This is a genomic window from Pseudomonas syringae group sp. J309-1, from assembly GCF_032582135.1.
GTDB lineage: Bacteria > Pseudomonadota > Gammaproteobacteria > Pseudomonadales > Pseudomonadaceae > Aquipseudomonas > Aquipseudomonas quasicaspiana.
The window spans coordinates 1-51,299 of the sequence record NZ_JAWHNU010000051.1 but is presented as its reverse complement, the minus strand read 5'-3'; the positions used below and the strand labels follow the sequence as shown (position 1 = coordinate 51,299).

General features: G+C 57.6%; 45 protein-coding genes and 2 pseudogenes. 18 read left to right on the top strand and 29 right to left on the bottom strand.

Going from position 1 to position 51,299, the window contains the following annotated elements; genetic code table 11:
- Positions 1 to 116 precede the first annotated feature (116 nt).
- From sutA to glnK, 4 genes are all read right to left on the bottom strand, one after another.
- The gene (gene sutA, locus RX972_RS22705; protein WP_027899839.1) at positions 117 to 443 is read right to left on the bottom strand and encodes a transcriptional regulator SutA; all 327 of its coding nucleotides are present in this window, start codon (positions 441 to 443) and stop codon (positions 117 to 119) included.
- 100 nt (positions 444 to 543) lie between these two features.
- Positions 544 to 969 carry a secondary thiamine-phosphate synthase enzyme YjbQ gene (locus RX972_RS22700; RefSeq protein ID WP_316878611.1) on the bottom strand — a complete coding sequence of 142 codons (426 nt, stop codon included), beginning with the start codon at positions 967 to 969 and terminating at the stop codon, positions 544 to 546.
- Between the two features lie 245 nt (positions 970 to 1,214).
- Entirely contained in the window at positions 1,215 to 2,552 is a 1,338-nt protein-coding gene (locus tag RX972_RS22695; protein WP_027899841.1) for an ammonium transporter, read from the bottom strand.
- A gap of 32 nt (positions 2,553 to 2,584) precedes the next feature.
- The gene (glnK, locus tag RX972_RS22690; RefSeq protein WP_002555808.1) at positions 2,585 to 2,923 is read right to left on the bottom strand and encodes a P-II family nitrogen regulator; all 339 of its coding nucleotides are present in this window, start codon (positions 2,921 to 2,923) and stop codon (positions 2,585 to 2,587) included.
- A 418-nt stretch (positions 2,924 to 3,341) separates the two neighbouring features.
- On the opposite strand from glnK, the gene RX972_RS22685 reads away from it, so the two are divergent.
- Complete coding sequence (locus RX972_RS22685; RefSeq protein WP_095093237.1) at positions 3,342 to 3,605, top strand: accessory factor UbiK family protein; 264 nt, start codon at positions 3,342 to 3,344, stop codon at positions 3,603 to 3,605.
- Between the two features lie 487 nt (positions 3,606 to 4,092).
- Here RX972_RS22685 and RX972_RS22680 read toward each other — a convergent pair whose 3' ends face one another.
- Positions 4,093 to 5,142: a PLP-dependent cysteine synthase family protein gene (locus RX972_RS22680; RefSeq protein WP_316878607.1), complete on the bottom strand. Its 1,050-nt coding sequence runs from the start codon at positions 5,140 to 5,142 to the stop codon at positions 4,093 to 4,095.
- Positions 5,143 to 5,277: 135 nt separating this feature from the next.
- Here RX972_RS22680 and RX972_RS22675 point away from each other — a divergent pair, with 135 nt between their 5' ends.
- Positions 5,278 to 5,772 (top strand): Lrp/AsnC family transcriptional regulator, encoded by a 495-nt coding sequence (locus RX972_RS22675; RefSeq protein ID WP_122396652.1) that lies wholly within the window; start codon positions 5,278 to 5,280, stop codon positions 5,770 to 5,772.
- Between the two features lie 7 nt (positions 5,773 to 5,779).
- Here RX972_RS22675 and RX972_RS22670 read toward each other — a convergent pair whose 3' ends face one another.
- From RX972_RS22670 to RX972_RS22655, 4 genes are all read right to left on the bottom strand, one after another.
- Entirely contained in the window at positions 5,780 to 8,200 is a 2,421-nt protein-coding gene (locus RX972_RS22670) for a TonB-dependent siderophore receptor (RefSeq protein WP_316878616.1), read from the bottom strand.
- Between the two features lie 184 nt (positions 8,201 to 8,384).
- Entirely contained in the window at positions 8,385 to 9,383 is a 999-nt protein-coding gene (locus RX972_RS22665) for a FecR family protein (protein ID WP_316878604.1), read from the bottom strand.
- The gene (locus RX972_RS22660; protein WP_095093285.1) at positions 9,380 to 9,880 is read right to left on the bottom strand and encodes a sigma-70 family RNA polymerase sigma factor; all 501 of its coding nucleotides are present in this window, start codon (positions 9,878 to 9,880) and stop codon (positions 9,380 to 9,382) included. The genes RX972_RS22665 and RX972_RS22660 overlap by 4 nt, the downstream gene beginning before the upstream one ends.
- A 106-nt stretch (positions 9,881 to 9,986) precedes the next feature.
- Positions 9,987 to 10,508, bottom strand: coding sequence for a hypothetical protein (locus tag RX972_RS22655; RefSeq protein ID WP_316878601.1), 522 nt, complete (start codon positions 10,506 to 10,508; stop codon positions 9,987 to 9,989).
- Positions 10,509 to 10,825: 317 nt separating this feature from the next.
- Here RX972_RS22655 and RX972_RS22650 point away from each other — a divergent pair, with 317 nt between their 5' ends.
- Positions 10,826 to 12,319 carry a YifB family Mg chelatase-like AAA ATPase gene (locus tag RX972_RS22650; RefSeq protein WP_255886553.1) on the top strand — a complete coding sequence of 498 codons (1,494 nt, stop codon included), beginning with the start codon at positions 10,826 to 10,828 and terminating at the stop codon, positions 12,317 to 12,319.
- A 360-nt stretch (positions 12,320 to 12,679) separates the two neighbouring features.
- On the opposite strand, the gene RX972_RS22645 is transcribed toward RX972_RS22650, so the two are convergent.
- The gene (locus tag RX972_RS22645; RefSeq protein WP_263269513.1) at positions 12,680 to 13,063 is read right to left on the bottom strand and encodes a hypothetical protein; all 384 of its coding nucleotides are present in this window, start codon (positions 13,061 to 13,063) and stop codon (positions 12,680 to 12,682) included.
- 111 nt (positions 13,064 to 13,174) lie between these two features.
- Here RX972_RS22645 and RX972_RS22640 point away from each other — a divergent pair, with 111 nt between their 5' ends.
- The 3 genes from RX972_RS22640 (at position 13,175) to RX972_RS22630 (ending at position 15,299) form a co-directional block, all read left to right on the top strand.
- Positions 13,175 to 13,462: a hypothetical protein gene (locus RX972_RS22640; RefSeq protein WP_316878598.1), complete on the top strand. Its 288-nt coding sequence runs from the start codon at positions 13,175 to 13,177 to the stop codon at positions 13,460 to 13,462.
- A gap of 589 nt (positions 13,463 to 14,051) precedes the next feature.
- Positions 14,052 to 14,567: a phage antirepressor protein gene (locus RX972_RS22635; protein WP_316878597.1), complete on the top strand. Its 516-nt coding sequence runs from the start codon at positions 14,052 to 14,054 to the stop codon at positions 14,565 to 14,567.
- Between the two features lie 87 nt (positions 14,568 to 14,654).
- Entirely contained in the window at positions 14,655 to 15,299 is a 645-nt protein-coding gene (locus RX972_RS22630) for a LysE family translocator (protein ID WP_099270282.1), read from the top strand.
- Between the two features lie 297 nt (positions 15,300 to 15,596).
- Here RX972_RS22630 and RX972_RS29615 read toward each other — a convergent pair whose 3' ends face one another.
- From RX972_RS29615 to RX972_RS22620, 3 genes and pseudogenes are all read right to left on the bottom strand, one after another.
- Positions 15,597 to 16,319, bottom strand: a complete 723-nt coding sequence (locus RX972_RS29615) for a methyl-accepting chemotaxis protein (protein ID WP_406643951.1) — start codon at positions 16,317 to 16,319, stop codon at positions 15,597 to 15,599.
- A gap of 132 nt (positions 16,320 to 16,451) precedes the next feature.
- Positions 16,452 to 17,573 (bottom strand): annotated as a pseudogene (locus RX972_RS29610) (Cache 3/Cache 2 fusion domain-containing protein); the annotation flags it as partial.
- A 195-nt stretch (positions 17,574 to 17,768) separates the two neighbouring features.
- Positions 17,769 to 18,692 carry a LysR substrate-binding domain-containing protein gene (locus tag RX972_RS22620; RefSeq protein ID WP_027899853.1) on the bottom strand — a complete coding sequence of 308 codons (924 nt, stop codon included), beginning with the start codon at positions 18,690 to 18,692 and terminating at the stop codon, positions 17,769 to 17,771.
- Positions 18,693 to 18,849: 157 nt separating this feature from the next.
- Here RX972_RS22620 and RX972_RS22615 point away from each other — a divergent pair, with 157 nt between their 5' ends.
- On the top strand, positions 18,850 to 20,232 hold the full coding sequence (locus tag RX972_RS22615) for a NorM family multidrug efflux MATE transporter (RefSeq protein WP_316878591.1): 1,383 nt from the start codon (positions 18,850 to 18,852) through the stop codon (positions 20,230 to 20,232).
- A gap of 404 nt (positions 20,233 to 20,636) precedes the next feature.
- On the opposite strand, the gene RX972_RS22610 is transcribed toward RX972_RS22615, so the two are convergent.
- Entirely contained in the window at positions 20,637 to 22,307 is a 1,671-nt protein-coding gene (locus tag RX972_RS22610) for a putative bifunctional diguanylate cyclase/phosphodiesterase (RefSeq protein ID WP_099270286.1), read from the bottom strand.
- Positions 22,308 to 22,522: 215 nt separating this feature from the next.
- Here RX972_RS22610 and rep point away from each other — a divergent pair, with 215 nt between their 5' ends.
- Positions 22,523 to 24,532 (top strand): DNA helicase Rep, encoded by a 2,010-nt coding sequence (gene rep / locus RX972_RS22605; RefSeq protein WP_099270287.1) that lies wholly within the window; start codon positions 22,523 to 22,525, stop codon positions 24,530 to 24,532.
- Between the two features lie 44 nt (positions 24,533 to 24,576).
- Positions 24,577 to 25,152, top strand: coding sequence for a xanthine phosphoribosyltransferase (locus tag RX972_RS22600; RefSeq protein WP_122806907.1), 576 nt, complete (start codon positions 24,577 to 24,579; stop codon positions 25,150 to 25,152).
- Between the two features lie 120 nt (positions 25,153 to 25,272).
- Here RX972_RS22600 and radC read toward each other — a convergent pair.
- Positions 25,273 to 25,947, bottom strand: a pseudogene (gene radC, locus RX972_RS22595) (RadC family protein).
- Between the two features lie 132 nt (positions 25,948 to 26,079).
- Between radC and coaBC the strand changes: the two are divergent.
- From coaBC to argB, 4 genes are all read left to right on the top strand, one after another.
- Complete coding sequence (coaBC, locus tag RX972_RS22590; protein ID WP_027899859.1) at positions 26,080 to 27,288, top strand: bifunctional phosphopantothenoylcysteine decarboxylase/phosphopantothenate--cysteine ligase CoaBC; 1,209 nt, start codon at positions 26,080 to 26,082, stop codon at positions 27,286 to 27,288.
- 6 nt (positions 27,289 to 27,294) lie between these two features.
- Complete coding sequence (dut, locus tag RX972_RS22585) at positions 27,295 to 27,750, top strand: dUTP diphosphatase (RefSeq protein ID WP_095093254.1); 456 nt, start codon at positions 27,295 to 27,297, stop codon at positions 27,748 to 27,750.
- A gap of 98 nt (positions 27,751 to 27,848) precedes the next feature.
- On the top strand, positions 27,849 to 30,446 hold the full coding sequence (locus tag RX972_RS22580) for a phosphomannomutase/phosphoglucomutase (RefSeq protein ID WP_410478252.1): 2,598 nt from the start codon (positions 27,849 to 27,851) through the stop codon (positions 30,444 to 30,446).
- A gap of 28 nt (positions 30,447 to 30,474) precedes the next feature.
- Positions 30,475 to 31,380 carry an acetylglutamate kinase gene (argB, locus tag RX972_RS22575; protein WP_027899861.1) on the top strand — a complete coding sequence of 302 codons (906 nt, stop codon included), beginning with the start codon at positions 30,475 to 30,477 and terminating at the stop codon, positions 31,378 to 31,380.
- Positions 31,381 to 31,659: 279 nt separating this feature from the next.
- Here the strand turns inward: argB and RX972_RS22570 are convergent, their stop codons facing one another.
- Together RX972_RS22570 and pyrE are read right to left on the bottom strand one after the other, a co-directional pair.
- Entirely contained in the window at positions 31,660 to 32,262 is a 603-nt protein-coding gene (locus tag RX972_RS22570; protein WP_263269522.1) for a DUF4124 domain-containing protein, read from the bottom strand.
- A gap of 48 nt (positions 32,263 to 32,310) precedes the next feature.
- Complete coding sequence (pyrE, locus tag RX972_RS22565; RefSeq protein WP_099270291.1) at positions 32,311 to 32,952, bottom strand: orotate phosphoribosyltransferase; 642 nt, start codon at positions 32,950 to 32,952, stop codon at positions 32,311 to 32,313.
- A gap of 82 nt (positions 32,953 to 33,034) precedes the next feature.
- Here pyrE and RX972_RS22560 point away from each other — a divergent pair, with 82 nt between their 5' ends.
- The gene (locus RX972_RS22560; protein ID WP_027899864.1) at positions 33,035 to 33,814 is read left to right on the top strand and encodes an exodeoxyribonuclease III; all 780 of its coding nucleotides are present in this window, start codon (positions 33,035 to 33,037) and stop codon (positions 33,812 to 33,814) included.
- Between the two features lie 94 nt (positions 33,815 to 33,908).
- Here RX972_RS22560 and RX972_RS22555 read toward each other — a convergent pair whose 3' ends face one another.
- Positions 33,909 to 35,072: an HPP family protein gene (locus RX972_RS22555; RefSeq protein WP_231665596.1), complete on the bottom strand. Its 1,164-nt coding sequence runs from the start codon at positions 35,070 to 35,072 to the stop codon at positions 33,909 to 33,911.
- 201 nt (positions 35,073 to 35,273) lie between these two features.
- On the opposite strand from RX972_RS22555, the gene RX972_RS22550 reads away from it, so the two are divergent.
- The gene (locus tag RX972_RS22550) at positions 35,274 to 36,125 is read left to right on the top strand and encodes a pyrroline-5-carboxylate reductase family protein (protein WP_231674944.1); all 852 of its coding nucleotides are present in this window, start codon (positions 35,274 to 35,276) and stop codon (positions 36,123 to 36,125) included.
- A gap of 752 nt (positions 36,126 to 36,877) precedes the next feature.
- Complete coding sequence (locus tag RX972_RS22545) at positions 36,878 to 37,267, top strand: SCP2 sterol-binding domain-containing protein (protein WP_122708638.1); 390 nt, start codon at positions 36,878 to 36,880, stop codon at positions 37,265 to 37,267.
- On the opposite strand, the gene RX972_RS22540 is transcribed toward RX972_RS22545, so the two are convergent.
- The 11 genes from RX972_RS22540 to RX972_RS22490 form a co-directional block, all read right to left on the bottom strand.
- Positions 37,264 to 39,225: a DUF4105 domain-containing protein gene (locus RX972_RS22540; RefSeq protein ID WP_231672794.1), complete on the bottom strand. Its 1,962-nt coding sequence runs from the start codon at positions 39,223 to 39,225 to the stop codon at positions 37,264 to 37,266. The genes RX972_RS22545 and RX972_RS22540 overlap by 4 nt on opposite strands.
- On the bottom strand, positions 39,222 to 39,542 hold the full coding sequence (locus RX972_RS22535) for a DUF2388 domain-containing protein (protein WP_099270083.1): 321 nt from the start codon (positions 39,540 to 39,542) through the stop codon (positions 39,222 to 39,224). Before RX972_RS22535 ends, RX972_RS22540 begins: the two co-directional genes overlap by 4 nt.
- 36 nt (positions 39,543 to 39,578) lie before the next feature.
- Positions 39,579 to 39,884: a DUF2388 domain-containing protein gene (locus RX972_RS22530; RefSeq protein ID WP_095093260.1), complete on the bottom strand. Its 306-nt coding sequence runs from the start codon at positions 39,882 to 39,884 to the stop codon at positions 39,579 to 39,581.
- A gap of 104 nt (positions 39,885 to 39,988) precedes the next feature.
- Complete coding sequence (locus tag RX972_RS22525; RefSeq protein ID WP_027899871.1) at positions 39,989 to 40,306, bottom strand: DUF2388 domain-containing protein; 318 nt, start codon at positions 40,304 to 40,306, stop codon at positions 39,989 to 39,991.
- Between the two features lie 132 nt (positions 40,307 to 40,438).
- Complete coding sequence (locus RX972_RS22520; protein WP_316878579.1) at positions 40,439 to 41,632, bottom strand: MFS transporter; 1,194 nt, start codon at positions 41,630 to 41,632, stop codon at positions 40,439 to 40,441.
- Between the two features lie 514 nt (positions 41,633 to 42,146).
- Positions 42,147 to 42,362, bottom strand: coding sequence for a DUF1127 domain-containing protein (locus RX972_RS22515; protein ID WP_027899874.1), 216 nt, complete (start codon positions 42,360 to 42,362; stop codon positions 42,147 to 42,149).
- Between the two features lie 317 nt (positions 42,363 to 42,679).
- A complete protein-coding gene (locus RX972_RS22510; protein ID WP_316878575.1) occupies positions 42,680 to 44,173 on the bottom strand; it encodes an acetyl-CoA hydrolase/transferase family protein in 1,494 nt (497 codons plus the stop codon).
- Between the two features lie 181 nt (positions 44,174 to 44,354).
- Entirely contained in the window at positions 44,355 to 45,800 is a 1,446-nt protein-coding gene (locus tag RX972_RS22505) for an NAD(P)(+) transhydrogenase (Re/Si-specific) subunit beta (RefSeq protein ID WP_122708642.1), read from the bottom strand.
- Positions 45,800 to 46,120: an NAD(P) transhydrogenase subunit alpha gene (locus RX972_RS22500; RefSeq protein WP_027899877.1), complete on the bottom strand. Its 321-nt coding sequence runs from the start codon at positions 46,118 to 46,120 to the stop codon at positions 45,800 to 45,802. The genes RX972_RS22505 and RX972_RS22500 overlap by 1 nt, the downstream gene beginning before the upstream one ends.
- Before the next feature lie 10 nt (positions 46,121 to 46,130).
- Entirely contained in the window at positions 46,131 to 47,252 is a 1,122-nt protein-coding gene (locus tag RX972_RS22495) for a Re/Si-specific NAD(P)(+) transhydrogenase subunit alpha (protein ID WP_316878572.1), read from the bottom strand.
- A 424-nt stretch (positions 47,253 to 47,676) separates the two neighbouring features.
- Positions 47,677 to 48,588, bottom strand: coding sequence for a LysR family transcriptional regulator (locus RX972_RS22490; RefSeq protein WP_027899879.1), 912 nt, complete (start codon positions 48,586 to 48,588; stop codon positions 47,677 to 47,679).
- A 153-nt stretch (positions 48,589 to 48,741) separates the two neighbouring features.
- Here RX972_RS22490 and RX972_RS22485 point away from each other — a divergent pair, with 153 nt between their 5' ends.
- Positions 48,742 to 49,923 carry an acyl-CoA dehydrogenase gene (locus tag RX972_RS22485; protein ID WP_027899880.1) on the top strand — a complete coding sequence of 394 codons (1,182 nt, stop codon included), beginning with the start codon at positions 48,742 to 48,744 and terminating at the stop codon, positions 49,921 to 49,923.
- A gap of 11 nt (positions 49,924 to 49,934) precedes the next feature.
- Entirely contained in the window at positions 49,935 to 51,155 is a 1,221-nt protein-coding gene (locus RX972_RS22480) for a CaiB/BaiF CoA transferase family protein (protein ID WP_231674952.1), read from the top strand.
- Positions 51,156 to 51,299: the final 144 nt, after the last annotated feature.

Here is a 51,299-nt window from a genome sequence, read left to right as displayed (position 1 = left end):
CCGATGCCGGGGGTCTGACATCGGATTCTCTATAAAGCCCGGCTTGGACTCAAATGCTTAAGTGAACAGCATTACGCAGCGACAGCGGGCTTTTTCTTATCCGGCAGCAGACTCCCTTAGATAGGGCGGCTACCGTATTTGTTATCCGGCTTCTTGGGCGGATCGGCGACCACGTTGGCCTCCACTTCCTGCACCTTGCCACCGCGGGCGAGGAACTCTTCCATGGCACGAGCCAGAGCGTCACGCTCTTTGTTCTTGGCTTCGACACTAGGCAGTTCATCAACCGAGACAGCAGCCTTGGCCTTGCCTTTGGTCGGGGTTACCGTAGCTTCCGCACCGTCATCGGCATCAGCGCCATCTTCTTCGGGAGCAGCCGCAAGCTCCTCACCGTCCTCTTCACCTTCCAGATCATCAACCAGATCGTCGTTGTCATCGTCGCTCATGTTCTACCTCATGACTTGCGAAAGCAGATTAGTTATAGCCCAGCTGCGCACGTTTACGAATGCTGCCGGAAGAAATTCAACATCCGCTGCAAAACAGCGGTTATGCCTGTTCACCCTGAAGGGTGGCGAGGACGTTGCGAGCACCGCCAGCATCACGGTGCTCACCCAGATAAACACCTTGCCAGGTGCCTAGCGCCAATCGACCCGCCGAAACCGGCAATACCAACTGGCAGCCTAGCAAACTGGCCTTGAAATGCGCCGGCAGATCGTCAGGGCCTTCGTCCTCATGTTCAAAGCCGTGGGTGCCTTGTGGCACCAGACGGTTGAAAAAGCGCTCGAAGTCACGACGCACAGCCGGGTCGGCGTTCTCGTTGATGGTCAACGAAGCCGAGGTATGCTGCAGCAACAAATGCAGCAACCCGACTTGACACTCTCGCAGCTCCGGCAAGCCTGCGAGAATTTCATCGGTTACCAGATGAAACCCGCGTGGCCTTGCCCGCAGGGTAATTCTGGTCTGTTGCCACATACAGTTCTCCGCATATTCGGCGCGCATTCTAACGCGCTGGCAGAAAAAGCAAAGCGCGCAATAATCCGTGTTTTCTGTAAGCCATCAGCGCTTGTTCGCCAACTTGACCAGTCTCTCCGCAAACTGTCAGGAATGCCCCTTGCAAAGCCATTCATGTACTGGGGTGAGAGGTTTGAACCAGGCAATCTATCGACAAACTCCAGACAAAAAAATGCCCGGTAAACCGGGCATTTTTTTACAGTGGCTTACAAGTTGTAGCCACGCTCGTTGTGTTGCGCAAGGTCGAGGCCGACAGCTTCTTCCTCTTCGGTGACACGCAGACCCATGACAGCGTCCAGCACCTTGAGGATGATGAAGGTCACGATCGCGGTGTAGATGATCGTGAAGCCGACGCCTTTGCACTGAATCCAGACTTGGGCTGCGATGTCAGTCACGGTGCCGAAGCCGCCCAGAGCAGGGGCTGCGAACACGCCAGTCAGGATTGCGCCGATGATGCCGCCGATGCCGTGAACGCCGAAAGCATCCAGGGAGTCGTCGTAGCCCAGCTTGCGCTTGAGGCTGGTGGCGCAGAAGAAGCAGATCACGCCTGCAGCCAGACCGATGATCAGGGCGCCCATTGGGCCAACAGTGCCGGCAGCCGGAGTGATGGCAACCAGGCCAGCAACCACGCCCGAAGCGATACCCAGTGCGCTTGGCTTACCGTGGGTCAGCCACTCGGCGAACATCCAGCCCAGAGCAGCAGCGGCGGTCGCGATCTGGGTAACCAGCATCGCCATGCCTGCAGTGCCGTTGGCCGCAGCAGCTGAACCGGCGTTGAAGCCGAACCAGCCCACCCAGAGCATTGCTGCGCCGATCAGGGTGTAACCCAGGTTGTGCGGAGCCATTGGAGTGGTAGGGAAGCCTTTACGCTTGCCCAGTACCAGGCACGCAACCAGACCCGCTACACCCGCGTTGATGTGAACCACGGTGCCGCCTGCGAAATCCAGGACTCCCCAGTCCCACATCAGGCCGCCGACGCCGCCCCAGACCATGTGCGCGATTGGCGCGTAGACCAGAGTGAACCAGATAGCCATGAAGATCAGCATCGCGGAGAACTTCATGCGTTCTGCGAAAGCACCGACGATCAGGGCTGGAGTGATGATGGCGAAGGTCATCTGGAAGGTGACGAACACTGCTTCAGGGAACAGTGCAGCAGCGCCGGTGATGCTGGACGGCGTGATGCCTGCCAGGAACGCTTTGCCCATACCGCCGAAGAAGGAGTTGAAGTTGACGACGCCTGCTTCCATACCGGTAGTGTCGAACGCAATGCTGTAGCCGTAAACGACCCACAGGATGCTGATCAAGCCGGTGATGGCGAAACACTGCATCATCACAGAAAGAATGTTTTTCGAGCGGACCATGCCGCCGTAGAACAGCGCAAGACCAGGGATGGTCATGAACAGCACCAAGGCTGTCGAGGTCAGCATCCAGGCGGTGTCACCTGAGTTGAGTACTGGGGCTGCCACTTCGTCTGCCGCCATGGCCAAGCCAGGGGTTACGAGGGACAACAGGGCTCCTAGCCCTGCGAATTGACGCAGAGTCATATTGTTTTCTCCTGGGGCGTTGGGTTGGCGGCTTAGATTGCGTCGGTATCGGTTTCGCCGGTACGGATGCGAATTGCCTGTTCCAGATTCACAACAAAGATCTTGCCGTCACCAATCTTGCCGGTGTTGGCTGCTTTGGTTATCGCCTCGATAACGCGATCCAGATCCTTATCGTCAATGGCAACATCGATCTTCACCTTGGGAAGGAAGTCGACTACATATTCCGCACCGCGATACAGCTCGGTGTGGCCTTTCTGACGTCCGAAGCCTTTGACTTCAGTAACGGTGATGCCCTGCACGCCGATTTCGGACAGCGACTCGCGCACGTCGTCCAGTTTGAACGGCTTGATGATGGCAGTGACTAGCTTCATGAAACTTTCTCCCGAATTGGTGGACTTGCCCCAGGAAAACAAACCCGACTCAAGTCTAAGCGCAGTGCCTGGCTTTGTAACGCATCGGTCGCCTGAAGGAGGTCCGACCAACCCCAGAAAACCGCTTTTGACGAAACATTCCCCGCTCCGCCTGCCGCACTGTAATCGTCAACGCGACTGCATCAGTGCATGGGTCATCAGCGACTAAGCAGAAAGCTTGCCATCTCCTGATTTTTCATTGAATACAGGCCCTTGATCCCTGTTTAAGGCACCGGAGCCGCCCGGCGAAGTGCGTCGGCGCACAACTAAAGTGCGTACGTGCACGCGCTGGTGCGCCATTATCGTGCGTCCGCCTTCGCTGGAAATGACTATAGACGCTCCGTGCTACACTGCCGCTTATCTGAAACCGGAGGTAGACATGCTCGCGCCCAAAGCTTTTCTCGATGCCCTGAGCGGCCACGCCTCGCGCTTGTTCAATGGCGAAACACCGATCCCGCGTAATGAATTTGAAACCCAGTTCAAAGCCCTGCTGCAAAGCGGCTTCAGCAAACTGGATCTGGTCAGTCGGGAAGAATTCGACAGCCAGATGGCCGTCCTCGCCCGCACCCGTGCCCGCCTCGAAGCGCTGGAGGCGAAGGTTGCGGAGATGGAAGCGAAGTCGAATCCGCCTGCGGGTGAGTAGAGCCGACATGCGACGGTTTTGTGGGAGCCAAGCTTGGTCTGGGCGGCATTCCGACGATAAACGATGACGCGGGTTTCTGATAAACCGCGGCGCCTTCATCGCGGGCAATCCTCCCCACAGATATCGATCATCCCTGTGGGAGCCGAGCTTGCTCGCGATAAATGATAACGCGGTCTACCTGAGTACCGAGGCGTCTATATCGCGGGCAAGCCTCGCTCCTATCAAACATCACTCCAATAATGGATTTGAAACGCGGACCTTGTAGGAGCTAACTTGTTGGCGAAGCGGAATTTCTGACGATGCGGGTCCGACGTCTCGCCAACAAGTTGGCTCCTACAGGTCACCCGTTTGCTGCGCGACAGCGCGGTGTCAGGGATACCGGGACCACTCCCACAGGGATTTGCATTAGCTGCACGACAGTTTGGTGTCAGGATGGAAGGCACATGTCTTGCAGGCACAAAATGGTGCATCCCCTTCTGCATCTGCCTCACCTTGCAATCAACAACCGCTCCAGCCGTTTCGTATACGGCGAAAGATCACCAATGGTGCGTGCGACCCATTCAGGGTCGTAATAGGTATCCAGATAGCGCTCGCCGCTGTCGCACATCAGGGTCACCACTGAACCCTTCAAGCCCTGCTCCTGCATGTCCAGCGCTACCTTCAGCGCGCCCCAGACGTTGGTCCCCGTCGAACCGCCCGGTTTCTTGCCGATCAGCTTTTCCAGCCAGCCAAGGGTAGCAATGCTGGCTGCATCAGGGATTTGCAGCATGTCGTCGATGACCCCCGGCAAGAACGAAGCTTCTACTCTGGGTCGCCCGATGCCCTCGATACGGCTGCCCTTGAGGCTGGTCAGGCTTGTATCGCCGCTGCGGTAGCTGTCGTAAAACACAGAGTTCTCCGGGTCGACGACGATCAGTCTGGTGGCATGGCCCTTGTAGCGTATGAACCGGCCAATGGTCGACGACGTACCGCCCGTTCCTGCGCTCATCACAATTGCGGTCGGTACGGGATGTTCTTCGCCACTCAACTGATCAAAGATGCTGTCAGCAATGTTGTTATTGCCTCGCCAGTCCGTAGCCCGTTCCGCGTAGGTGAACTGATCCATGTAATGGCCGTTGTCGAGGCGAGCCAGACGCTCGGCTTCGGGGTACATGTCGCTGGATTGCTCCACGAAGTGGCAGCGCCCGCCGAGCATCTCGACCTGATGGATTTTCTTGCTGGCGGTATGGCGCGGCATGACCGCCGTGAAAGGCAACCCCAGCAGTTTTGCGAAGTAGGCTTCTGATATGGCTGTGCTGCCGGATGAAGCCTCCACCACATGCGTGCCCTGGTGAATCTTGCCGCTGCAGATCGCATGAAGAAACAACGAGCGCGCCAGACGATGTTTCAGGCTGCCGCTGGGGTGAGTGCTTTCGTCCTTGATGTAAATATCGATGTCGCCAAGTGCCGGAACATCGAGCTTGAGCATGTGCGTATCGGCCGAGCGGCGCTGATCGCAGTCAAGGGTTTTGATCGCGTTACGAATCCAGTTATTCATCACTCTGCGCTCCGGCAAAAACACATCTATTCTTGAGGGCAAAGGTTACCGATTGCTGGAAAAAAGAATTTCTTTTTGTTCTACTCGATCAGCTATTTGATAGAAAAATTTTCTACGAAAGGACTGATTTGAAAAATGGACAGTCTTGATCGTCACATCCTCAGCATTTTGCAGCGTGATGCCACTATTGTGCTGAAAGACCTGGCTGATGCCGTCAACCTCTCAACTACGCCGTGCTGGAAGCGAGTCAAAAAGCTCGAAGAAGCCGGGTACATCAAATCCCGAGTCGCGCTTCTCGACCCGGAAAAACTCGGGCTGGGATTGTCGGTTTTCGTTCAGATCAAAACCCGGCACCATGACACCCAGTGGCTTGAGCAATTCGCCCAAACCGTCATGCAGTACGAAGAGGTCATGGAGTTCTACCGGATGGCGGGCGAATGGGACTACATGCTGCGTCTGGTGGTCACCGATATGGCCGCCTATGACCGCTTCTACAAAAAACTGATCAGCAGCACCGAAGGGCTTTCGACGATTACCTCCAGCTTCGCCATGGAGCAGTTGAAGTACACCACGGCGCTCCCTCTGCCCCGCAGTCAGGCCTGTTCCCCGAGGGGGAACAGGCTGATTTAACGGTCGGCTAGAAGTTGTAGCTGACCGTGGCGCTGACGTTACGCTCCTCGCCCAGATAGCAGTAGCTCAGGCTTGCACAGGACGCAACGTAGGATTCGTTGGTCAGGTTGTTCGCGTTAACCCGCACGTCGACGCCTTTGAGCCCGACTTTGCTCAGGTCGTAACCGACTGACGCATCGAACAGTGGGTAAGACGGCACCTTCAGGGTGTTTTCAGAATCCGCCCAGCTATAGCCGACGTAGCGAACCCCTGCACCCAGCCGCAAACCATCCAGCGCACCGCTGTTGAAGGCATAGTCGCCCCAGAGTGATGCCATGTGTTTAGGCGCTTGGGTCGGCGAGTTGCCTTTGTTCTCTATGACATTGGTCGGCGTGCTCAACGTGCTGATCATCGATTTGGAGTATTCGATGTCGGTCAGGGTGTAGCCGCCCAGCACTTTGAAGTTATCGGTTAACTGCACGTGCGCTTCCAGTTCCAGACCCTGGGAGCGAACCGCGCCAATGGGGCGATAGAAATTCTCTTGCGGCAGTTTGGACGCCAGGTTCTCTTGATCAATCCGGAATACCGAGGCGGTGAACAGGTTGTCCGTGCCGGGTGGTTGGTACTTGATGCCTGCTTCCCACTGAGTGCCGTCTGTTGGCGCGAGAGGGTTGCCGTCGCTGTCGGCGTAAGAGTTCGGGTTAAACGACTCGGAATAGCTCAGGTACGGCGCAATGCCGTTATCGAACAGATACAGCACGCCTGCCCGTCCGGTGAGTTTGGTGCGTCGATCACTGATTTCGGTGCCCTCTGGACGCCCGGCTTCTGCGAGTCGGTTCTCATCCGAGGTTTCTACCCAGTCCTGACGCAGGCCCAGAGAGAAGCGCCATTTATCCAGCTCGATCAAATCCTGTGCATACACGCCGGTTTGCTCCAGACGGCGCACGTAGCTGGTTGGGCTGAAATAACTGATCGCTGAATTGCCGTAGACGGGATCGAAGCCATTAAGCGAGGCGACTGAGCCGCTGGTCCAGTCCACCACGGTCTTGCGTCGCTGGTAGTCAACACCGAGCAGCGCAGTGTGTTTGGCCGAGCCAGTGAAGAACTCCGCCTGCAGCATGTTATCGACGATAAATGCGTGCAGCCGCTCGTCACCGCCGGAGTAATAGCGTGTCAGTTCGTTGCTGGTGGGCGTCGTCCAGTCGTAGGCGTAGATCTGATCGTTCTTCACCTTCGAGTCCAGATAACGGAAGTTCTGTCTGGCGGTAAATACGTCGTTGAAGCGGTGCTCGAACTGATAACCGAAAGACTGTTGATCGCGGCTGAAGCCATCGACGCCAGGCTCGCCATCGAAGAAGTGCTCGGAGATACGTTGCCCATTGCGCTTACGCAGCGTGCCGCTGGCCGGTACGCCGCCGTGATAGCCGCCTTCAGGATCGTGTTGCAGATAGGCTTGCAGGGTCAGCGATGTGTCTTCGCTGAAGTCGATGCTGACGGTCGGTGCCAGCGCATAGCGCTTCTCTTCAACGTGATCGAACTGCGTGTCTGACTTATCCACAAGCCCGGTCAAGCGATAGGCAATGCGCTTGTCGTCATCCACAGGCCCGCTGAAATCGAACCCCATGCCGCGCTGACCTTGCGTGCCAGCGGTAGCCTGAACCTGATGATACGGCTCGAACAACGGTTTTTTGCTGGTCAATGCCACCAGACCACCCGGCGAACTGCGTCCGTAAAGCACCGACGACGGACCTTTCAGAATGTCGACCCGCTCCAGAAAGTACGGATCAACCTGCATCGTGCTGTAGGTGCCGCTATCGCCCATGGACTTGAGACCGTCCAGGTAAATGTTATCCACAGAGCCGTCGTTGAAACCGCGCAGAGCCACATAGTCATAGCGGTGAGTTGCACCGTAGGGATTGGTCAGCACGCCCGGCGTATACCGCATGGCCTGCGCGACGGTTTGTGAACCCTGGTCATCCATTTGCTGGCGCGTCACCACCGAGACTGACTGCGACGTTTCCAGCACCGACGTGCTGGTCTTGGTGGCGATCTGGCTGTGAGTCGCGTTGTAGCCTTCCATGCTGCCCAAGGCGTTACCCAGTGCGAACCCGCGAATGTCGGTGCTGGGCAAGGCCATTGCCTCACCCGTCGTTTCGCGCAGCACATAACTACTGCCGTCCTGGGTGACGGCTTGCAGGCTGTTGCTGCCGAGCAGGATGGTCAGAGCCTGATCCGGGGCATAGTTGCCTTGCAGGCCCGGCGATTGCTTGCCGGCCGTTTGCGCCGGGGTGGCGGCCAATGTGATACCCGCTTGCCGGGCGAACTGGTTCAAGGCTTCGCCCAACGGACCGGCCGCGATGGAATAGCTGCGCACAGCACCTATCGCCGCTGGATCGTCCTGGGCTTGCACCGCTACAGGCAGCGCGGCGGCGCCCAACGCCACGCACATCAATGTCGCGCGCACCGCTGTGGCGAGGTGTGTTGCGCGCGCGTCAACGGCGACGTTTTGCAGGCTTGATTGCGATTTACCTAGAGGTCGGGTCATGGACGATTCCGTAAAGTCAGTGAAGAGAACAGAGGGACTGATCTCTAAGCCGGACTTGTAGGCAAAACCCGCCAAAAAATTTCAGACGTCATGCCTCGCGCTGCAACGTGACCCACCAGCGCGTGCGATACCTGAGCTGGACAGGCAACGTCTGGGTAACAACCGTGAGCAATTTGTCGGTGTCTTCGAGCCGAAACACGCCCGAAAGACGCAGGTCGGCAACATCGTCAGCGCAGCCCAGATGACCGTGGCGATAAGCTCCGACCTCGGTGAGGAAGTCTCGGAGGCGCATGTTGCGGGTCACGATCAGGCCTTCGCTCCAGGCACCCGCGTCCATGTTCAACGCAGGCAGTTGAACCGCTTCGCGAGACGACACCAGATAATGCTGCCCGGCGCTCACCGTGACGGGAGACGCGGCGGGCGAGCGGATAATCGACTGGCCTTCAAGCACGCTGAGACGCGTCTGGTCCTGATACTGCCTGACGACGAAGCGTCCATTGATACCTTCGAACAACCCATGGCGGCTCTGCACCAGTAGTGGTCTGTGGGTTGGGCTTTGGACATCTGCACCGCACCCCACGAGAATCTCACCACGATTCAAGGTAATCAGACGGCGTTCGGCGTTGAAGTTCTGATCCACCGCGCTGTCGGTGTTCAATTGCAGGCTTGAACCGTCGCTTAGCTGAAAACGCCCGCGCTGCCCGACGCTGGTCGCGAAATCTGCGCTCCATTGTTGCCAGGGCATGACCTCTCGCGACAGCCAGGCACTTGAACCCATAACGACCAGACCGGACAGTAATTTCAGGGTTTGTCTGCGGCTCAAACGTTGGGCGCTGTTTTCCAGTGCTTCCAGGGCTGCACCCGGTGCAGGAATATTCTGAAAGCGGCTGTTGAGCTCGTTGTTCAGGGCCTGGATACGCTGCCAAGCGCACTCATGGTCGGCATGTGCAACACGCCACTGCTCACATTGCTCGCGCAATTGTGGGTTGTGCCCTTGGCTGTTGAGGCGCATCGACCACTGAATCGCCTGTTTCACGACCTGTGGCGAAGGCTCTTGCGAACGCGCATGAGCAGAGGCGCCGCTCACGCTGGATACCGCAACAGATAACAGTGATAAAGCGCGTCGGCGACATAGCGTTCTACCGAGCGCACCGACACGCTCATTCGTTCGGCGATCTGCTTGTAGGGCATGCCTTCACACTGAGCCAGCAGAAAGGCCTGACGGACTTTGGGTTTCAAGCCATCCAGCATCTTCGCAATGCTCTCCAGCAACTCGAAAACCAGCTCACGGGACTCGGGCGAAGGCGACTCGTTGCAGGGTAAATGCGCGATGGCTTCAAGATAGGCGCGCTCCAGCTCCTCGCGTCGCCAGTGATCGATAACGATCCCTTTGGCAACAGTGCGCAGAAACGCACGGGGCGCTTTCAGCTCAAGCAGTTCGTGGCGATTGAGCAGCCGGACAAACGTATCCTGCGCCAGATCCGCCGCATCGGCTGCATTGCCCAGCTTGCTGCGCAGCCAGGTGTTGAGCCAGCCGTGATGATCGATGTAGAGCGAACGCAGTGTGGCGTGATGAGAGGGCATCGTGGCGCGCCATCCCAGCGCGGCGTAAATGATAATGAGTCGCATTGTGTTAAAGCGCTGCACAATTTGCAACTGCTTAAGGGATGGGACGCCAGCTGCTTGTGGCTTACGCCCTCAGGTATTGCAGGACGGTTTCGATGCTGGCCAGTGGCGGCGCGGACATTAACTGCCCCGTCGGGCACCACGGATAACTGACCTGCTGCAACCAATCCATCACCGGCTCCACCTCTGCAGCCGGGCAGACCAGCATCTGCTCGATGGTGATTTTCAAATGCGTCGCCAATCCTGAATCAAACTGCCAGTCATATTGCCCGCAACCAAAGCGCAGATCCCGGGTGGCCTTATCCGACATCCCCACCAGCCACGTGCAGTGATGCTCGGTCGCCTCCTCGGCCGGCGGCTCACCGATGCAGAATGTGTAGACGTTTTCATAGGTCTGCCCGAAACGCCGCACCAGCACCTCCGCGATACCGTCCCGGCCTTCCACTGTGGGCGGGAATGAAATGGCCCCGGTGTGGACAACCATCTCCAGCGTGGCGTCGCTGACGAATGACTGGCGTAGCAAGTGTGGGCGATTGCCGTCTTTGGCGAGGATGTAGTGTTCGATGGCTTGGGCTGGGGTTGGCATTGAGGGCTCTTTTTGTTTGGAAAACGACTTGGACGATCAGCTTATCGTATGACCTGATTCACAGGGCCGATCAAACCAGATCCCCCTTTGAAATGCGTTTTTGTAGGAGCTGCCGAAGGCTGCGATGCGGTATGTCAGGATAAATGGATCGCAGCCTTCGGCAGCTCCTACAGGTCGTTTGTATACCACGCGGAGGCGCTTTGTCAGGGACACAAGAGGTACATCGCGAGTATGCATTAACACCCTGTATCCATTCATTCCTTCAAAGCTCGCCCCGATGTCGCAGGATGCGAGGGTCGCTTTTTCAAGGAAGAATCATGTCTCTGGCCATTGTTCATAGTCGCGCCCAAGTGGGCGTTGAGGCGCCTGCGGTTACGGTCGAAGCGCACCTTGCGAACGGTCTGCCTGCGCTGACGCTGGTGGGGTTACCGGAAGGTGCGGTGCGGGAAAGCAAGGATCGGGTGCGCAGTGCGATTCTTAATTCCGGGCTGAAATTTCCGGATCGGCGTATCACGCTCAACCTCGCGCCCGCTGATCTGCCCAAGGACGGCGGCCGATTTGATCTGGCGATCGCTTTGGGTTTGCTGGCTGCCAGTGGTCAGGTGCCATTGGTGGCGTTGCAGGATGTGGAATGCCTCGGCGAGCTGGCATTGTCGGGTGCGATTCGGCCGATTCAGGGTGTTTTGCCTGCAGCGTTGGCAGCACGCGCGGCGCAACGCACGCTGATCATCCCGGCGGTAAATGCAGAAGAGGCATGTCTGGCGTCGGGCTTACGGGTGATTGCGGTCAATCATTTGCTGGAGCTGGTGGCGCATTTCAACGGACAGACGCCTATCACGCCGTACCAGTCCAGCGGGCTCATACATCAGGCCATGCCTTATCCGGACCTCAGCGAAGTGCAGGGCCAGACGGCCGCCAAACGGGCGCTGATCATTGCCGCTGCTGGCGCGCACAACTTACTTTTTAGCGGCCCACCCGGCACCGGCAAAACCCTGCTCGCCAGCCGCTTGCCGGGTTTGCTGCCACCGCTGGATGAGTATGAGGCGCTGGAAGTGGCGGCGATTCAGTCGGTCGCCAGCCAGATCCCGCTGACCAGTTGGCCGCAGCGTCCGTTTCGTCAGCCGCATCACTCGGCGTCCGGCCCGGCATTGGTCGGCGGGGGCAGTCGACCACAGCCCGGTGAGATCACCCTCGCCCATCACGGTGTTTTGTTTCTTGATGAGTTGCCTGAGTTTGATCGCCGGGTGCTTGAGGTGCTTCGCGAGCCCTTGGAGTCAGGCCACATCGTGATCTCTCGAGCGCGGGATCGGGTGCGGTTTCCGGCGCGCTTTCAATTGGTCGCCGCGATGAACCCCTGCCCCTGTGGATATCTTGGCGAGCCGACCGGAAGGTGCCGGTGTTCGACGGAGCAGATTCAGCGCTACCGCAACAAACTGTCCGGACCGTTGCTGGACCGTATTGATCTGCACCTGACTGTCGCCCGAGAAACCACCGCTCTCAACCCGACTGTACAAGGCGGTGAAACCACGGCCAGCGCCGCTGCAATCGTCGCCCAGGCACGGGATCGCCAGAACCGACGTCAGGGGTGCGCGAATGCGTTTCTGGATATGCCCGGTCTGCGCAAGCATTGCGTGTTAACCAGTGAAGACGAGGCCTGGCTGGAAACGGCATGTGAGCGATTGACCTTGTCGCTGCGTTCGGCGCATCGGCTGTTGAAGGTGGCAAGGACGTTGGCCGATCTGGAGCAGGTGGACGAGATTAATCGCAGCCATGTGGCGGAGGCGTTGCAGTATCGGCCGGCGAGTGGTTGAAATTGCTGGTTCTGCGGGATTGCGCCTATCAAAAAATATTCAATCATCTGATTTGGAATACTTTTTTTGCCTGTAGGAGCGCGCTTGCCCGCGAATCGGTCTATCAGTTGATAAATATATCGGCTGTGCTGACGCTATCGTCCGGATGCGGCCCAGACCAAGCGCTCTAGTTAAAAATGAAATAACCAACTGAACTTAAGTGCTTTTCTGTAGGAGTGAGCTTGCTCGCGATAAGCGTCAGTTCATGCGATAAATTTGTCGACCAAGAAATCGAATCGCGAGCAAGCTCACTCCTACAGGGTCCGTGTTTGCTGGCAGACGGCGGGGCGCCATGGACGCTGCTCGGCAGGTCCACGATAACTAAATAACCAGCTCAACCTGTGCGCCGCTGAATATAGTTTGCAATGCGTCTTTTAATGCGGAGAACTGCGTTGACGAGTCGTTACTCCCTTGCGGTATTTCTGCCACAAAACTTGAACTACCAAAAAAATCAATAAACTCAGGTTTGACTGTCACTTCGAGACTATCAGAATGCAAACTAACCTTTGCGATTGCATCAGGCATCTCATATTCTGCTTCATGTGTTTGAAAGCCGATACCATCATTGACAGTCGCGTTATCTTCATCGTCCAGGCGGGTAATAATAATGAAGTTCGCCGGATTTTCTGGGTCATCACCCAAGGCAACTATTAATACTCCGTCTTCCTCGTAGCACTTGATGGTCGACGCAACAAACTTTTTCATTATATCCTTCCTTCGTCGCATGACCGAGGGCATCGCTTCAGCTCAAGGTTCAGGCCTTGTGAGGCGGCCAGGCTCGGAATATATATCAGAACTATCGGACCGGACAAGGCAATGAAGGCCTCAGAAAAAGCGGTGCAAAAGATAGAGATGGCCATTCAGGCGATTACTGAAGAAATCATGCGCAATAAAAATAACGCTTTGTTGTTCACAACAAATGAGCAGTTGGAACAATTTAAAGCGGTGCTAGAGGCGACGTTAAATAAAATAATTCTCGGCAGTGTTCCTGAAAAAAGTGATCGCAATCTTGGTTTGGCGAGAATCATTGTAGATCAATGGCCCTATGAGTTTGGCTTGGGGGTCAAAGTTGTTGAGGCGGAACAGGCTTATAAAGATTTATAGCTGCTTTTGGCTTGTCATCCCTCGCAGTCATGTGGCCGATGCGTTACAGCACCGGCCGGGGAGTAGTTGAAAGGTTTGTATCTACAGGCCGGCGCCATCTGTGTGTGATGTGATCCAAGGACTTGCGCAAAACCTGTGGGAGCTGGGCTTGCCCGCGATAAGTACGACTCCGTTTATCTGGCAGACCGCGGTGCCCTTATCGCGGGCAAGCCCGGCTCCCACATGACAGCGACCAGCCATAGTGCTGTGTGCGCTCCTCAAGTTTTCCACAGGCTGGTTTCCTACAGTCGGAGCGGAGTTATCCACAGATCGCCAGCGTCCTGTGCCGACAGTCGTGTGCGCCTCAACGGATTAACCTCTCTCCCGGCTGAATATTCAGCTACTGGATTTGGCGATCTGGTTGGGAACCAATACATTGACTATTAAGTGTGGGCAGATCTTGCCCAAGCTTTATGGCTGTTGTGTGCGGGAGATCTTAGGGTCTGCCGGAATGGTTCTCCCCCGGTTCGCCAACCTGCACACAGCCGCCACCTATTCGTTTGGCGATGTCTAGGCGGTGGAGTCATTTATTCTAGAGAACTTCTACCTGATGGATAAACACACTCAGCCACCCCACATCCCCATGCTCTTCATCCGCCAGAAAAAACATATGCACGCCATTTGCCTCGAAGGCCAGGTCTGGCTCTGCGCGCGCGACCTTGGCTATCTGATGGGGATTTTTCTGGATGAGCACCGCGCTCGCAAACTGGCACCCGATCAACGCAAAACCGTTTTGCTGGAGCGCTATGGTGTGACAAAGGACACGTTGATGATCAGCGAGTCCGGGGCCTACATGTTATTGCTCTATCAGCACGGGGCTCAAAACGGGCCGTTGCGCGAATGGCTTGAGCATCATGTGGTGCAGGCCTTGCGCGACAGGCATGAAGTCCCGACAGCGCAACGCCCGGTGCTGGGGTTGATGCATTGGCCAGAGATGACCCTGAGTCTGCTGAACTGGCAGAACGAATCGTGGATTCGCGTGCGGGACATGCCAGATATCTTGCTGGAGCGTTCACGGCAGAACGCCGGAAAGACTGCTTCGTGGTGGCGACGGTTGTTGGCGTAAGCCATACAGTTGGCGCCGCGCACTGTATCTTGCGACACATCTGCCTCCTGCTTAAAGTGTCGCGCACTTAAGTGAGGAAACATCCAGATGGAATTCAACAACGGCTTCCTGCTCAGCCTCTCGCTGTGCCTGGAAATTGGCCTGGCCAATATGGCGATGATCAATATCGCCATGCAGCGCGGTTTCGCTCAGGGTGTCTGGCTGGGGCTGGGCACCTGTGTTGGCGATTTGATTTACGCCGTGCTGGCGATGATGGGCATGGCAGTGTTGTTGCAATTCGAGGCGGTGCGCTGGGTGCTGTGGATTGGTGGCTCGCTGGTGCTCTGTTTCCTGAGCGTGAAAATGCTGCTCAGTGCTTTCAAGACTGACGGGACGATGCAGCAGAGCGGTGAGCAGTGGGGCAAGACCAATCTGGCGTTGTTCTCCAAGGGCGTCATGCTGGCGATGTCTTCGCCCAGCGCCATCCTGTGGTTTGCTGCTGTAGGCGGCGCGATCATTGCACGTCAGGGGCATGACGTGGCGAGCGCGGGTCTGTTCCTGTCAGGCTTTTTTGCGGCGGGTCTGCTGTGGACGATTTCACTGTGCGCGGTGGCCTGGCAAGGCGGTCGGCTCATCGGCGAGAAGCTGATGAAGTACACCTACATTGCGTCGGCGCTGATCTTCGCTTACTTCGCTGTGTATGTGGTGGTGAGTGGGTATGTGGAGTTTGTCGGGGCTCCGGTTGGTCTGTAGGGGCCAACATGCACTCCCTTGCATTGAAATGCAGCTACCCCGGTGTTGATGGCACCGCGCTGTCGCGCAGCAAACATAGGGCCTGTAGGAGCTGCCGAAGGCTGCGATCGCGGTGTATCAGGACAAATGCTTCGCAGCCTTCGGCAGCTCCTACAGAAAATGCATTTCAATCCAGTGGTTTGCATGGTGCTCGTGCGCTCCTACAGTTCTATGCTTGCAGCGCGAAAGCATGGTGTCAGCAAAACTGACCTTCAACAAAAAACGCCCCGAAGGGCGTTTTTGTTTATCACTTAACCCTCAACGAAACCGGTCAACCTCGGTACGCAAATCAGCGGCCAGGGTGTTCAGTTCTTCTGCGGTGATAGCCAGGTGCGAGACTACTTCACGTTGTTCGCTGTTGGCCAGGGCAATGCTTTGCAGGTTGCTGCTCAACAAGGTAGCGGTGCTGCTTTGTTCCTGGGTAGCGGTGGTGATTGCGGCGAATTGCTGACCGGCCGAGCGGCTTTGCTCGTCGATCTGTTCAAGCGCGGCAGCCACTTTGGCGTTACGTGCCAGGCCTTCCTGCATCTGGGCATTGCCCTGTTGCATGGTGGAGATGGCGTTGCCGGTCTCTTGCTGGATGCTGGTGATCATCCCGGAGATTTCGTTGGTCGCATCCCGCGTACGGGTTGCCAGGCTACGCACTTCGTCAGCCACCACGGCGAAACCACGGCCTTGTTCGCCAGCCCGTGCCGCTTCGATGGCCGCGTTGAGGGCCAGCAGGTTGGTCTGATCGGCAATCGAGGTAATCACACCGACGATGCTGCCGATTTCCTGAGAGCGTTGCCCCAAGGTATTAATGACCGATGCAGTGCTGTTGATAGAGGCAGCAATCTGCTCCAGGGACGACGAGGCTTCCTGCATCGAGGCGCGACCGATACGGGTCTGCTGAGCGTTTTCCTGAGCCAGACGTTCGGTGTTGCCCATGTTGTCGGCGATGTTCAGCGACGTGGCACTGAATTCTTCAACCGCGCCCGCCATGCTGACGATTTCGCCCGATTGCTGTTCCATGCCGCGATAAGCACCGCCGGACAGACCGGACAGCTCATGGGCGCGGCTGCTGACTTGTTGAGCGGCCGTGCGGATGTGAGAAACCATGGTCGACAGGGCTTCGCCCATCTTGTTGAAGCTGGTTGCCAGCTGGCCAATTTCGTCATGGCTGCTGATGTTCAGGCGCACGCTCAAATCACCGGCACCCAGTGCTTCGGCCTGGCGCACCAGCTCAGACAGCGGACGCAGTTTGCTGCGCAGCAGCCAGATGGCGGAGCCCACGGCAATCAACATCGCCAACAGGCTGCCGATGGCCAGTTGCGTACCGACGTTCCAGGTCACGGCGCTGATTTCGTCTTTGGGCATGTTCGCCAGAACGGTCCACGGCCCACCGCTGAAGGGTTGGGCAACGCTATAGAAATCCTCGCTGGTATCGCTCCAGTACTGCCCTTTACCCGGCTGCTTGCCTAAATCAGCGACCGCTTTGCCCGCCTGCTCAAGTGCCTGCACGCCTGCTGGCGGCACCAGCCAGCGGTTCTGATCATCGAGCAGGGCCAGAGAGCCGGTTTTGCCGATGCGGAAGTTTTTCAGGTTTTCGAACTGGGTTTTCTCTGCGTCGGTGTAATCGAAGCCGACGAACAACACCGCAATGACTTTGCCGGAGCTGTCTTTCACGGGGGTGTACTGCGTCATGTAGGAGCGCTCGAACAGCACGGCTTTACCGACGTAGCCCTGACCTGACATCAAGCGGTCGTATGCAGGGTGCTTGCGGTCGAGCATTGTGCCGATGGCTCGGCTGCCATCCTGCTTGGTCAGCGAGGTGCTGATGCGGATGAACTCGTCGCCGCTGCGCACGAATACCGTGGCTACGCCTTCAGTCAGTTGACGGAACTCGTCAACTTCCTTGAAGTTGTTGTTCAGCGCGTGGTCTCCCAGGATCAGGCTGGGTGTCTGTGTCCCGGCGACTGTGATCGGTTGGTCCGCCTGAACGGTAAGGCCACTGGCGAAACGCTTTTCAAACAACCCGCTCAGACGCTGGGTGCTGACCCGCAGTGTGCTGTGAAACGTGTTGAGCTGGTCGGCCAGCAAGCGGGCCTCACTCGACATGTGCTCTTCACGAATGACGAGGTTGGCGGAGTCCAGCGAGCGCAGCGCGAAGACGGTACTGCCGGAGATGACAATTGCCAGAATAACGGCCAGAGCAATACCGAGTTGCGAAGCAATTCGTGCACGGGGCTTGGACATGACGGCTCCTGGCCGAACGGAGGGTCTTGAGTGACCTCTAATAGCCGTTCAGCTGAATGTAATTAAATGAAGGTAGCCTTGGTTGTACAGAATTTGTACAAAGGGGCGTCGATTCTAACATCGGCCCGGGACTTCAATACTTGAGTATGGTTCCCGGAATTAGCCGACTAGTTTACGGCATGTGTCGCAATGCCACTATCCCTTGAGGATTTCCACCTCCGGTAATTCCATGGCGTTGACCTCGCTTTGCAGGAAATCCCCCAACCGGCGCAGGCGTTCGCTGCCGGGTCGGGTTCTGGGCCAGACCAGGTAATAATCTTCGCCGCTATAAACAGCGGTACGCCACGGCAGACTCAAACGGTTCTGGGCAACATCTTCGGCGACCATGAGCAGGTCCCCCATGGAGACGCCATAGCCGCGGGCGGCGGCAATCATGCCGAGTTCCAGCGTGTCGAACACCTGTCCGCCTTTGAGTGACACGTGTTCTGATAAGCCCGTGCGCTCAAGCCAACTGCGCCAGTCCCTGCGGTCTGGCGTCGGGTGCAGCAATTCTGCGCTGGCCAGGCGTTGGATATCCCAAGGCTGATCGTCGACCAGATTCGGCGCTCCGACCGGAATCAGCAATTCCGGGAACAAGCGTATTGCCTCCCACTCAGCGGGGAGATGGCCACGACTGAGCAGCACGGCGCAGTCGAACGGCTCGTGACTGAAGTCCACCACATCAATTTCCATCCATGCACTGGTCAACTGCACTTCGTTGCCTGCCTGCAGGTGGCGAAAGCGACTGAGCCGCGCCAATAGCCAGCGCATGGTCAGGGTTGGCGGCGCTTTCATACGCAAGATCCCTTCATCGACGGAGAGCGTGTTGCAGGCGCGTTCCAGTGAAGAGAAGCCATCGCGCACGCCGGGCAACAAGGTCCGCGCGGCTTCGGTCAGCTGGATGTTACGACCGATGCGCTGAAACAGTCGGCAGGCAAAGTGTTCTTCAAGGGTACGAATGTGCCGACTGACAGCACTTTGGGTGATCGACAGTTCTTCGGCTGCCCGCGTGAATGAGCTGTGCCTCGCCGCCGCTTCAAATGCGCGCAATGCATAAAGAGGAGGAAGACTGCGAGGCATTCAGAACGCTCCTACCGCGGGGGATGGCGATTTTAGCTAAAAAACTAACAGATGAGTTTTACTCATGCTAACGATCTTTATTATCCCTTTGTGCTCGTCCCCTTAAGTACCGAGAATGGGCGGCTCATAACTGCCCCCTGAAATCGAGCGTCGCGCCATGCAACAACCTGCCATCAAAGAACTCTGGATCATCCTGCGCCTTGCCGGGCCGCTGATCGCTTCACAGATGGCGCACATGGTCATGGTTTTCACCGACACGGTGATGATGGGCCACATTGGCCCGGAAGCCTTGGCGGGCGGCGGTTTGGGCGCGGCCACTTACAACTTTATTTCGTTCTTCTGTGTCGGGGTCATGGCCGCTGTCGGTACGCTGGTCGCCATCCGTCATGGTGCAGGAGACAGCAAAGGCGCCGCGCAACTGGTTCAGGCCGGTGTCTGGCTGGCGTGGGGCATGGCATTGATTGCCATGCTGATCCTGTGGAACCTCGAGCCAATCCTCTTGCACTTCGGCCAGACCGAATCCAACGTGCATATGGCCGGTCAATTTTTGATCACCTTGCCGCTGGCGTTACCCGGCTTGCTGACGTTCATGGCCTTGCGCGGTTTTACCAGTGCGTTGGGGCGTGCAGGCCCGGTCATGGCAATCAGCGTGGGTGGCGCGATTGCCAATTTCGTCCTCAACTACGCCCTTATCCATCAGATGTTCGGGCTGCCCAATCTGGGCCTGATGGGTATTGGCCTGGTTACTGCGGTGGTCACCAATGGTATGGCGTTGATTCTCGCCCTGCATATCCGTCGCCATCCGGTCTACGCGGCCTACCCGATCCGCGAAGGTTTCTGGCAGCTGTCGCGCAGTCATCTCAAAGAGCTGTGGAAGCTGGGCTTGCCCATTGGCGGGACCTACGCGGTTGAGGTTGGTCTGTTTACTTTTGCGGCGTTTTGCATGGGTGCGATGGGCAGTGCGCAAATGGCGGCGCACCAGATCGCCCTGCAGTCGGTGTCGATGGCGTTCATGATTCCGGTGGGGATTTCCTACGCAGTGACCATGCGCATTGGTCTGCACTATGGCGCGGGCAATCTGCTGCTGGCTCGCACTGCCGGGCGTGCGGGGATTATCTTTGGCTCATTGGTCATGCTGATGTTCGGCATGCTGTTCTGGCTGGCGCCGCATCTGGTGATCGGGCTCTTCCTTGATATCAAGGATCCGAAATTCGCCGAGATTGTCGAGCTGACGGTCAAGCTGCTGGCGATTGCCGCCTGGTTTGAAATTCTGGACGGCGCGCAAACCATCGCCATGGGCGCGATCCGTGGCTTCAAGGATGCGCGCACCACCTTCCTTATCGGGCTGGCCAGTTACTGGCTAGTGGCGGCCCCGGCGGCGTGGATATTTGGTTTCTACACCAACCACGGTGCCGAGGGCGTCTGGTGGGGGCTGGCGTTGGGGCTGCTGTGCTCAGCGATTGCGCTGACCTTTGCTTTCGAGAGGAAGACTTCGAAGTTGCTGCGCCGGGAAGCTGCGGCGGTGCCGGTGATGGGGTGAGGATGTTTGATGTTGTCTGCTACCGCTGTAATGGACCAAACAGACAACACTTAAAACTCTAAACTCACACGGAACCTGTGGGACCGAATTCATTCGGGAAGGCGGTATTTCAGGCGATACACAAGGTGCGGATGTACCGGCCCCTTCGCGAATGAATTCGCTCCCACCGGGAACAGACATAGTATCTGCCACAGAAGAAGTGTCCGCAGGCAGATCAAAGGATTTCGTGAGAGCGCCTGGTCCAAATCACGGGCGCTACATCAAACCTGTGGGACCGAATTCATTCGGGAAGGCGGTATCTCAAGCGATACACAAGGTACGGATGTACCGGCCCCTTCGCGAATGAATTCGCTCCCACCGGTATGTGCGCTTGCAGTCCAATCCGGTGACAGGTAGCCCGGAAATCAAACCCGGCTCAACGCCTCTGGCGCTTGCTTGTCCCGCTTCAGGTACTTGATCAACTCCGGCAGCGGCAGCGGTTTGCTGATCAGGTAGCCCTGAACCTGATCACAGCCAAAACCGCGTAACAGCGCCAGCTGCTGAGCGGTTTCGACACCTTCGGCCACCACTTCAAGGCTCAGGTTGTGAGCCAGGTTGATCATGGCGTGGACCAGCTTGCGATTTTCTTCGCGCTGTTCCATCTCGCCGACGAAGCTTTTATCGATCTTCAGCAGCGCGATTGGCAGGTTGTTGAGGTGCACGAACGACGAAAACCCGGTGCCGAAATCATCCAGCGAGAACCGGACTCCCAAGCGTCCAAGTGCATCCATGGTTTGTTTGACCAGATCGCTGCGGCGCATAACGGCGGTTTCAGTCAGTTCGAATTCCAGCCACTGCGCATCAATGCCCCGCTCGGCAATCAATCGGCCTAATGTCGTCAGCAGCTGGTTGTCCTGAAACTGGCGGAATGACAGGTTAATCGCCATGTGCAGTTGCGGCAGGCCATTTTCCAGCAACCCCTGCATATCGCGCAGAGCCCGGGATATCACCCAGTAGCCCAATGGCACGATCAGCCCGCTTTGTTCCGCCAGCGGCACGAACTCGCTGGGTGGCAGCAAGCCTCGCTCCAGGTGTCGCCAGCGGACCAGCGCTTCGAGGCCGACGATGCGGCCGCTGGTCAGGCAGAGCCGCGGTTGGTAGTGCAACTCCAGCTCATCGCGACGCAACGCGCGGCGCAACTCGCCTTCCAGATCGGCGAGGCTACGGGCGTTGCGATTGAGCCGGTCGTTGAAGATATGAAAGGTGCAGCCCTGAATGCCTTTGGCTTGCTGCATCGCGATATGTGCATGCCACATCAGCGGATCAGCGCCTGCTTCTGCGCGGGAATGAGCGATCCCCAGGCTGCAGCCGATGAGCAGACTTTCGCCGTCAACCCAGTAAGGCTCGGACAAGGCTTCGGTGATGCGTTCGGCCATCCACTCGGCGCGCTCCGGTGCGCGGCGGGTATCGATCAGCAGTGCAAATTCATCGCTGCCCAGTCGGGCAATCTGGTCGCCGACTTCCATCTGGCCTTTGAGTCGCGCCACTACCTGCAAAATCAGGCGGTCCCCGGCTTGATGGCCCAGTGCATCGTTGGCGCGGCGGAAGTTATCCAGGTCCAGATGGCCCAGCGCCAGGCCACGACCGTCGTTGTCCAGCAGGCGCGCTGCCAGCAGGGTCTGGAAACCCTGGCGGTTGGCGATGCCGGTCAGTGTGTCTTGCTCGGCCAGGCGTTGCAGGGTGTTTTCCAGCAGCGCGCGCTCGCCCACGTGGCGCAGGCAGTTGCGCAGTGCTGCGGGCGTCATTTCGCTGCGAATCAACCAGTCACTGGCGCCAAGCGGCGCGATCAGTGGCTCTTCTTCAAGCAGCATGACCACCGGCAGGTTGCAGCGGCCGGGCGGAGGCTGGAGCTCTGGAGTGGTCAGTAATACCGTATGGTGGTCATCAACCAGTGCGGCGTTAATATCGTTCCAGTGCGAAAAGAACAACGGATTTGCCTGATTCTGCTCTTGCGTGAGGCAACTGCGAAGCAATACCAGCCATTCCGGCTCGTGGGCCAGCACTAACAACCGCAAGGGTTGGACAGGCGTAGGCAAGCTAGCTCCCTAGACTCGAAAAGAGACAAACAGAAGGCCCGGAATAAGGGGCAAAACAGAGCGTTAGTTCAGCATTCGGATAAGCAAATGTAACAAAACCAAAAAAATTAGATAGCAGCGGGCGATATAAGACCTAACTCATTGGCAGACGGTCGCTGCACAATCGCCATAGCCTGCTAAAATGCCCGCCCATTTCGTTAGTGACTCTTTTTTTCATGTCCCGACTCAATCCTCGGCAACAAGAAGCCGTGAACTACGTCGGCGGCCCTCTTTTGGTGCTCGCCGGTGCAGGCTCCGGCAAGACCAGCGTGATCACTCGCAAGATCGCCCACCTGATCCAGAATTGCGGGATCCGCGCCCAGTACATCGTCGCCATGACCTTTACCAACAAGGCCGCCCGGGAGATGAAGGAGCGGGTGGGTACCCTGCTGCGCGCTGGCGAAGGTCGCGGCTTGACCGTATCGACGTTTCACAACCTGGGGCTGAACGTCATCCGCAAGGAACACGCACGGCTGGGGTACAAGCCGGGCTTCTCGATCTTCGACGAGACCGACGTTAAAGCCCTGATGACCGACATCATGCAGAAGGAATACTCGGGCGACGACGGCGTCGACGAGATCAAGAACATGATCGGCTCCTGGAAAAACGACCTGATCCTGCCTGCGCAAGCGCTGGAAGAAGCCCGCAACCCCAAGGAACAGACCGCTGCCATCGTTTACACCCACTATCAGCGCACGCTCAAGGCGTACAACGCAGTGGACTTCGACGATCTGATTCTGTTGCCGGTAAAGCTGTTTCAGGAACATGCCGACATTCTGGAGAAGTGGCAGAACAAGGTCCGCTACCTGTTGGTGGACGAATATCAGGACACCAACGCCAGCCAGTATCTGCTGGTGAAGCTGCTGATCGGCATGCGCAATCAGTTCACCGTGGTAGGCGACGACGACCAGTCGATCTATGCCTGGCGCGGGGCGCGTCCGGAAAACCTGATGTTGCTCAAGGAAGACTACCCGTCGCTGAAGGTGGTCATGCTGGAGCAGAACTACCGCTCGACCAGCCGTATCTTGCGCTGCGCCAACGTGCTCATTTCCAACAACCCTCACGAGTTCGAAAAACAGCTGTGGAGTGAGATGGGGCACGGCGATGAAATTCGTGTGATTCGTTGCCGCAACGAAGACGCCGAGGCCGAGCGCGTGGCTGTTGAAATCCTCAGCCTGCACTTGCGTACTGATCGGCCTTACAGCGATTTTGCGATCCTCTATCGCGGTAACTATCAGGCCAAGCTGATCGAGTTGAAGTTGCAGCATCACCAGGTGCCGTATCGCCTGTCCGGCGGTAACAGCTTCTTCGGACGTCAGGAAGTTAAAGACCTGATGGCCTACTTCCGCTTGCTGGTTAACCCGGATGACGACAACGCCTTCCTGCGGGTGATCAACGTGCCGCGCCGGGAAATCGGCTCCACTACCCTGGAAAAGCTCGGCAATTACGCCACCGAGCGAAAAATCTCGATGTACGCCGCCACCGACGAAATTGGCCTGGGCGAGCATCTGGACAGCCGTTACACCGACCGCTTGCAGCGCTTCAAGCGCTGGATGGACGGCGTACGTCAGCAGTGCGCGCAGAACGATCCGATTGCCGCGCTGCGCAGCATGGTCATGGACATCGATTACGAGAACTGGCTGCGTCAGAACAGCTCCAGCGACAAGGCTGCCGACTACCGCATGGGCAACGTCTGGTTCTTGATCGAGGCGTTGAAAAACACCCTCGAGAAAGACGAAGAAGGTGAAATGACCATCGAAGAAGCCATCGGCAAGCTGGTCTTGCGTGACATGCTCGAGCGTCAGCAGGAAGAAGAGGACGGCGCGGAAGGCGTGCAGATGATGACTCTGCATGCTTCCAAAGGCCTGGAGTTTCCGTACGTGTTCATCATGGGCATGGAAGAGGAAATTCTCCCTCACCGCTCCAGTATCGAAGCCGATACCATCGAGGAAGAGCGCCGTCTGGCTTACGTGGGCATCACCCGTGCGCGTCAGACCCTGGCGTTTACCTTTGCTGCCAAGCGCAAGCAGTACGGTGAGATCATCGACTGCTCGCCAAGCCGCTTCCTTGATGAACTGCCGCCCGACGACCTGGCCTGGGAAGGCAATGACGACACCCCGACCGAAGTGAAGGCAGTGCGCGGCAATACCGCATTGGCGGACATCCGCGCGATGTTGAAAAAGTAATTTTTACTATTGATTGCGCAGATTCGCGCACCCGAGGAAGCAACGTGGAAGCATTGCATCAGAAGATTCGCGCAGAAGGCATCGTACTTTCCGATCAGGTATTGAAAGTCGACGCTTTTCTCAATCATCAGATCGACCCGGTGCTGATGCAGCAGATTGGCGACGAGTTTGCGGCGCTGTTCGCGGATTCGGGCGTGACCAAGATCGTTACCATTGAGGCCTCAGGTATTGCGCCTGCGGTGATGACCGGTTTGAAACTGGGTGTGCCGGTAATTTTCGCCCGCAAGCATCAGTCGCTGACCCTGACCGAAAACCTGCTGCTGGCCACGGTGTATTCGTTCACCAAACAGACCGAAAGCACGGTAGCGATCTCGCCTCGTCATCTCAACAGCAGCGATAACGTGCTGATCATTGATGACTTTCTGGCTAACGGAAAAGCGTCTCAGGCGCTGATTTCCATCATCAAGCAAGCAGGCGCAACGGTCGCCGGGCTGGGCATCGTGATCGAAAAGTCCTTCCAGGGCGGCCGCGCTGAACTGGACGCACAGGGCTATCGTGTCGAGTCCCTGGCGCGGGTTAAATCCCTGGCGGATGGGGTTGTGACGTTTGTTAATGAGTAGCACCGTATTTCTGTAGGAGCGCGCTTGCCCGCGATGGCGTCCTGCCAGATATCTGCCAGATATTAAGGTATCGACTGCCATGCCGAATCGCGGGCAAGCACGCTCCTACAGTGGGTAGAACTACATCAACCCGCACTCCACCATCGACAGCGGGTCACCGTCGCCGATGATCAGGTGATCCAGCACCTTTACGTCGATCAGCCACAACGCATCGCGCAGGCGTTTGGTCAGGTCGATATCGGCCTGGCTGGCGTCGGTGACGCCCGAGGGGTGGTTATGGCAGAGGATCAGGCTGGCTGAGTTATGGGCCAGGGCGCGCTTGACCACTTGCCGAGGATGCACGTGGGCGCTGTTGATCGAACCGTGGAACAGGATTTCGAAAGTCTGAACCCGATGCTTGTTGTCCAGAAACAGGCAGCCAAACACCTCATGGGGTTCATGGCGTAACAGCGCCTTGAGGTAGTTGCGCACCTGCTCCGGGCTTTCCAGAGCAGAGTCGCGCCTCAGGCTTTCCGCCATGTGTCGGCGAGCCATTTCCATGACGGCCTGCAACTGCGCGAATTTGGCAGGCCCAAGCCCCAGATGTGAGCTGAACATGGTCAGGTCAGCATCCAGTAACGGTCGCAGCCCACCGAATTGATTCAACAGGTATCGGGCGAGGTCTACAGCGCTTTATCCGGCCACACCGGTACGCAGGAAAATAGCCAGCAGCTCTGCGTCGGACAGGCTCGCCGAACCCAGCTCCAGTAGCCGCTCACGCGGGCGTTCGGCCTCAGGCCAGTTGCGAATACTCATACCACCTCCATGTGTGTGGGGACCGCTGTTCCAGCACGGTCGCTGTGCTATCTTAGCCCATCTTTTTTGCGCGGCGATCGGCCTGGGAAACGCCCATCGCCGCCGCGTACCACTCGACTAAAAGGCAGGCCTATGCAGCGGCTGTATCGGAAACGCATCGTTCTTGGCGTTGGCGGCGGTATCGCGGCCTACAAGAGCGCAGAACTGGTGAGACGCTTGCGTGACCAGGGTGCTGAAGTGCGTGTCGTCATGACCCGAGGTGGTGCCGAGTTCATCACTCCGCTGACCATGCAGGCCCTTTCCGGGCATCCGGTTCATCTGGATTTGCTCGACCCGGCCGCAGAAGCGGCGATGGGGCATATCGAGCTGGCCAAATGGGCCGATCTGATACTGATTGCACCCGGTACCGCAGACCTTATTGCGCGTTTGGCACAAGGTATTGCCAACGATTTGCTGACCACGATTGTTCTGGCCACCGACGCCATTGTGGCCGTTGCCCCGGCGATGAATCAGGCGATGTGGCGCGACGCGTCCGTGCAGGCCAACATCCGCTTGCTGGAAGAACGTGATTTCCGCATATTCGGCCCTGCTTCCGGCAGTCAGGCCTGTGGCGATGTCGGCTTCGGGCGCATGCTTGAACCCGATGATCTGGCCCAGTCCGCCGCCGATTGCTTCCAGCGTTTGTCTTTGACCGGCAAGCACGTGCTGATTACGGCCGGTCCGACCCAGGAAAACATCGACCCGGTGCGTTACATCACCAATCACAGCTCCGGCAAAATGGGTTTTGCCTTGGCCGAGGCCGCGATCGAGGCTGGCGCACGCGTCACGCTGATCACCGGCCCGGTTAACCTGCCGACGCCTGATCGTGTGTCGCGCATCGACGTCGTCAGCGCCCGGGACATGCTGGCCGCCTGTGAGGCTGCGATCCCCTGCGATCTGTTCATCGCTTCCGCAGCGGTCGCGGATTACCGACCTGAGGTGGTTGCCCCGCACAAACTCAAGAAGGATCCGTCTACGGGTGACGGCCTGTTGCTGCAGATGGTCCGTAACCCGGACATCCTGGCGACTATCGCTACCCGCCCGGATCGCCCGTTCAGTGTTGGCTTTGCCGCTGAAACTGAACACTTGCTCGACTATGCTGCACGCAAGCTCAAGGACAAGAACCTTGATCTGATCGTCGCCAACGATGTTGCCAACCCCAGCATCGGCTTCAACAGCGAAGAGAATGCTTGCAGCGTGATCGACCGCGCGCTGCATGCAACGATTTTTGCCCAGACCAGCAAGGGCAAGATTGCCCGCCAGCTGATCACTTTTATCGCCGAACGAATGAACCAGGTTTAATTACGAATGCACGCTCTACAAGCCAAGATCCTCGACCCTCGCATTGGCAGCGAATTTCCATTGCCGGCCTATGCCACTGTTGGCTCCGCCGGGCTCGACCTGCGCGCCATGCTCAAAGAGGACACTGTCCTGGAACCAGGCCAGACACTGTTGATCCCGACCGGCCTGTCGATCTATATCGGTGATCCAGGGTTGGCGGCATTGATTCTGCCGCGCTCCGGTCTTGGTCATAAACACGGTATTGTTTTGGGTAACCTGGTGGGTCTGATCGACTCCGATTACCAGGGCGAACTGATGGTCTCCTGCTGGAATCGGGGGCAGACCGCTTTCAATATTTCTATCGGCGAGCGCATTGCCCAACTGGTGCTGGTACCGGTGGTGCAAGCGCATTTCGAGCTGGTTGAAGAGTTCGACGAAAGCCAACGTGGTGCTGGCGGTTTCGGTCACTCAGGCAGTCACTGACCTTTGAGCCGATGACTGGGTGCCGCGCAGCCAGAGGCTGTTGCGGCATCGAGTGAGTGACTGTCCAGCTTCAGGATGAATGACCGGGGAGCGTTCAGGTGCAAGGCAGCCAACAGCATGCAACATCCGACACCCAGCCTCCGGCGCCAGGTCTGGCTGTGCTGGTTCCGGGCATTTTTCCTGCGCTGATCGCGCTGATCATTGCCAGCGCTCTGGTCTATCTCGCCCTGACCAGCAATCCTCAGGGGCGTCAGCACCTTGAGCAAGCCTGGGGCGGTAGTCAGGCTTCGGCAATGGGGCGGGCTCTCAAGCAAATCGTTGCCGAGACTCAGGCCGCGGCCCGGGATCCTGCACTCCTTCAGGCTTTGCAAAGCGGTAACCCTTCTCTCGTCGACGAAGCGCAAAACCGGCTGCGCTTTCGCGATGGCGTACTGGGCGCCCGTCTCAACCCGCCAGGTATGTCTGAAGTGGGCAGCCAGGGGGCGTTGCCTGTCAGTTTCTCGACGCTGGACATGCTCAACAAAGTGACTCGCGGCGAGGAGCCTGTGCCCGAGGCTCGCGCAGTCGGCGAGCGCTGGATGATCTACAGCGCCGCGCCGCTGCGTTCTGATCCGTCTGCACCGGTCAGCGGCACGCTATTGCTGGCCTTTGATCCGCAACGATTGCTCGATGCGCTTCCCGTCATGCCTGAATCGACGGGCAAGATTCGTTTGATTCAGCAGTTTGGTAATGGTCCAGAGCAGGTTTTGCTACAGCGCGGCGAAGCGGATGGCGCCAAACCACAACGGCTGGAAACGGGCTATGCGAACTGGAAGCTGGAGTTCACGCCCGGTCCGGCGCTGGACTCCTCACCTCCCTGGGTATTGCTGACGCTGGCGGCACTCGTCGCTCTAGCCGGTGTTTTGCTGGGGCTTTACCTCAATGAAAGGGCTCTGCAACGGGCGATTTGCGCCGACGTCCGACAACTTGATCAGCTGCTTCAAGAACTCTCTCGCGGAAAAGCCGTCAAACCCTTCGGTTTGGGCCTGCCTGTCCTCAATGGGCTGGCTAGACGTCTTGCCTGTTTTTCTCCCTCCCTTCAACAACCGGTAACGGAAATCGTTGATAAGAGGGATGGGTCAGGCTCGGCTGCTGGCTCCAAGATGACCGACTTAAAGACACGCAGTGCTTCAGCATCGGCTTCACACGTCGCCACTGGTGACGACTGGACCGATCCGCTGTTTCAAGATACCGACATTCTCGATATCGACATCCTCGACGAAAACCAGGACTTCCTGAGATCGGAGCACCCCCCAGTTATGAGCAGTCCAGCATCTGTGGCACCAAAATTTCCTGACGATATCTTCCGCGCCTATGACATCCGCGGCATCGTGGGTGACACCCTCAGCGCCGAAACGGCGTATTGGATTGGTCGCGCCATTGGCTCCGAAAGCCTGGCCCAGAACGAGCCCAACGTCAGCGTTGGCCGCGATGGACGCCTTTCCGGCCCCGAGTTGGTCCAGCAACTGATTCAAGGTCTGCACGACAGCGGTTGTCACGTCAGTGACGTTGGCCTGGTGCCAACACCTGCCTTGTACTACGCGGCCAACGTGTTGGCGGGCAAGACCGGTGTGATGCTGACCGGCAGCCACAACCCCAAGGATTACAACGGTTTCAAAATCGTTATCGCTGGCGACACCCTGGCCAACGAGCAGATCCAGGCGCTGCACGAGCGCATCAAGACGGGGAATCTGACTTCGGCCAAAGGCAGCATCACTAAAGTCGACATCCTTGATCGCTACTTCAAGCAGATCAAAGAAGACATCGTCATGGCCCGCAAGATGAAAGTGGTTGTGGACTGCGGCAACGGCGCTGCCGGTGTCATCGCCCCGCAACTCATCGAAGCGCTGGGCTGCGAAGTGATTTCGCTGTTTGCTGAAGTGGACGGCAACTTCCCGAACCATCACCCGGATCCGGGCAAGCTGGAAAACCTTCAGGACCTGATCGCCAAGGTTAAAGAAACCGGCGCTGATCTGGGCCTGGCGTTCGACGGCGACGGCGACCGTGTGGGCGTTGTCACCAACAAAGGCAACGTGGTCTACCCAGACCGTCTGCTGATGCTGTTCGCGCTGGACGTGCTCAAGCGCAATCCGGGTGCCGACATCATTTTCGACGTCAAATGCACCCGTCGTCTGACACCTTTGATTCAGCAGCATGGCGGTCGCCCGGTAATGTGGAAGACCGGTCATTCGTTGATCAAGAAAGAAATGAAGAAAAGCGGCGCGCTGCTCGCGGGCGAAATGAGCGGCCACATCTTCTTCAAAGAGCGTTGGTTCGGTTTTGACGACGGCATCTACAGCGCTGCGCGCCTGCTGGAGATCCTCAGTCAGGAGTCGCAATCGGCTGAAGATCTGTTCGAGACCTTCCCGAACGACATTTCGACGCCTGAAATCAACATCAAAGTGACTGACACCACCAAGTTCAGCATCATAGAAGCTCTGGAGAAAGATGCTCAGTGGGGCGATGCCAAGCTGACCACCATTGACGGCGTGCGAGTGGACTATCCGAAGGGCTGGGGTCTGGTGCGCGCTTCCAACACAACACCGGTACTGGTGCTGCGTTTTGAAGCCGAAACCGAAGCCGAGCTGCAACGTATCAAGGATGTGTTCCACGCCGAACTGAAAAAGGTTGCGCCGGACCTTCAACTTCCGTTCTGATTGTTTTTTCCTTTGACTGGAGCCTTGAATGACCCTCGAACGTGATTCCGCCGCCAACATCGCCAAAGTATTGTCCGAAGCGCTCCCCTACATTCGCCGCTTTGTGGGCAAGACGCTGGTGATCAAGTACGGCGGTAACGCCATGGAGAGCGACGAGCTGAAAACCGGCTTTGCGCGCGACATCGTGTTGATGAAGGCTGTTGGCATCAATCCGGTGGTGGTTCACGGCGGGGGGCCTCAGATCGGCGATCTGCTCAAGCGGTTGTCGATCGAGAGTCACTTCATCGATGGTATGCGTGTCACTGATGCGGAAACCATGGATGTGGTGGAAATGGTTCTGGGCGGCCAGGTCAACAAGGACATCGTCAATCTGATCAACCGTCATGGCGGCAGCGCCATCGGCCTGACCGGTAAAGACGCCGAGCTGATTCGCGCCAAGCGTCTGACCGTTACACGTCAGACGCCGGAAATGACCAAGCCTGAAATCATCGATATCGGCCACGTCGGCGAAGTAGTCGGTATCAACACCGACTTGCTGAACATGCTGGTAAAAGGCGATTTCATCCCGGTCATCGCGCCCATTGGCGTGGGCGCAGACGGCGAGTCCTACAACATCAACGCCGATCTGGTGGCAGGCAAAGTCGCTGAAGCCCTCAAGGCTGAAAAGCTGATGCTGCTGACCAACATTGCCGGCCTGATGGACAAGCAAGGCCAGGTGCTGACCGGCTTGACCACCGAGCAAGTCAACGGCCTGATCGCCGATGGCACGATCTACGGCGGCATGCTGCCGAAGATCAAATGCGCGCTGGAAGCGGTGCAAGGCGGCGTGACCACCTCGCACATCATTGACGGTCGTGTACCGAATGCCGTGCTGCTGGAAATCTTCACCGACACCGGTGTAGGTACCCTTATCAGTAATCGCAAACGTCACTGATCACGCTTGATGCTTCATGAAAGCCCTGCCGGTTTCCGGCGGGGTTTTTTTATGGCTGTTGTTGCTGGCGGTCGGACAACATGCAAACTACTGGATTGAAATGCATTTTCTGTAGGAGCTGCCGAAGGCTGCGAAGCATTTCTGCTGATACATCGCGATCGCAGCCTTCGGCAGCTCCTACAGGCCCATGTTTGCCGAGACAGCGCGGTGCTATCGACACTTGGGCATCTCTCAATGAATACATCCACTACTTCAGCTTATTGAGTGTGAGCTGGAAACTCAGGGCGCTGTCAGTCGCTGAATCCGGGCGCGATCTTGTGTAAACGCTGCCTCGGCCTGGGCGCGAGCTTGTTGATAGCGCTGTATGTTCAGGTCGAGGTCATGTTGCTGGTCGCGGAGATCGCCCATCTGGTCAATCAGTGATTGAGGCACCGGTTTGCCGGCCCGCTCCAGATCCGCCGCCTGCCCCTGTAACGACGCCTGCTGCGTGTCCAGGCCTTTGAGATTGCCTTGCGCCAGGGCAATCAAGGCATCCAGTTCGGAAAGTTTGCGGGCCTTAGCGCGATCGACATCTTCGACATTGCTGTAAAGATTGAGCAATTGCGCGTCTGCGCTTGCCTGGGCCTTTTTCGCCTGGGCCTGATTTATCTCATCGGCGGTTGGCGGGGGCGGCACCACCTGCACAACGCGGCCTTGGGCATTGAGGACCTCATAACCCTTGGCAACGTACTCGGGTGGTACACCCTGACGATCCAGCACCGTCACGCCGCGGCTATCAACATAGCGATAGAGCAACGGCTGCGGGGCGTCAGCAGCCTGGATCGCTGCAAACGGACTGATGACAAGGGACAGCAGCAAGCAAACCAAGCGTGGCTTAGTCATTCAAACATCCTTGATGTATCAATCCGAATGGCGACGGACATTACGCTCCTAGATCCCGAACTGCGCCCGATACGCTTCAACAGCAGGCAGGTGCTGTTTGAGTTGCGGATCGTCGGCCAGGAACTCCAGCACCTGATTCAGCGAGACGATGCTGACTACCGGGATTCCGAAGTCGCGTTCTACTTCCTGAATGGCCGACAGCTCGCCATTGCCGCGCTCCTGACGGTTGAGTGCAATCAGCACGCCCGCGGCAGTCGCTTCCTGGCCTTTGATGATCTGCATGACTTCGCGAATTGCGGTGCCTGCGGTGATCACGTCGTCGATGATCAGCACATTGCCGGTCAGTGGTGCGCCGACCAGACTGCCGCCTTCACCGTGATCCTTGGCCTCTTTGCGGTTGAAGCACCAAGGCAAATCGCGCCCGTGATGTTCAGCCAAAGCCACAGCTGTTGTGGCTGCCAGAGGAATCCCCTTATAGGCTGGGCCAAACAGTACGTCGAAGGAAATACCACTCTCGACCACCGCTGCGGCGTAGAAACGACCCAGCTGCGCAAGGGCCGAACCGCTGTTGAACAGGCCGGCATTAAAGAAGTACGGGCTGGTGCGACCGGACTTGAGAGTGAACTCACCGAACCGCAAAACCCCACGGTCGATGGCAAAACGAATGAAATCGCGTTGATACGCTTGCATGAAAAAAGCCCCGAATACCACGGATTTAGCTAATTAGGTAGAGCTCGGGTATCATACACGCACGTGATTTTTGGGGCCATTTATGCGGATCATCAGTGTGAACGTAAATGGCATTCAGGCGGCAGTCGAGCGCGGTTTGCTCAGTTGGCTGCAGGCTCAGAATGCCGACGTCATCTGCCTTCAGGACACCCGCGCATCCGCCTTCGAACTGGACGACCCAGCTTATCAGCTGGATGGCTATTTCCTTTACGCGTGCGAAGCTGAAGTTCCGGCCCAAGGTGGCGTGGCGCTTTACTCGCGGCTGCAACCGAAGGCGGTAATCAGCGGCCTTGGCTTTGAAACAGCCGACCGCTACGGGCGTTACCTGCAAGCAGATTTCGACAAAGTCAGTATTGCCACTTTGCTGCTTCCTTCGGGAATGAACGGCGACGAAGACTTGAATCAGAAATTCAAGCTCATGGACGATTTCGGCAAATATCTGGATAAACAGCGGCGCAAGCGTCGTGAGTACATCTATTGCGGCTCGTTGTACGTGGCGCAGCAGAAGCTCGACATCAAGAACTGGCGTGACAGCCAGCAATCTCCTGGCTTCCTCGCGCCCGAGCGTGCCTGGATGGACGAGATTGTCGGTACCATGGGTTATGTTGATGCCCTGCGTGAAGTCAGCCGTGAAGGCGATCAGTACAGTTGGTGGCCGGATAGCGAACAGGCAGAGATGCTCAATCTCGGCTGGCGCTTCGACTATCAGTTGCTGACGCCTGGCCTGCGACGCTTCGTGCGTAGCGCGCGTCTGCCACGTCAGCCACGCTTCTCGCAGCACGCACCGCTGGTAGTGGATTACGACTGGACGCTAACGATCTAGTATCCACCACCCACAAAAAAGCCCTGACGTGTTCGGGGCTTTTTATTGGCTCGCGGCTAAGCCGGTCTCACAATTCCTGCCCACGGCTTATGAACTAAGCGCGCACCGCCGCATACAGCGCTTTGATCAAATCCGACTGGGTGATGATGCCCACCAGACGCCGTTCCGCATCAATGATCGGGATGTGCCGGTGGCCGTTCTCGGAGAACACGGGCACGAGGTCGATCAACAAGCGATCGAAGCTGGCAACGCGGACGCTACGGGTCATGATTTGTCCGACGATATTGGCGGGTTGATCTTTGCGGGAGTGTCGCAGCAGTGCGCGCAGGTGCCAGCCGACGCCTTCATGGGCATCCAGATCAATCTGCTGCATGAAGTCGGCCACGGTCACAATGCCCATCAGGTGATTCTGTCTGTCGATCACCGGCAGCGCTTTAATCTTGTGTTTGCGCATCAAGGCCCAGGCTGCCCGCAGCGGCATTTCCTGCCGAGCCGAAATGGGCTGAGTACTCATCACATCGGCGCAGCGCAGTTCGCCCATCTTGCGTTGGTAAGCAGAGGCTTCGGCTTGTTCAAGCAGGGCGTGCAGGTCGTCGCGGCTGACATCCAGTACTTGGTTGTAGTGGGCGAGGGCGGCGTCCATATCTGCGTTACTGAATCGGCTGGCAGTGTTTGTGGTGGCGGGTTTCTGCACGTGCGGCCATGGTCGTCTGGTCAGGTTGTTGTAGATCAGCCCTGCGACCACCAAAAGTGCGGAGTCGATAAGCACCGGACTTAGCGCGAACTCGAATCGGTCACAGCCAATCAGCACCATCAACAAGGCCGCTGCGCCGCCGGGCGGGTGCAGGCAGCGCAAGGCGAACATCACGGCGAGTGCCAGGCTGACCGAGAGCGCGGCGGCGAGGGTCGCGTCGGGCACCCACTTTACGCAGGCAATGCCGACCAGAGTGGAAAGCGTGTTGCCGCCCAGCACCGACCAGGGTTGGGCCAACGGGCTGGATGGCAATGCAAAAACCAGTACGGCGCTTGCGCCCAGCGGTGCAACCAAGGCCACTGCGAGCAAGCTGTATTGGCTTGCCGGTGCGCCTTCAAGCCAGAATGCGGCAGCCACGGCGACCAGCAGAATGCCGAGGGCCGCGCCGCAGCAGGCACGCCATTTTTCCCGGGCATCGATAGCCTGGCGCGCTGGCCAGAGTGCCCGAAGGCGTGATGTGAGTGAAACGCGTGGCGGTGATGAAGAGGGCAGTGGAACGGGCATGGTCAATTTGAGGCCGTGTTAAAGAGACATTTCCTGCGACTGTAGTCGTCGCTTGGGCTGGGAAGAACGTTAAACCCTATAACGCTGTCATTCAATTCAGCGCGCTGCATGCTGCCACTGCAAGTCTGGATTTACCGCGATGTTATGGTGGGGCCGTTGAAGGGCTACGTTCACTCAAATGCATAACTGACAGAGGACATCATGAAGGCCCAGACAACTATTGGTATCGTCGGCGGCACCGGGTGGCTGGGGCGATCAATCGCAACCGCACTTCTGGATTCCGGCTTCCTGTCGCCAGATGCGCTGATGCTTTCCAGCCGTTCCGGGGTGTTTAGTGACCCCAAAGGCGCATTGAGCGGAGTGCGCGTCACAGCAGACAATCAGGAACTGGTACTGCAAAGCGACATCGTGATTCTTTCCGTGCGACCGGAGGATTTAGGCGCCGTGCGCATCGACGTGCAGGACAAGTTGCTGGTTTCTCTGGTTGCAGGCGTCTCGCTTGCCGACATCGGTTTGTTCACCCAAGCCCGTTGTGTCATCCGGGCGATGCCCAATGCTGCGCTTGAAATTCGCAAGTCTTACACCCCATGGCTGGCCAACGATCAGGTGGATGCGCAAAGCAAAAAATACATTCAGCAGTTGTTTGAAACCTGCGGCTCGGCAGATGAAGTCTTCAGTGAACGGGACCTGAGTTACCTCACTGCACTGACCGGCACAGGGCCTTCGTATCCTGCATTGCTCGCTCAGGCGTTGTACAACGACGCGATCAAGCACGGCCTGTCGCCAGCGATGGCGCAACGCGCCGTTATGGGGGTTGTTGTGCAGGCCAGCCAGTTGATGAGCGAAGAGCGGGGGTTCAATGAGTTACTTGAGGTCCTGCGTGAATATCGAGGTGTAAGCGCTGCGGGTATCAATGGCATGCTTGAGGGCGGGCTTGAGGCCAGCGTCAAAGCAGGTATGGCCCGGGCCTTCGAGGTTGCACAATCCAACCTGTTTGATATTCGAGCGGTTGAGGTTGATAAGGGGCAACTTCCATTAGGGCGCGTCGACTGAAGGGGAAGCGTGCGCGCAGACGATGACCTGGTGCTCGGTAGCATGTGAGCTACAACGACTGGCGCAACGATATCGAAGATTTAGGTAACCTGCTGTCCCAGCGTATCCCGAACTATCGTAACTTGATGAACAGCTACTCGGCACTGACGGCTGGTTGATTCGAGCTATGCCGAAAGACGCCCGCTGTAGCCGGCTTTTCTGCTGGGCGAACACCCCAATGTTTAGTATTGTTTGCCCGTCAGCACGGACCGGAACCCGAGAGGGGTGTTGATATCGGAGGTGAAAACCTCCCCTAGCCAGTGAGCAGGATGTGCGAGAAATTGCTAAAGATAAGGCCGATATCGAGTTTCACAGAAAGCCCCGATGCCAAAGCGTCGGGGCTTTTTGCTTTTTATATGGCCTTGTCTGCGTTACGCGTTTTCAAGTTATAGCCCCCGTCGTGCGGCTGACCTTGAGACAGCATCGTTGCCGAGCTTGCTCGCGATAGGACTAACTCGACCTTAGACCGCGTCATCGTTTATCGCGGGCAAGCCCAGCTCCCACAAAATCTAGGCAAATTTCGTAGGAACGCCGCCCGGCCAGTCCTGCGAGTCGGATCAAACTTGCGGGCAAACATAAAATCTCTCTAGTTATAGCGCGACTTCAATATGACCAATCAGTCACGAAAAGTTACCCATCTTCTTCGAATTTGCTGCTGAATAGCATCTAACAAGCAGCTACACTCGCGCCCATATTCCTTGCGAGTCACGCCCATGAAATTTCGTTTTCTACTCTGGATGCTGGGCCTGTTGATGGCGCGGGCCAGTCGCAATAATCCGGCGTTTCAACAGCAGCTCGCCGGTAAGGAATTGACCTTCGTGCTGCAAACGGCTGACGGCAAGGTCGCTCGGCATTTTGTGGTCAGTGGGCAGCGGGTCAGCAGTGCTTCGGGTGTTATCGCAGAGCCTGGCTTCGCCATTATCTTCAAGGACGCCGCTTACGGCTTCGCCACCCTGCAAGCCAAAAACAAGCAACTGGCTTTCATGCAGGGCATTCAGGACAAGGATATCCAGATCAAGGGCAACGCCGGTCTGGTGATGTGGTTTCAGGGCTTGATGAAGTACCTGAAACCACGCAAGAAGAAGCAGCCGGTCAAAGCTTAAGGCAGCTCCAGCCCGCCACCGGCTTTGTGCAGTGCCCGCAAGTGCTCGCTGAGCTGTTTGAGGTTGGCCTCGTTAGCGGCAATTTCCTTGGCGCGCTCGGGTTCGAGCAGGGCGCGGACTTCTTTATCCAGGTCGCCGGTCAAGCGCTGTAGTTGTTTCTGGCGCTGACTGCTTTCGTCTTCCAGGCGTTTCCATTCTGCAGTTTGCGGCAAGCCGTAGCCGCCGCTGTCGAGCAGTTCAGCCGGGCGACTGAGAAAGCCGCTGCTGGCGAGGATTTCCTGCAAGGTGCCGGTGGCTTTGGAGACGCTGCCGTCTTTCTGCTCGCGGGCGCTGAGGTAGCGTTGTTTGACCTCATCCTGAGCCAGCAACAATTGCCGACGCAGGCTGGCCTGTTCAAGCAGCAACATGGCCGCACTGGTGCGTAAGTCCGCTTGCGGCAGCCAGGGTTTGCGCTCTTCGGCAGACAGCGACATCCATTCTTCAACGGTGGTCTGCTTGATCGGTAAATGCTTTCTCAACACGTCGAACATCGCTTGGTAGCGGTCGCGATAAGAGTCGAAGCGGTAGCCTCTACGCAGCGCTTCCTTCGGGTCGTCCAGCACGCTGGTATCGGCCAGACCGCGGCCTTTGAGCACTTCAAGCAAGCCATTGGGCAAGATGCTGTCCAGGTCGACCAGCTTGGGATTGTTGGTGCCGCTGCGCAGCAGTTTGAGGTTCTCCACCGCGCAGTTATTGGACAGGAAGAAGTAGCTGCCGTCGTAACTCCAGTGCATTTCAGCGGCGTGCTGTACCAGGCCTTCGATTTCCGGGCGGGACAGTTTCAGCGGTACGGAGGCGAGGCTGCGCAGTTCGGTCTTGGTGTATTCGTCGATCACCTGTGCCAGCGGCAGCACAAACAGCCGCGACGGGTAGGCGCCCATCAGGCCATCCCAACTGGACAGTTGAACGTCGCCAACAAAGGCGCGGTACGAGAGCACCAGATGTTGGTCCAGATCGAGGCGACAGTCCGGGCCACGCGGGCGACCGGGCTTGCAGATGACCAGCCGCAACATGCTGTGGCCCCAGCGGCTCATCATGTTCTGGTTGGCTTCGGCCAGCAGGTAATCGACCTCATACACCCGCTCGGGGTCGAGTTTGCCCAGTGGCTCACGGCCGAAATCGTTGCCCGCGTTCAGGTACGGATAGAAGGACGGGCACTGGTCTTTTGCCGCAGGTGCCCAGCCGAATTGTTCTTTGTAGTAGGCGTACAGCGCCGGGCGACGGCAGACGTAGGCCGGGTCGAGCAGAAAGTACTCCATGTTGACCGCAACGAATTCCAGCGGGCTGGTGGTTTCGTAGATGTCGGGGCTGCGTGCAACCTGCCCGTTGTGTTCTTCGCGATCACCGCGGCGGCCGACATATTGTGGCCAGCCTGCCAGATCCAGCAGGCGCGGGTCGTCGCTCAACGTGAAGCGGCGGTCAGTCTGACCTCGGCAGTAATCAGGCAAGCCCACTTTACCCAGCGAGCTGCTGCGTCGGCCGCACTGGAAGATCATCGAGCGTTGGGCCGGTGACCACAGGCGCGCGCGGTCATAAATGTGAGTCAGCTCGTGCAGCACGGTGGCGAGCATTTCCCGGCGCACGGTGCCATGGGGGCGGTTGGTTTTTTTTGTTGCGGCGCTGCCGTCGGTCAAGCCCGCAAGCAGGTTGGTATTGAGATCGAGTCGATACGGTCCGGATGCCTGGCCATAAGCATTGGCAGGCATGTCGGCGGACCAGCGCACGTCAACACGTCGATCCAGATCCTTGACGAAGCTGGGCGGCAGGGCGCTGAGGGCTTCATCCAGTAGCGTCTGGGTAGCTTTTTGCTGCGCAGGGCTGAGGCCGCTGGTATCCAGCGACAGGCTCAAGTCAGCGAAGGCGGACGTGCCAAGCAGAGACAATGCGCCTGCCAGCAGCCAGACGCAGAGGCGCCTCACAGAGCGAGAATAGCTTCGGCGAGCACTTGATCACTTGCACCGCGGGCTTCTGGCAGGCGGGTGCGCAGCATGTCGAATGCGGCGTCGAGTTGTGCGCCGTGAATATCGCCACCGCTGGCCACGTAGCTGGCCGCGTCGTCTTTGGCCTGAACCACGATTTTGGAGTCGCGGATCGAGGTGGTGGTGTCGGACGTGAAGTCGATGGTGCGACCGAAAGCGCGCACGATGATGTTACTGGTCTGCACGACGGTCTGTGCTTGAGCGATGTCAGCCAGCAAAAACAGACCCAGTGTGGCGGCAATCAGGGGGGTACGCATGGAACGTCTCCAAGTAATGCAGAAGAGGTGAAGTGGCTATTGGACGAGGATTGCTTGCGCGAGTTCGAGGTCGCTGACACTAAGTTTTGGATCAGCCTGGCGCAGAGCCATTAGTGCTGATTCCAGACGTGCTCCCAGCAGCTCGCCGTCACTGGCGACAAAGGCCGCAGCGTCATCCTGCGCCGCAACAATCAGCTTTCTATCAAAGGGCGCTGTCGTCACTTTGCTGGTGACGTAGCCTGTTATGACCAGGGATTGCGTGGTGGTATCCAGCGCCTGGGCCGGTGCGGTCCAGAGCAGGCACGTTATCGGGGTGATGAACAGCAGCGGCAGTAAACGCATGGCTCTCTAACACTTGCAAAAACGAGCCGCAAGGCTAGCGCAATGGCCGGGCTAGAGCCAGCCCGACAGCCGGGCAAGATTGCCCAGGCTGTCGGAGCGCGACGTCAGATGGCCAGGATGGCTTGGGCCAGTTGAGCATCGGAAGCTTGCAGTTGTGGCGCGATCTGGCGAATGTGCTGGAAGGCATTTTCCAGGCGAGCACCACGGATTTCACCGGCGCTGCCGACAAACGTGGCGGCGTCATCGCGAGCTTCACGAACAATCTTGTCGTCCCTGAAGGAAGAACTGACATCGGAAGTAGCGTTGGTCGTTGAATCAACGGTGCGCACCATGGCATCTGTTGTGACAACAAAGCTAGTGGCGTTGGCGCCGGTGGCAGCAGTCAGCAGGACAGCGGCACCTAGCAGGCGAAGACGGGACATGATCGGACTCCAGTGGAACAGAAAGCGATAGTAAGAAACGCGGGCCAGCCCGGCTGTTTCGTGAAGGCCGTGACAGAACTGATCGTACGGGACTGTCCAAGCCTAGCATGGCAGCGCTGTAGACAGTGTGTCCTAGGCTCTGCGGGCAATGGCCAGCCGAGCGTCGTTGAGCCATCTGCCCAGGCTGATGACCCAGACCAGCAGGGCAATCAAACCGGTGCTGAACAGCATTCCATTGACCCCGCCATGGACGATGAGTTTGCCTGCGAGGAAGGGAAAGCCAAACACGCCCAGAAAATAAGCCAGGCTGAAGAGCAGTAACGACTGCGCTGTGAGCCCGGAAGGTGCTTCATTAGCAGCAAGCCCGTTGATGACTGAATAGTTGAGGCCATAACCGACGCCCAGCATGGCGGCCGCCAAGCCATAGCTGATGCTGTCATGGACCCACTGTCCAAAGCCGACGACGGCAATCAGCATGATGGCGCTTAGCACGCAGGACGCCGCAAAAGGGTTGCGCTTGACCACCCAGCTCGCAATCAGCAAGCGGCAGCAGATGGCGGCACCCATGAAGCAGATGAAGAACACCGAGTAATCAAGTCCCAGGCTGGAGGCGTAGCTGGTCTGGAAGCTGCCCAGGCCGCCGAAAACCGCCCCGCCAAGCCCGACCATTAGAATGGAGAAGGCCGCTCGGGAGGTTAAAACCTTGATCGCAGAGTCCAGGCCGATCTGTGCGCGATCTGCGGATGAGGCGGTCGCGTGCGTGCGTTGTCCCGTCCGCCAGAAATACAGTCCACCTGCTACCGCCATAGCCGAAGCACAGAAAAAAGCGGTCTGGATCGGCAGCCCGAAGTAACCCGCGAGTTTCCCTGCCAAAGGTCCGGAGCCTATACCGGTCAACATGCTGCCCGAGAGCAGCGCAAAGCTGTGGCTGCGGCGAGCGGGTTCAACCATACCCGCGACCATAATGGGCCCCAAGGTATAAAAGACTCCCCAACCGAGGCCAAGCATCAGGGCGCAAATCATCAGCCAGGGGCCGAGGCTATCTGCAGTTGCGAATCCTAAGGAGGCTGCCGCCAGAAAACTCGCTCCCAACGCTATACAGCGCGCAGGCCCCCATTTATCGGTCAGATGCCCAGAGCCCAGCACAGCTGCAATCGTGCTGATCATCGCGACGGAAATCACCTGGCCCGAATAACGCTCATCCCCGCCGAAGGATTTGATCAGTAGCGTCAGGAGGAAGGTTGAGCCATAAGAGACCGAAAGCAGCAGGCTTGCGATGCAGAAGGCGCCAAAGGTTGAAGGCTGGCTGGGCGAAGAATGGGTCATGCGCGTATCCATGCGTGGTGGTTCTGGCTTTTTAGCACTGACGCGCATGGAGTTGGTTGGGTAAGTGGCGGAGTGAAGATCAGGGGATTTATAACAAACTGTACTTGATGATTTTAGGATTTGTGAAACTGTATCGCTCTGGCGCTAGAGCTTTGATCCCTGTCCGTAAGCGCTCACCTCAATCCAATGTCTCGAATTGGATCGCAGTTCTCATCACCAGAATGCGGCCGCCTGATTTGGAATTCTTCCTGTAGGAGTTACCGGGGTGGCGCTCCACCTTGCTCGCGATAGCGTCAGTCCAAGCGATGCATTCGTCGACCACTAGACAATCGCGTGCAAGCTCACTCCTACAGTCCAGTGTTTGCTGCGGGACGGGGGGCAAAGGAATATGGTCAGAGTTTTTGATAATCCAGAAATGACAAAACCCGTCGGCAGTTACCTGCGACGGGTCTTGTATGAAGCAATTCGGGTTGCTGGTGAGTGACCTTGGAAGGTCAGGACCAGCGTGCGCCAGTTAGCGCCAGAACGGCTTGCTCAGCTCTTCGTAACGTTGCGATTCGCTGATACCTGCGTCAGCCAGCAGACGTGCATCCAGGCGGGCCAATTGGTGGCGGCTGGACAGGCGACGTTGCCAAAGCATCAGGTTAGCGAAAGCGCGAAGAGGCCATGCAGCTTTTGCGGTTGTAGCGGTGTTTTCGTGGAAAAGGTCGGAACTGAGTGTACGTTCCATGGTGTGCATCCTTCCGCTTGTGGCGGGCTAGAGAGTGATTTAACTGGTGCCCATCTTCCTCCGAGTTGGCCAGTCTCTCTAGACACAGTTCAACTGTATTGTGCGAGTTCAGTTAACTGTTTAAAGGCACTGTTTTGTTCCTATTTGGGGCAACTGTATCGGTCTGCACGTTTTCAGTGCATTTTGTGCGCTGATTTGGTGAAAACCCTGTTTTACCCCCTCCAAATGACCGGTACAGCAGTACAGTTTTTTCAGTATTGTCTTTTTGCATGTTGTTGCGAGGCAGAAAACTGTATTGCTGCCTCGCAACTGTTTGCCTAGATGGGCAGCATGCTGCCCGTTTCGTCCAGGCGAGCGTGCCAACTTAGTGCTTCGCGCAGTACGTGCGGGGTGTGTCCGCCTTTAAGGCAAGCGGCGGCGAAGTAGGCGTTGAGGGCGTCTCGGTAAGCGGGATGCACACAGTTGTCGATGATCACTCTGGCGCGTTCCCGAGGGGCGAGGCCACGAAGATCCGCCAGGCCTTGCTCGGTCACCAGGATGTCCACGTCATGCTCGGTATGGTCCACATGACTGACCATCGGCACGACGCTGGAAATCGCCCCGCCCTTGGCAATGGATTTGGTCACGAAGATCGCCAGGTGCGCGTTGCGGGCGAAATCACCCGAGCCCCCAATGCCGTTCATCATGCGCGTGCCGCAGACGTGGGTAGAGTTGACGTTGCCGTACAGATCGAACTCAAGGGCGGTGTTGATGCCGATGATGCCCAGGCGACGGATGATTTCCGGGTGATTGGAGATCTCCTGAGGGCGCAGCATCAGGCGCGATTTGTAGCGCCCGAAGTCGGCATACACTTCGGCGTGTTTGCTGGCGGAAAGGGTCATGGAGCTGCCGGAGGCGAAGCTCAGTTTGCCCGCGTCGAACAGTTCGAATGTCGAGTCCTGCAGAACCTCCGAATACATGGTCATGTCATGGAAGGGCGAGTCCACGAGACCGTGCATGACGGCATTGGCGATGGTGCCGATTCCGGCCTGCAGCGGCATCAACTTGTTGGTCAGCCGATCCTCGCGCACTTCGTTTTTGAAGAACTCCACCAGGTGATTGGCGATGGCCTGGGTGTCCATATCCGGCGGCAATACTGTTGACGGCGAATCAGGTTGGTTGCTGATCACGATGCCGACGATTTTTGCCGGATCGATCTGTACCGCCGGGTTGCCGATGCGCGTGTCAGCCTGCAGCACTGGAATGGGCAGGCGGGTAGGGCGATAGCTCGGAATATAGATGTCGTGCAGGCCTTCCAGCTCCAACGGTTGGGCGAGGTTGATCTCGACGATAACTTCCTTGGCCAGAATCGCAAAGCTGGCAGAGTTGCCCACTGAGGTGCTGAGTACCAGATGCCCCTCTTCGGTAATCGCTACGCATTCGATGACGGCCAGATCCACGGCCTTGATCTGCCGGTTACGCAGTTGCTCGACGGTGTCGGACAGGTGGCTGTCGATGAACATCACCGAGCCATCGTTAATAGCCTTGCGCAGCGTGCTGTCGACTTGAAATGGCGAGCGACGCGACAGCACGCCGGCTTCGGTCAGTTGCTTGTCCAGGTCGTTGCCCAGGCTGGCGCCGGTCATCAGGCTGATCTTGAGCGGCGACAGCTTTGCTCGTTCGGCCAGGGCGTGGGGTACGGCTTTGGCTTCACCTGCGCGGGTAAAGCCGCTCATGCCGATGGTCATGCCGTCCTGAATCAAGGCGGCAGCGTCAGCCGCGCTCATGACCTTGTTCATTAGGGAAGGCAAGCGGATACGATCACGGTACATGGGTTTCTTGTCTCGGAGGTGGAAGCGAAGTCCAAGTCTAGAGAGTTGGACTGTGTTCGTCCCGCTACCAAGGTCGCATTGGAGGCTCTAATTAGCGGGTTTCAACGCAAAACACTGTTACGCAGAATGTAAAAAGCCCCGGCGTTTTTGCGCCGGGGCCCAGGTTAAACGCGCCTGGAGACTACGCGTTGTCGACCGCCTTAACCATGTCCTCGATCACCTTTTTGGCGTCGCCGAAGACCATCATGGTTTTGTCCAGATAGAACAGTTCGTTGTCCAGGCCGGCATAACCGCTGGCCATCGAGCGCTTGTTGACGATGATGGTCTTGGCCTTGAAGGCTTCCAGAATCGGCATGCCTGCAATCGGCGATTTGGGATCGTTCTTGGCGGCCGGGTTGACCACGTCGTTCGCTCCCAACACCAGCACCACGTCCGCCTGACCAAACTCGGAGTTGATGTCTTCCATCTCGAACACTTGGTCGTAAGGCACTTCGGCCTCGGCGAGCAGGACGTTCATATGGCCTGGCATACGTCCGGCAACCGGGTGGATCGCGTACTTCACGGTGACGCCGTGGTGAGTCAGTTTCTCGGTCAGCTCTTTAAGCGCGTGCTGCGCCCGGGCAACCGCCAGACCGTAGCCTGGGACGATGATCACAGTGTCGGCGTTGGTCAGCAGGAAGGTCGCGTCGTCGGCCGAGCCGGATTTCACCGGGCGGGCCTCTTTGGCGCCTGCCGGGCCAGCAGCGTCAGTCGCGCCGCCGAAGCCGCCACCAATCACATTGAAGAACGAGCGGTTCATGGCTTTGCACATGATGTACGACAGGATCGCGCCGGAGGAACCTACCAGCGAGCCGGCAATGATCAACATCGAGTTGTTCAGGGAGAAACCGATACCGGCCGCTGCCCAGCCCGAATAGCTGTTGAGCATCGACACGACGACAGGCATGTCTGCGCCGCCAATCGGGATGATCAGCAGCACACCGATCACGAAGGCCAGAGCCAGCATAATAGCGAACGCGGCGAGGTTACCGGTGAACATGAAGAACAGGCCGAACGCCAATGTCGCCAGACCCAAGACCAGATTCAGTTTGTGCTGCCCGGCGAACTGTACCGGTGCGCCCTGGAACAGGCGGAACTTGTACTTGCCGGAGAGTTTGCCGAAAGCGATCACCGAGCCGGAGAAGGTGATTGCGCCAATGGCCGCGCCCAGGAACAGCTCCAGACGGTTACCCGCAGGGATGGCATCGCCCAGGTTCTTCACGATGTTCAGCGACTGCGGCTCAACCACTGCTGCGATAGCGATGAACACTGCTGCGAGGCCAATCATGCTGTGCATGAAAGCCACCAGCTCAGGCATCTTGGTCATTTCAACGCGCTTGGCCATGATCGACCCCGCGGTGCCGCCGACCAGCAGGCCAATCACGATGTAGCCGATGCCAGCCGTGGTGTCGGACAGGGCTGCCAGCTTGTAAACGAGGCCAATGGTGGTTACGACGGCCAGGCCCATGCCGAGCATGCCGAACAGGTTGCCGCGACGTGACGTGGTCGGGTGCGACAAACCTTTGAGAGCCTGAATAAAGCAGACCGCCGAAACGAGGTACAACAAGGTGACGAGGTTCATGCTCATTACTTCGCTACCTCATCTTTGGCTTTCGGTGCTTTTTTCTTGAACATCTCCAGCATGCGCCGGGTGACAAGGAAGCCGCCGAACACGTTGACGGCTGCCAGAGCGACCGCAAGGGTGCCCATGGTTTTGCCCAGTGGTGTCACGGTTAGCGCGGCAGCGAGCATGGCGCCAACGATGACGATCGCCGAGATGGCATTGGTCACGGCCATCAACGGCGTGTGCAGGGCTGGCGTTACGTTCCAGACCACGTGATAACCGACGTAGATCGCCAGCACGAAAATGATCAGGTTGTAGATACCTGGGGAGATCAGCTCTTCCATTGTTTTATCCTCAGCCGTTCTTGCGGATGACTTGGCCGTCGCGGCACATCAGGCACGCGGCAACAATGTCGTCTTCCAGGTTGATGTGCAGCTGACCGTCCTTGTCGAACAGCAGCTTCATGAAGTCCAGCAGGTTGCGGGCGTACAGCGCCGAGGCGTCTGCGGCGACCAGCGCGGGCAGGTTGGTGTAACCCACCAGCGTGACGCCGTGCTCGACGACAGCCTGATCGGCTACGGTCAGCGGGCAGTTGCCGCCTTGGGCTGCCGCCAGGTCGATTACCACCGAGCCAGGCTTCATTTCGGCGACGGTCTCTGCGCTGAGCAATACCGGCGCTTTGCGGCCAGGGATCAACGCGGTGGTGATGACGATGTCCGACTGTTTGGCGCGTTCATGCACTGCAATCGCCTGACGCTGCATCCAGCTGGCGGGCATCGGGCGGGCGTAACCACCCACACCGACGGCGCATTCACGCTCTTCATCGGTTTCGTAAGGCACGTCGATGAACTTGGCACCCAGAGATTCGATTTGCTCCTTCACCGCTGGACGCACATCGGAGGCCTCGACAACCGCACCGAGACGCTTTGCGGTAGCGATGGCTTGCAAGCCGGCCACGCCAGCGCCGAGTACCAGTACTCGCGCAGCTTTGACGGTGCCCGCAGCGGTCATCAGCATCGGCATGAAACGCGGATAGTGATGAGCGCCCAACAGCACGGCTTTATAGCCCGCAATGTTGGCCTGGGAGGACAGCACATCGAGGCTTTGCGCGCGGGAAGTGCGCGGCGCAGCTTCCAGAGCAAAACCCGTGATGCCTTGCTCGGCCATCTTGGCGATGGTTTCGCTGTTGAAGGGGTTGAGCATCCCGATAACGATCGTACCGCGCTTGATCTGCGCCAGTTCGCTGTCGTTCGGCGCGCAGACCTTGAGCAGCAGCTCGGCAGAGAGTGTTTCAGCGGCGGCACCCATTGTGGCGCCTGCTGCTTCATAAGCACTGTCCGTGACGCTGGCAGTGATACCTGCCCCACTTTGCACCGTAACCCGATGGCCTTGGGCGATCAGCTTCTTGATAGTTTCGGGGGTTGCAGCAACCCGCTTTTCACCCGACTGGGTCTCGAGAGGAACGCCAATGTGCACGTGTAATCTCCTGCGTGATCTTCTTGTTTTCTTCAATTAGGCCAGCGCACTTCAGCAAGTACGACTGGGGCTGCCGATCAGCATGATCCCGCCATTTCCGGGCGGGGCGCGGCATTTTGCAGGCGAAGTTTGGTGCCTTCAATTCATTTTGTAACGAGACGATAAATTAACTACAAGTCATCCCGTGACCAAATGTCGCAGCATTCGGCTTTGAGCCCTTAATTGCTGGGCCTTACAGGGAAAGTAGTCGAAATATCAGAAAACCCTGAATTCAGTTCTGGAATCATGGGTATGACGAGAGAATATGGCTGGGAATCAGGCAGCGTGCGGCCTAGAGGCCTTATTTTTCGTGCGGGGATAAGAAGGCGTTTATGCGACAAAAACGTATATCTGTAGGTTTTATGAGGGTATGACTACACAGCTATCAGGCCTTTCTAAAGCTTTCGTGCTCGTAAGTCCTGGCTTGCTCTACGAGCCAGTCGCGAAATGCGCCTAGTGATGCCGATTCCACTTTGCGCACCGGAATCATCAGGTAGTACGCCTTGGGGCTGGCAAGTGCGTGCGGGTTGGCGATCACCAGCCGCTGTTCTTTCAATTCTCGCTGGATAAGGAAGGGCGGGATCAGGGCGATGCCCATTTCGTGGCTGGCAGCTTGAGCGAGCATCGAAAACAGCTCATAGCGTGGGCCCGTCATGTCCCGTGCGACGTTCATCTCTAGCCCGCTGAACCATTGTCGCCAAGCGTAGGGGCGAGTGGTTTGCTGCAGCAGCGGTAATGTCGCGATTTCTGCCGGGTCAAGCTGGCTTCCTTTTCCTAACAGTGCCGGGCTGCAGACCGGTAGGGGATTTTCGCCCATCAGTCGGTGCGACTCGGTGCCTGGCCATTCCGCATCGCCAAAGTAGATAGCAGCGTCGAAGTCGGTATCGGCAAACAGAAACGGGCGAGTGCGATTGGTGAGGTTTACTGTGACGTCAGGCTGACTCTGCTGAAAATCTTTGAGGCGGGGCAATAGCCATTGGGTGCCAAAGGTTGGGACGACTGCCAGTTCTATCGCGTTGGCGCCCTGATTGCCCATAACTGACAAGGTGTCGCGCTCCACGGCATCCAGTTGCGTCGCGACACGTCTGCTGTAGGACAAGCCCGCTTCGGTCAACTTCACTCCTCGCCGAGAGCGCCTGAACAGTTCTATACCGAGGAAGGATTCCAGGCTACCGATCTGTCGGCAGATGGCGCTCTGAGTGAGGGAAAGTTCTTCAGCGGCCTTGGTGAAGCTTTCATGGCGAGCTGCTGCCTCGAAGCTGACCAGTGCGGCGGTGCTGGGGATTTTGCGGCGCATGTACGAAGACCTCACTAATCACAGCCAGTATCGTTCTTGTTATGAGTTTCGGAGTGAGAAATTAGCACAATAGCGTGCGGATTCATCGTTTGTGAGGTTGCTGCGCCCGGTCTAGGATCAGTCCATAACTATTTCAACGATTGAGGATGGCTCATGGCTGGCAAGGCAAGCTTCAACTGGATTGATCCCCTGTTGCTGGATCAGCAGCTCACCGAAGAAGAGCGCATGGTGCGCGAAAGCGCGGCGCAATTCGCTCAGGACAAGCTGGCACCCAGAGTGCTTGAAGCCTTCCGTCATGAGCAGACCGATCCTGCGATCTTTCGTGAAATGGGTGACGTTGGTCTGCTCGGGGCGACTATTCCGGAAGAGTACGGCGGCAGCGGCCTTAATTATGTTTGCTATGGGTTGATCGCACGGGAAGTGGAGCGGATCGACTCTGGCTACCGTTCCATGATGAGTGTGCAGTCTTCTCTGGTGATGGTGCCCATCAACGAGTTCGGTACCGAGGCGCAAAAGCAGAAGTACCTGCCAAAGCTCGCGTCCGGCGAATGGATTGGCTGCTTTGGTCTGACGGAGCCTAATCACGGGTCTGACCCTGGTGCGATGATTACCCGGGCAAAGAAAGTCGACGGCGGCTACAGGCTTTCAGGCAGCAAGATGTGGATTACTAACAGTCCGATCGCTGATGTGTTCGTGGTCTGGGGCAAGGACGACGAAGGAGACATTCGCGGCTTTGTGCTTGAGAAGGGTTGGGCCGGGCTGAGCGCTCCGGCAATTCATGGCAAGGTCGGTTTGCGCGCCTCCATCACGGGCGAGATCGTCATGGATAACGTCTTTGTGCCTGACGAAAATATCTTCCCTGATGTGCGAGGTCTTAAAGGTCCTTTTACCTGTCTTAACTCAGCCCGTTATGGCATCTCATGGGGCGCTTTGGGTGCCGCCGAATTCTGCTGGCATACCGCTCGGCAATACACCCTGGATCGGCAGCAGTTCGGGCGTCCATTGGCGGCCAATCAGTTGATCCAGAAAAAGCTGGCCGACATGCAGACCGAGATCACCCTGGCGCTGCAAGGTTGTCTGCGCCTGGGGCGAATGAAGGATGAAGGAACGGCAGCAGTTGAAATCACTTCGATCATGAAGCGTAACTCCTGCGGCAAGTCCCTGGACATCGCCCGTATGGCTCGCGACATGCTAGGCGGTAACGGTATCTCTGACGAGTTCGGCATTGCCCGGCATCTGGTTAACCTTGAGGTGGTGAACACCTATGAAGGGACTCATGACGTGCATGCGCTGATTCTCGGCCGTGCGCAGACCGGCATTCAGGCCTTCTATTAAGGAGGCTGACAATGGGGGCGCTATCGCATATCCGTGTTCTGGATTTGTCTCGGGTGTTGGCCGGGCCTTGGGCGGGGCAGATCCTGGCCGACCTGGGTGCTGAGGTCATCAAGGTCGAGCGGCCGGGCAGTGGTGATGACACTCGCGCATGGGGGCCTCCCTTTCTGAAGGATGCTCAGGGCGAGAGCACCAGTGAGGCTGCTTATTACCTGTCGGCTAATCGCAACAAGCAGTCAGTCACCATCGACTTCACTATGCCCGAAGGGCAGAAGCTGGTCAGGGAGCTGGCAGCAAAGTCCGACATCGTGATTGAGAACTTCAAGGTCGGAGGTCTGGCTGCCTATGGTCTGGACTACGCTTCTTTGAGCGCAATCAATCTTGGGTTGATCTATTGCTCAATAACCGGATTCGGGCAAACCGGTCCTTATGCCAAGCGCGCCGGGTATGACTTCATGATTCAGGGGTTGGGCGGGTTGATGAGCCTGACCGGGCGTGCGGATGATCAGGAGGGGGCGGGTCCTGTAAAGGTGGGTGTCGCACTGACGGACGTTATGACCGGGGTTTATTCCAGCACGGCGATCCTGGCCGCTTTGGCGCACCGTGATCAGAGCGGGCTTGGTCAGCATATCGATATGGCGTTGCTGGATGTGCAGGTGGCCTGTCTTGCGAATCAGGCGTTGAACTACCTGACTACCGGCATTGCTCCTACCCGGTTGGGGAATGCGCATCCGAACATCGTTCCTTACCAGGACTTTCCCACGGCTGATGGCGACTTCATCCTTACGGTGGGTAATGACGGCCAGTTCAGGAAATTTGCCGAAGTGGCCGGACAGGCGCAGTGGGCTGACGATCCAAGATTCCTGACTAATAAGCTGCGGGTCGCTAACAGGGCAGAGCTGATCCCTCTGATTCGTCAGGCGACTGTGTTCAAGACCACTGCGCAGTGGGTGAGCGAGCTTGAAGCGGCGGGTGTGCCTTGCGGGCCTATCAATGATTTGGCTCAGGTGTTCGATGATCCGCATGTGCGGGCGCGAGGGCTGGTAACGAGTCTGCCTCATGCGTTAGCCGGGAGTGTGCCGCAGGTGGCCAGTCCCATACGCTTGTCTGCGACCCCGGTTGAGTATCGGCATGCGCCTCCTTTGTTGGGTGAGCATACTGGCGAGGTACTTGAGCGGGTGCTGGGGTTGCCCACGGCGGAGGTGGCCAGGCTGAGGCAGGGTGGCGTGCTTTAGTGCTTCTATATATAGGCTCTCTATATAGAAGAGAGAGGTGTTTTAAGGTTTTTCATTAAAAGGTGAAAATTAGGGGTTGACGGCCTCTCGAATCTCTCTATAATTCGCACCTCTTCTGGCGCAGACAGAACGAAAAACTCCTTG

Bases quoted from the DNA above. Each gene is read 5' to 3' on its own strand.
- argB (WP_027899861.1), top strand. From the start codon at position 30,475: ATGACCCTCGAACGTGATTCCGCCGCCAACATCGCCAAAGTATTGTCC.
- RX972_RS29615 (WP_406643951.1), bottom strand. From the start codon at position 16,319: ATGGCGGGCGCGGTTGAAGAATTCAGTGCCACGTCGCTGAACATCGCC.
- RX972_RS22515 (WP_027899874.1), bottom strand. From the start codon at position 42,362: ATGGAACGTACACTCAGTTCCGACCTTTTCCACGAAAACACCGCTACA.
- RX972_RS22645 (WP_263269513.1), bottom strand. From the start codon at position 13,063: ATGAAAAAGTTTGTTGCGTCGACCATCAAGTGCTACGAGGAAGACGGA.
- RX972_RS22570 (WP_263269522.1), bottom strand. From the start codon at position 32,262: ATGACTAAGCCACGCTTGGTTTGCTTGCTGCTGTCCCTTGTCATCAGT.
- coaBC (WP_027899859.1), top strand. From the start codon at position 26,080: ATGCAGCGGCTGTATCGGAAACGCATCGTTCTTGGCGTTGGCGGCGGT.
- RX972_RS22620 (WP_027899853.1), bottom strand. From the start codon at position 18,692: ATGCCTCGCAGTCTTCCTCCTCTTTATGCATTGCGCGCATTTGAAGCG.
- RX972_RS22615 (WP_316878591.1), top strand. From the start codon at position 18,850: ATGCAACAACCTGCCATCAAAGAACTCTGGATCATCCTGCGCCTTGCC.
- RX972_RS22545 (WP_122708638.1), top strand. From the start codon at position 36,878: ATGAAATTTCGTTTTCTACTCTGGATGCTGGGCCTGTTGATGGCGCGG.
- pyrE (WP_099270291.1), bottom strand. From the start codon at position 32,952: ATGCAAGCGTATCAACGCGATTTCATTCGTTTTGCCATCGACCGTGGG.
- RX972_RS22480 (WP_231674952.1), top strand. From the start codon at position 49,935: ATGGGGGCGCTATCGCATATCCGTGTTCTGGATTTGTCTCGGGTGTTG.
- dut (WP_095093254.1), top strand. From the start codon at position 27,295: ATGCACGCTCTACAAGCCAAGATCCTCGACCCTCGCATTGGCAGCGAA.
- RX972_RS22630 (WP_099270282.1), top strand. From the start codon at position 14,655: ATGGAATTCAACAACGGCTTCCTGCTCAGCCTCTCGCTGTGCCTGGAA.
- RX972_RS22555 (WP_231665596.1), bottom strand. From the start codon at position 35,072: ATGCCCGTTCCACTGCCCTCTTCATCACCGCCACGCGTTTCACTCACA.
- glnK (WP_002555808.1), bottom strand. From the start codon at position 2,923: ATGAAGCTAGTCACTGCCATCATCAAGCCGTTCAAACTGGACGACGTG.
- RX972_RS22500 (WP_027899877.1), bottom strand. From the start codon at position 46,120: ATGGAAGAGCTGATCTCCCCAGGTATCTACAACCTGATCATTTTCGTG.
- RX972_RS22680 (WP_316878607.1), bottom strand. From the start codon at position 5,142: ATGAATAACTGGATTCGTAACGCGATCAAAACCCTTGACTGCGATCAG.
- RX972_RS22700 (WP_316878611.1), bottom strand. From the start codon at position 969: ATGTGGCAACAGACCAGAATTACCCTGCGGGCAAGGCCACGCGGGTTT.
- RX972_RS22520 (WP_316878579.1), bottom strand. From the start codon at position 41,632: ATGACCCATTCTTCGCCCAGCCAGCCTTCAACCTTTGGCGCCTTCTGC.
- RX972_RS22560 (WP_027899864.1), top strand. From the start codon at position 33,035: ATGCGGATCATCAGTGTGAACGTAAATGGCATTCAGGCGGCAGTCGAG.
- RX972_RS22670 (WP_316878616.1), bottom strand. From the start codon at position 8,200: ATGTGCGTGGCGTTGGGCGCCGCCGCGCTGCCTGTAGCGGTGCAAGCC.
- RX972_RS22550 (WP_231674944.1), top strand. From the start codon at position 35,274: ATGAAGGCCCAGACAACTATTGGTATCGTCGGCGGCACCGGGTGGCTG.
- RX972_RS22530 (WP_095093260.1), bottom strand. From the start codon at position 39,884: ATGCGTTTACTGCCGCTGCTGTTCATCACCCCGATAACGTGCCTGCTC.
- sutA (WP_027899839.1), bottom strand. From the start codon at position 443: ATGAGCGACGATGACAACGACGATCTGGTTGATGATCTGGAAGGTGAA.
- RX972_RS22525 (WP_027899871.1), bottom strand. From the start codon at position 40,306: ATGTCCCGTCTTCGCCTGCTAGGTGCCGCTGTCCTGCTGACTGCTGCC.
- RX972_RS22485 (WP_027899880.1), top strand. From the start codon at position 48,742: ATGGCTGGCAAGGCAAGCTTCAACTGGATTGATCCCCTGTTGCTGGAT.
- rep (WP_099270287.1), top strand. From the start codon at position 22,523: ATGTCCCGACTCAATCCTCGGCAACAAGAAGCCGTGAACTACGTCGGC.
- RX972_RS22640 (WP_316878598.1), top strand. From the start codon at position 13,175: ATGAAGGCCTCAGAAAAAGCGGTGCAAAAGATAGAGATGGCCATTCAG.
- RX972_RS22650 (WP_255886553.1), top strand. From the start codon at position 10,826: ATGTCTCTGGCCATTGTTCATAGTCGCGCCCAAGTGGGCGTTGAGGCG.
- RX972_RS22675 (WP_122396652.1), top strand. From the start codon at position 5,278: ATGGACAGTCTTGATCGTCACATCCTCAGCATTTTGCAGCGTGATGCC.
- RX972_RS22505 (WP_122708642.1), bottom strand. From the start codon at position 45,800: ATGAGCATGAACCTCGTCACCTTGTTGTACCTCGTTTCGGCGGTCTGC.
- RX972_RS22660 (WP_095093285.1), bottom strand. From the start codon at position 9,880: ATGCCCTCTCATCACGCCACACTGCGTTCGCTCTACATCGATCATCAC.
- RX972_RS22695 (WP_027899841.1), bottom strand. From the start codon at position 2,552: ATGACTCTGCGTCAATTCGCAGGGCTAGGAGCCCTGTTGTCCCTCGTA.
- RX972_RS22490 (WP_027899879.1), bottom strand. From the start codon at position 48,588: ATGCGCCGCAAAATCCCCAGCACCGCCGCACTGGTCAGCTTCGAGGCA.
- RX972_RS22535 (WP_099270083.1), bottom strand. From the start codon at position 39,542: ATGCGTACCCCCCTGATTGCCGCCACACTGGGTCTGTTTTTGCTGGCT.
- RX972_RS22655 (WP_316878601.1), bottom strand. From the start codon at position 10,508: ATGCCAACCCCAGCCCAAGCCATCGAACACTACATCCTCGCCAAAGAC.
- RX972_RS22685 (WP_095093237.1), top strand. From the start codon at position 3,342: ATGCTCGCGCCCAAAGCTTTTCTCGATGCCCTGAGCGGCCACGCCTCG.
- RX972_RS22510 (WP_316878575.1), bottom strand. From the start codon at position 44,173: ATGTACCGTGATCGTATCCGCTTGCCTTCCCTAATGAACAAGGTCATG.
- RX972_RS22635 (WP_316878597.1), top strand. From the start codon at position 14,052: ATGGATAAACACACTCAGCCACCCCACATCCCCATGCTCTTCATCCGC.